This window comes from Rahnella sp. RFA10(1/100) (genome assembly GCF_004195115.1).
Lineage (GTDB): Bacteria > Pseudomonadota > Gammaproteobacteria > Enterobacterales > Enterobacteriaceae > Rahnella > Rahnella perminowiae.
Genome location: NZ_SEWR01000003.1, coordinates 402,504 through 460,174, shown reverse-complemented (window position 1 = coordinate 460,174; position 57,671 = coordinate 402,504). Strand labels below are relative to the sequence as shown.

At 52.4% G+C, this 57,671-nt stretch carries 56 protein-coding genes and 1 pseudogene (2 of these 57 cut by a window edge); 32 read left to right on the top strand and 25 right to left on the bottom strand.

Annotation, left to right across the window (positions count from 1 at the left end; all coding sequences use genetic code 11):
• The 4 genes from aceF to ETV65_RS25010 form a co-directional block, all read left to right on the top strand.
• Positions 1 to 31, top strand: the 3' end of a protein-coding gene (gene aceF / locus ETV65_RS12630) for a pyruvate dehydrogenase complex dihydrolipoyllysine-residue acetyltransferase (RefSeq protein WP_129953177.1). Its footprint begins 1,865 nt before the window's first position; only the last 31 of its 1,896 coding nucleotides appear in the window; its start codon lies off the left edge, out of view; the stop codon is at positions 29 to 31.
• Between the two features lie 213 nt (positions 32 to 244).
• Positions 245 to 1,669 carry a dihydrolipoyl dehydrogenase gene (gene lpdA, locus ETV65_RS12620; RefSeq protein WP_013576983.1) on the top strand — a complete coding sequence of 475 codons (1,425 nt, stop codon included), beginning with the start codon at positions 245 to 247 and terminating at the stop codon, positions 1,667 to 1,669.
• Between the two features lie 16 nt (positions 1,670 to 1,685).
• Complete coding sequence (locus tag ETV65_RS25325; protein ID WP_129953175.1) at positions 1,686 to 2,450, top strand: FimD/PapC N-terminal domain-containing protein; 765 nt, start codon at positions 1,686 to 1,688, stop codon at positions 2,448 to 2,450.
• A gap of 69 nt (positions 2,451 to 2,519) precedes the next feature.
• A complete protein-coding gene (locus ETV65_RS25010) occupies positions 2,520 to 2,930 on the top strand; it encodes a hypothetical protein (protein WP_240782834.1) in 411 nt (136 codons plus the stop codon).
• Between the two features lie 75 nt (positions 2,931 to 3,005).
• On the opposite strand, the gene ETV65_RS12605 is transcribed toward ETV65_RS25010, so the two are convergent.
• Positions 3,006 to 3,521 carry a hypothetical protein gene (locus ETV65_RS12605; protein WP_129953174.1) on the bottom strand — a complete coding sequence of 172 codons (516 nt, stop codon included), beginning with the start codon at positions 3,519 to 3,521 and terminating at the stop codon, positions 3,006 to 3,008.
• Between the two features lie 813 nt (positions 3,522 to 4,334).
• Between ETV65_RS12605 and acnB the strand changes: the two genes are divergently transcribed.
• Entirely contained in the window at positions 4,335 to 6,932 is a 2,598-nt protein-coding gene (acnB, locus tag ETV65_RS12600) for a bifunctional aconitate hydratase 2/2-methylisocitrate dehydratase (protein ID WP_129953173.1), read from the top strand.
• 76 nt (positions 6,933 to 7,008) lie between these two features.
• Positions 7,009 to 7,374, top strand: a complete 366-nt coding sequence (gene yacL / locus ETV65_RS12595; RefSeq protein ID WP_129953172.1) for a protein YacL — start codon at positions 7,009 to 7,011, stop codon at positions 7,372 to 7,374.
• Between the two features lies 1 nt (position 7,375).
• Here yacL and yddG read toward each other — a convergent pair whose 3' ends face one another.
• The 7 genes from yddG to ETV65_RS12560 form a co-directional block, all read right to left on the bottom strand.
• On the bottom strand, positions 7,376 to 8,254 hold the full coding sequence (yddG, locus tag ETV65_RS12590) for an aromatic amino acid DMT transporter YddG (RefSeq protein ID WP_129953171.1): 879 nt from the start codon (positions 8,252 to 8,254) through the stop codon (positions 7,376 to 7,378).
• 103 nt (positions 8,255 to 8,357) lie between these two features.
• A complete protein-coding gene (locus ETV65_RS12585) occupies positions 8,358 to 9,233 on the bottom strand; it encodes a hypothetical protein (protein ID WP_129953170.1) in 876 nt (291 codons plus the stop codon).
• 333 nt (positions 9,234 to 9,566) lie between these two features.
• The gene (locus tag ETV65_RS12580) at positions 9,567 to 10,256 is read right to left on the bottom strand and encodes an SDR family oxidoreductase (RefSeq protein WP_129953169.1); all 690 of its coding nucleotides are present in this window, start codon (positions 10,254 to 10,256) and stop codon (positions 9,567 to 9,569) included.
• A gap of 32 nt (positions 10,257 to 10,288) precedes the next feature.
• Positions 10,289 to 11,467, bottom strand: a complete 1,179-nt coding sequence (locus ETV65_RS12575) for an exo-alpha-sialidase (RefSeq protein ID WP_129953168.1) — start codon at positions 11,465 to 11,467, stop codon at positions 10,289 to 10,291.
• Complete coding sequence (locus ETV65_RS12570) at positions 11,464 to 12,885, bottom strand: sodium:solute symporter family protein (RefSeq protein ID WP_129953167.1); 1,422 nt, start codon at positions 12,883 to 12,885, stop codon at positions 11,464 to 11,466. Before ETV65_RS12570 ends, ETV65_RS12575 begins: the two co-directional genes overlap by 4 nt.
• Before the next feature lie 84 nt (positions 12,886 to 12,969).
• A complete protein-coding gene (locus tag ETV65_RS12565) occupies positions 12,970 to 13,857 on the bottom strand; it encodes a dihydrodipicolinate synthase family protein (RefSeq protein ID WP_129953166.1) in 888 nt (295 codons plus the stop codon).
• 43 nt (positions 13,858 to 13,900) lie between these two features.
• A complete protein-coding gene (locus tag ETV65_RS12560; protein ID WP_129953165.1) occupies positions 13,901 to 15,037 on the bottom strand; it encodes an iron-containing alcohol dehydrogenase in 1,137 nt (378 codons plus the stop codon).
• Between the two features lie 191 nt (positions 15,038 to 15,228).
• Between ETV65_RS12560 and ETV65_RS12555 the strand changes: the two genes are divergently transcribed.
• From ETV65_RS12555 to ETV65_RS12545, 3 genes are read left to right on the top strand one after another with little or no spacing between them, the layout of a single operon-like run.
• On the top strand, positions 15,229 to 16,569 hold the full coding sequence (locus ETV65_RS12555) for a four-carbon acid sugar kinase family protein (protein WP_240782833.1): 1,341 nt from the start codon (positions 15,229 to 15,231) through the stop codon (positions 16,567 to 16,569).
• The gene (locus ETV65_RS12550; RefSeq protein WP_129953164.1) at positions 16,562 to 17,542 is read left to right on the top strand and encodes a D-threonate 4-phosphate dehydrogenase; all 981 of its coding nucleotides are present in this window, start codon (positions 16,562 to 16,564) and stop codon (positions 17,540 to 17,542) included. The genes ETV65_RS12555 and ETV65_RS12550 overlap by 8 nt, the downstream gene beginning before the upstream one ends.
• Positions 17,543 to 17,578: 36 nt before the next feature.
• Positions 17,579 to 18,337 (top strand): DeoR/GlpR family DNA-binding transcription regulator, encoded by a 759-nt coding sequence (locus ETV65_RS12545; RefSeq protein ID WP_129953163.1) that lies wholly within the window; start codon positions 17,579 to 17,581, stop codon positions 18,335 to 18,337.
• Between the two features lie 73 nt (positions 18,338 to 18,410).
• On the opposite strand, the gene speD is transcribed toward ETV65_RS12545, so the two are convergent.
• The 3 genes from speD to ETV65_RS12530 all read right to left on the bottom strand — a co-directional run bounded on the left by speD (position 18,411) and on the right by ETV65_RS12530 (position 20,671).
• Positions 18,411 to 19,205 carry an adenosylmethionine decarboxylase gene (gene speD, locus ETV65_RS12540; RefSeq protein ID WP_129953162.1) on the bottom strand — a complete coding sequence of 265 codons (795 nt, stop codon included), beginning with the start codon at positions 19,203 to 19,205 and terminating at the stop codon, positions 18,411 to 18,413.
• Positions 19,206 to 19,233: 28 nt separating this feature from the next.
• The gene (speE, locus tag ETV65_RS12535) at positions 19,234 to 20,109 is read right to left on the bottom strand and encodes a polyamine aminopropyltransferase (RefSeq protein WP_129953161.1); all 876 of its coding nucleotides are present in this window, start codon (positions 20,107 to 20,109) and stop codon (positions 19,234 to 19,236) included.
• 214 nt (positions 20,110 to 20,323) lie between these two features.
• Positions 20,324 to 20,671, bottom strand: a complete 348-nt coding sequence (locus tag ETV65_RS12530) for a YacC family pilotin-like protein (RefSeq protein WP_013576967.1) — start codon at positions 20,669 to 20,671, stop codon at positions 20,324 to 20,326.
• Between the two features lie 208 nt (positions 20,672 to 20,879).
• Between ETV65_RS12530 and cueO the strand changes: the two genes are divergently transcribed.
• From cueO to tssD, 11 genes are all read left to right on the top strand, one after another.
• The gene (cueO, locus tag ETV65_RS12525; RefSeq protein ID WP_129953160.1) at positions 20,880 to 22,484 is read left to right on the top strand and encodes a multicopper oxidase CueO; all 1,605 of its coding nucleotides are present in this window, start codon (positions 20,880 to 20,882) and stop codon (positions 22,482 to 22,484) included.
• A gap of 259 nt (positions 22,485 to 22,743) precedes the next feature.
• On the top strand, positions 22,744 to 23,292 hold the full coding sequence (locus ETV65_RS12520; protein ID WP_129953159.1) for a PTS glucitol/sorbitol transporter subunit IIC: 549 nt from the start codon (positions 22,744 to 22,746) through the stop codon (positions 23,290 to 23,292).
• A gap of 47 nt (positions 23,293 to 23,339) precedes the next feature.
• Positions 23,340 to 24,329, top strand: coding sequence for a PTS glucitol/sorbitol transporter subunit IIB (locus tag ETV65_RS12515; RefSeq protein WP_129953158.1), 990 nt, complete (start codon positions 23,340 to 23,342; stop codon positions 24,327 to 24,329).
• A gap of 9 nt (positions 24,330 to 24,338) precedes the next feature.
• The gene (srlB, locus tag ETV65_RS12510) at positions 24,339 to 24,701 is read left to right on the top strand and encodes a PTS glucitol/sorbitol transporter subunit IIA (protein ID WP_129953157.1); all 363 of its coding nucleotides are present in this window, start codon (positions 24,339 to 24,341) and stop codon (positions 24,699 to 24,701) included.
• 22 nt (positions 24,702 to 24,723) lie between these two features.
• Positions 24,724 to 25,503 carry a sorbitol-6-phosphate dehydrogenase gene (gene srlD, locus ETV65_RS12505; RefSeq protein WP_129953156.1) on the top strand — a complete coding sequence of 260 codons (780 nt, stop codon included), beginning with the start codon at positions 24,724 to 24,726 and terminating at the stop codon, positions 25,501 to 25,503.
• A 52-nt stretch (positions 25,504 to 25,555) separates the two neighbouring features.
• Positions 25,556 to 25,918 carry a transcriptional regulator GutM gene (gene gutM, locus ETV65_RS12500; RefSeq protein ID WP_129953155.1) on the top strand — a complete coding sequence of 121 codons (363 nt, stop codon included), beginning with the start codon at positions 25,556 to 25,558 and terminating at the stop codon, positions 25,916 to 25,918.
• A 79-nt stretch (positions 25,919 to 25,997) separates the two neighbouring features.
• Positions 25,998 to 26,771 (top strand): DNA-binding transcriptional repressor, encoded by a 774-nt coding sequence (locus ETV65_RS12495; protein WP_129953154.1) that lies wholly within the window; start codon positions 25,998 to 26,000, stop codon positions 26,769 to 26,771.
• Entirely contained in the window at positions 26,764 to 27,729 is a 966-nt protein-coding gene (gene gutQ, locus ETV65_RS12490; protein ID WP_129953153.1) for an arabinose-5-phosphate isomerase GutQ, read from the top strand. The genes ETV65_RS12495 and gutQ overlap by 8 nt, the downstream gene beginning before the upstream one ends.
• A gap of 111 nt (positions 27,730 to 27,840) precedes the next feature.
• Positions 27,841 to 28,377, top strand: a complete 537-nt coding sequence (gene hpt, locus ETV65_RS12485; RefSeq protein WP_129953152.1) for a hypoxanthine phosphoribosyltransferase — start codon at positions 27,841 to 27,843, stop codon at positions 28,375 to 28,377.
• 429 nt (positions 28,378 to 28,806) lie between these two features.
• Positions 28,807 to 29,166, top strand: coding sequence for a tlde1 domain-containing protein (locus tag ETV65_RS12480; RefSeq protein ID WP_129953151.1), 360 nt, complete (start codon positions 28,807 to 28,809; stop codon positions 29,164 to 29,166).
• Between the two features lie 307 nt (positions 29,167 to 29,473).
• Complete coding sequence (gene tssD / locus ETV65_RS12470) at positions 29,474 to 29,965, top strand: type VI secretion system tube protein TssD (protein WP_129953329.1); 492 nt, start codon at positions 29,474 to 29,476, stop codon at positions 29,963 to 29,965.
• Between the two features lie 987 nt (positions 29,966 to 30,952).
• On the opposite strand, the pseudogene ETV65_RS12460 reads toward tssD, so the two are convergent.
• Positions 30,953 to 31,235 (bottom strand): annotated as a pseudogene (locus ETV65_RS12460) (transposase); the annotation flags it as partial.
• A 611-nt stretch (positions 31,236 to 31,846) separates the two neighbouring features.
• On the bottom strand, positions 31,847 to 32,302 hold the full coding sequence (locus ETV65_RS12455) for a DUF5680 domain-containing protein (protein WP_129953149.1): 456 nt from the start codon (positions 32,300 to 32,302) through the stop codon (positions 31,847 to 31,849).
• A gap of 594 nt (positions 32,303 to 32,896) precedes the next feature.
• Here ETV65_RS12455 and ETV65_RS12450 point away from each other — a divergent pair.
• Both ETV65_RS12450 and ETV65_RS12445 read left to right on the top strand, forming a co-directional pair.
• Positions 32,897 to 33,388: an Hcp family type VI secretion system effector gene (locus ETV65_RS12450; RefSeq protein WP_047607110.1), complete on the top strand. Its 492-nt coding sequence runs from the start codon at positions 32,897 to 32,899 to the stop codon at positions 33,386 to 33,388.
• Positions 33,389 to 33,877, top strand: coding sequence for a DUF2778 domain-containing protein (locus ETV65_RS12445; protein WP_129953148.1), 489 nt, complete (start codon positions 33,389 to 33,391; stop codon positions 33,875 to 33,877).
• 303 nt (positions 33,878 to 34,180) lie between these two features.
• Here the strand turns inward: ETV65_RS12445 and ETV65_RS12440 are convergent, their stop codons facing one another.
• The 3 genes from ETV65_RS12440 to can form a co-directional block, all read right to left on the bottom strand.
• Positions 34,181 to 34,414, bottom strand: a complete 234-nt coding sequence (locus ETV65_RS12440) for a hypothetical protein (protein WP_240782832.1) — start codon at positions 34,412 to 34,414, stop codon at positions 34,181 to 34,183.
• Between the two features lie 38 nt (positions 34,415 to 34,452).
• Entirely contained in the window at positions 34,453 to 34,587 is a 135-nt protein-coding gene (locus ETV65_RS25320; protein WP_268838475.1) for a hypothetical protein, read from the bottom strand.
• A 255-nt stretch (positions 34,588 to 34,842) separates the two neighbouring features.
• On the bottom strand, positions 34,843 to 35,499 hold the full coding sequence (gene can, locus ETV65_RS12435; protein ID WP_129953147.1) for a carbonate dehydratase: 657 nt from the start codon (positions 35,497 to 35,499) through the stop codon (positions 34,843 to 34,845).
• A gap of 133 nt (positions 35,500 to 35,632) precedes the next feature.
• Here can and ETV65_RS12430 point away from each other — a divergent pair, with 133 nt between their 5' ends.
• Positions 35,633 to 36,556: an ABC transporter ATP-binding protein gene (locus tag ETV65_RS12430; RefSeq protein ID WP_129953146.1), complete on the top strand. Its 924-nt coding sequence runs from the start codon at positions 35,633 to 35,635 to the stop codon at positions 36,554 to 36,556.
• Entirely contained in the window at positions 36,556 to 37,326 is a 771-nt protein-coding gene (locus tag ETV65_RS12425) for an ABC transporter permease (RefSeq protein ID WP_129953145.1), read from the top strand. Before ETV65_RS12430 ends, ETV65_RS12425 begins: the two co-directional genes overlap by 1 nt.
• 126 nt (positions 37,327 to 37,452) lie before the next feature.
• Here ETV65_RS12425 and panD read toward each other — a convergent pair whose 3' ends face one another.
• The 3 genes from panD to panB form a co-directional block, all read right to left on the bottom strand.
• Positions 37,453 to 37,833: an aspartate 1-decarboxylase gene (gene panD / locus ETV65_RS12420; RefSeq protein ID WP_129953144.1), complete on the bottom strand. Its 381-nt coding sequence runs from the start codon at positions 37,831 to 37,833 to the stop codon at positions 37,453 to 37,455.
• A 107-nt stretch (positions 37,834 to 37,940) separates the two neighbouring features.
• Positions 37,941 to 38,795 (bottom strand): pantoate--beta-alanine ligase, encoded by an 855-nt coding sequence (panC, locus tag ETV65_RS12415; RefSeq protein ID WP_129953143.1) that lies wholly within the window; start codon positions 38,793 to 38,795, stop codon positions 37,941 to 37,943.
• 14 nt (positions 38,796 to 38,809) lie between these two features.
• Positions 38,810 to 39,604 carry a 3-methyl-2-oxobutanoate hydroxymethyltransferase gene (panB, locus tag ETV65_RS12410; protein ID WP_129953142.1) on the bottom strand — a complete coding sequence of 265 codons (795 nt, stop codon included), beginning with the start codon at positions 39,602 to 39,604 and terminating at the stop codon, positions 38,810 to 38,812.
• Between the two features lie 158 nt (positions 39,605 to 39,762).
• Between panB and qseB the strand changes: the two genes are divergently transcribed.
• Both qseB and qseC read left to right on the top strand, forming a co-directional pair.
• Complete coding sequence (qseB, locus tag ETV65_RS12405; RefSeq protein WP_129953141.1) at positions 39,763 to 40,449, top strand: quorum sensing response regulator transcription factor QseB; 687 nt, start codon at positions 39,763 to 39,765, stop codon at positions 40,447 to 40,449.
• Between the two features lie 23 nt (positions 40,450 to 40,472).
• Positions 40,473 to 41,831: a quorum sensing histidine kinase QseC gene (gene qseC / locus ETV65_RS12400; protein WP_205951589.1), complete on the top strand. Its 1,359-nt coding sequence runs from the start codon at positions 40,473 to 40,475 to the stop codon at positions 41,829 to 41,831.
• Positions 41,832 to 41,836: 5 nt separating this feature from the next.
• On the opposite strand, the gene folK is transcribed toward qseC, so the two are convergent.
• From folK to thpR, 6 genes are all read right to left on the bottom strand, one after another.
• Positions 41,837 to 42,316, bottom strand: coding sequence for a 2-amino-4-hydroxy-6-hydroxymethyldihydropteridine diphosphokinase (gene folK / locus ETV65_RS12395; RefSeq protein ID WP_129953139.1), 480 nt, complete (start codon positions 42,314 to 42,316; stop codon positions 41,837 to 41,839).
• Positions 42,313 to 43,638 (bottom strand): polynucleotide adenylyltransferase PcnB, encoded by a 1,326-nt coding sequence (pcnB, locus tag ETV65_RS12390; RefSeq protein ID WP_205951588.1) that lies wholly within the window; start codon positions 43,636 to 43,638, stop codon positions 42,313 to 42,315. Before pcnB ends, folK begins: the two co-directional genes overlap by 4 nt.
• Positions 43,639 to 44,161: 523 nt before the next feature.
• Positions 44,162 to 45,043: a tRNA glutamyl-Q(34) synthetase GluQRS gene (gene gluQRS, locus ETV65_RS12385; RefSeq protein ID WP_129953137.1), complete on the bottom strand. Its 882-nt coding sequence runs from the start codon at positions 45,041 to 45,043 to the stop codon at positions 44,162 to 44,164.
• 61 nt (positions 45,044 to 45,104) lie between these two features.
• Positions 45,105 to 45,560, bottom strand: a complete 456-nt coding sequence (gene dksA / locus ETV65_RS12380; protein WP_013576943.1) for an RNA polymerase-binding protein DksA — start codon at positions 45,558 to 45,560, stop codon at positions 45,105 to 45,107.
• A 230-nt stretch (positions 45,561 to 45,790) separates the two neighbouring features.
• Positions 45,791 to 46,525 carry a DNA/RNA nuclease SfsA gene (gene sfsA, locus ETV65_RS12370; RefSeq protein WP_129953136.1) on the bottom strand — a complete coding sequence of 245 codons (735 nt, stop codon included), beginning with the start codon at positions 46,523 to 46,525 and terminating at the stop codon, positions 45,791 to 45,793.
• 48 nt (positions 46,526 to 46,573) lie between these two features.
• Positions 46,574 to 47,116 (bottom strand): RNA 2',3'-cyclic phosphodiesterase, encoded by a 543-nt coding sequence (gene thpR, locus ETV65_RS12365; RefSeq protein WP_129953135.1) that lies wholly within the window; start codon positions 47,114 to 47,116, stop codon positions 46,574 to 46,576.
• Between the two features lie 84 nt (positions 47,117 to 47,200).
• Between thpR and hrpB the strand changes: the two genes are divergently transcribed.
• The 6 genes from hrpB to fhuB all read left to right on the top strand — a co-directional run.
• Positions 47,201 to 49,657: an ATP-dependent helicase HrpB gene (gene hrpB / locus ETV65_RS12360; RefSeq protein ID WP_240782831.1), complete on the top strand. Its 2,457-nt coding sequence runs from the start codon at positions 47,201 to 47,203 to the stop codon at positions 49,655 to 49,657.
• Between the two features lie 206 nt (positions 49,658 to 49,863).
• Positions 49,864 to 52,482, top strand: a complete 2,619-nt coding sequence (mrcB, locus tag ETV65_RS12355; RefSeq protein ID WP_129953134.1) for a bifunctional glycosyl transferase/transpeptidase — start codon at positions 49,864 to 49,866, stop codon at positions 52,480 to 52,482.
• A 281-nt stretch (positions 52,483 to 52,763) separates the two neighbouring features.
• Positions 52,764 to 54,992, top strand: a complete 2,229-nt coding sequence (gene fhuA / locus ETV65_RS12350) for a ferrichrome porin FhuA (protein ID WP_129953133.1) — start codon at positions 52,764 to 52,766, stop codon at positions 54,990 to 54,992.
• A 123-nt stretch (positions 54,993 to 55,115) separates the two neighbouring features.
• Entirely contained in the window at positions 55,116 to 55,928 is an 813-nt protein-coding gene (gene fhuC / locus ETV65_RS12345) for a Fe3+-hydroxamate ABC transporter ATP-binding protein FhuC (protein WP_129953327.1), read from the top strand.
• A 1-nt stretch (position 55,929) separates the two neighbouring features.
• Positions 55,930 to 56,832: a Fe(3+)-hydroxamate ABC transporter substrate-binding protein FhuD gene (gene fhuD / locus ETV65_RS12340; RefSeq protein WP_129953132.1), complete on the top strand. Its 903-nt coding sequence runs from the start codon at positions 55,930 to 55,932 to the stop codon at positions 56,830 to 56,832.
• A protein-coding gene (gene fhuB / locus ETV65_RS12335) for a Fe(3+)-hydroxamate ABC transporter permease FhuB (RefSeq protein WP_129953131.1) crosses the window boundary here: on the top strand, positions 56,829 to 57,671 show its 5' end (the start). Its footprint extends 1,146 nt past the window's final position; 843 of the gene's 1,989 nt are visible here — the first part of the coding sequence; the start codon lies at positions 56,829 to 56,831; its stop codon lies beyond the right edge, outside the window. The genes fhuD and fhuB overlap by 4 nt, the downstream gene beginning before the upstream one ends.

The following is a 57,671-nucleotide window of genomic DNA, read 5'->3' as shown; positions in this document are numbered from 1 at the left end:
GTTGTCTGACATTCGCCGTCTGGTGATGTAAGCGAAAAAGCCGGCCAGACGGCCGGCTTTTTTCTGATAATCTCTTCATGCTGTTTGGGATTTTCAGGCACTAAGCACAAATCGTATGCCGTTTGTTGTTTCAAATTTGTTAACAATTTTGTAAACTGCGGGCGGATAGAACGACCCGGTGGATGATGGGCGTTGCAACACAAAAATGACGTCAGACCCGCCGGACATAAATTAAGAGGTCATGATGAGTACTGAAATTAAAACTCAGGTCGTGGTACTTGGGGCTGGCCCTGCGGGCTATTCTGCTGCTTTCCGTTGCGCTGATTTAGGTCTTGAAACCGTTCTGGTTGAGCGTTATTCCACGCTCGGTGGCGTGTGCCTGAACGTAGGTTGTATCCCTTCTAAAGCTCTGCTGCATGTCGCGAAAGTGATCTCTGAAGCAAAAGCACTGGCTGAACATGGTATTGTTTTCGGCGAGCCGAAAACGGACATCGATAAAGTCCGCGTCTGGAAAGAAAAAGTTATCAACCAGCTGACCGGCGGTCTGTCCGGTATGGCGAAAGGCCGTAAAGTCAAAGTCGTGAACGGGCTGGGCAAATTTACTGGCGCGAATACTCTGGTTGTTGAAGGCGAAAATGGTCCGACGACCATCACTTTCGACAATGCCATCATTGCGGCGGGTTCCCGTCCAATCAAACTGCCATTCATTCCACATGATGATCCACGTGTCTGGGATTCCACTGATGCCCTGGAGCTGAAAAGCGTCCCTGAGCGTTTGCTGGTGATGGGCGGCGGTATTATCGGTCTGGAAATGGGCACCGTTTACCACGCACTGGGTTCTCAGATTGATGTGGTAGAAATGTTCGATCAGGTGATCCCTGCGGCTGATAAAGACGTCGTGAAAGTCTTCACTAAGAAAATCAGCAAGCAATTCAACCTGATGCTGGAAACCAAAGTGACCGCAGTAGAAGCCAAAGAAGATGGTATCTACGTCACGATGGAAGGTAAAAAAGCCCCGGCAGAACCACAGCGGTACGACGCCGTGCTGGTGGCTATCGGCCGCGTACCTAACGGCAAACTGCTGGAAGCAGGCGCTGCAGGTATCGAAGTGGACGACCGTGGTTTCATCCACGTCGACAAACAAATGCGCACCAACGTGCCACATATCTTTGCTATCGGCGATATCGTCGGTCAGCCAATGCTGGCACACAAAGGTGTTCACGAAGGTCACGTGGCTGCCGAAGTTATCTCCGGCAAGAAACACTACTTTGATCCGAAAGTCATTCCATCCATCGCCTACACTGAGCCGGAAGTTGCCTGGGTTGGCCTGACGGAGAAAGAAGCGAAAGAGAAAGGCATCAGCTACGAAACCGCCACCTTCCCGTGGGCAGCTTCAGGCCGTGCTATCGCGTCCGACTGTGCAGACGGTATGACCAAACTGATCTTCGACAAAGAATCTCACCGTGTTATCGGTGGTGCAATTGTCGGTACCAACGGCGGCGAGCTGCTGGGCGAGATCGGCCTGGCTATCGAAATGGGTTGTGATGCAGAAGATATCGCGCTGACCATCCATGCTCACCCGACGCTGCATGAGTCTGTGGGTCTGGCAGCAGAAATCTACGAAGGCAGCATTACTGACCTGCCAAACCCGAAAGCCAAGAAAAAGTAATCTTTGGCTTTTGCTGATGAACGCCTCTCCGGAGGCGTTTTTTTTTGCACTATTCCGCCTGAATGCCGGAGAAGATAACAGCCTGCGGATTATCCGCACCGGCGGCATATTACCCGACGATCGCGAATCCCTGTTCTGGCTGAACATCAAAGCCATTCCCCGCCTGCCTGAAGAATCCCCTGCCGGTTTATTGCAAATCGTGGTGAAGACCCGACTGAAGCTTTTTTATCGCCCCGCGGCGTTGCTCACCCCCGCAGGACAAAGCGCCTGGCGGCAACTGCAATTTTCCCGTGCGGGCGGACAGACGCCGGGTATTTACCGTGTGGATGTGTGGGTCAACGACATGCTGAAAGGGCGGCAGGATGTGACCTTTATTGCCCTGAAGGACCAGACGCTGTCGCCGTTATTCACCCCGGCAGAATGGCAGACCCTGGGGCTGAAAACCGGCAGCATTTCGGCATTACGCGACTGGCCGGCACAGAAACCGGTGGAGGATTTCGCTACCCTGATGTCCGGCGTGGTCGTCCATTTTGATTTTTCCCATCAGAAATTACTGATCACCCTTCCTCAGGAATTACTCGACACGCTGGCAAGGGGCGCGGTCAGCCCGGAATTATGGGATGAAGGCGCACCGGCCTTGCTGCTCAACTACAACCTCAGCGGTGCCAGTACCTGGCAAAACACGGGCGGCAGCGACCAGAACCAGTTTCTGGCCCTGTTTTCTGGCAAATTATGGGCGGTCTGTTCTACCGCTCCGGCCATGCCGCAGTCCTGGGATTGAAGTTCAGTTGCGGTGACATCTTCTTTGCCTGTTGGGGCGGATATTCCCGGAAGTCAGCATACTTTCAATGTGAGCGGTACTTGCGGTACGAGTGGCAGCAACGAACTCTCCGGCGACCCGATCATCGCCTGTTACTACGGAAACGGTACAGAAATCGCGGGTTTCCCTGGGGTTTACTCCACCGGCGTCAAGGGGGGCGGTATTGCCCTGACTAACTCCAGTGGGCAACGTGTGGTTGGCGGCGGGGTAAGTTGCGATACGCGCAACACATCGCTGGGTAACCTGGACAGCAGTCTCAACTATCAGATACTGAAAGGCGACACAACGCCTGTAAACCTCGGGCAACAATGGGCAATCACCCCTTCGGCCAGTGAAGGAAACCTGAGTATTCCTTTTTTTGCCCGCTACTATCTCAACGGGCAAACACTCAGCAGCGGTAGTGCGAATGGCACGGCGACGTTTACGATGATTTATTACTGAAAAAGGTCGCCCTTGCAAACGACCTGAAGTGAGGTTTGTTCTGATAAAAAATACGATATGTACGATGGCGTCGGCCTATTTATCATCAAAATCATACTGCGGGCTGCTTTGAAATGAGGGGTAGGATCGGAGGTTTTTATTTTTTAAGCGTGCTTCAAGCTCCGTTCTGGTTTTTAAAGGAAAGCTTTCATATTCTCTTTCTAACCTTATATTTCCGGCAGGTAAAAGGGCAAAGATATCATTATGAAGTGTTTTTATTTGTTGGCTGTAGACGCTGACTTCTGTAAGTGCAGCGTAGTAGTCAAATGCCCTGATCATAAACTGATGATGTTCATCCCCGGCGCATTGATCGATTTGGGCTGTGCCAAGGTATAAAACGGCTATGCTTACCGTTCGTTTATCAAAACCCTTGATATCCGCAGAAGTAATAAACGGCAGGGATTTCATTTCTGTCAAACATTCCTCTAGTTTAGTGTTGAGGTTCTTGTAGGCTAAAAGGTACTTATCACGGCTATATTCGATGTCTTCATTGATATGCGCAAAGCAAGGGGATGCCATCGTGAGCATCAACATCAGGAGGATTTTTTTCATACTGAACGTTCCTTGTTATTTAAACGCTTTTTCCATGCACTTCCAGAAATCATGTTCTGTGCCATGCGTTGTCGAAAATATCAGTTGCCTGTTTATTGAAAGGTAAATTTGGTTTTTTGCGTACTGGTCAAATGCCACATTACCATTGCATCCCATCATTTCAATACTCCTTAACTTTCATACTAAATATCAATAGTTAAACTACCATCATAAATTTTTTGCATTAAATAAACTGTAACTTTCTTTCTGAGTAATCAGTAATAAATCAATATTCAAAAACATATAGCGAAGTTATTTTTCCGAGCAATAAGTATTTCCTGCCAATGTTGTGTTTTGCGATCCGAAGATAAGTTCGGCAGTTATAAGATTGCTTTTCACTCACTTTCTGTTCAGGAAGCACTTATCTGCCAGCACATCGAAGAGACAAATCGACCGTCCTTTTGGGCGGTTTTTTGGTGTCTTTTTTCTGCATTTACTGCCATTTATTCCCTTGTATGATCAGGGTTGTTGTGATGATCTGGAGGGCGAATCGGGATGAACAGCCGATCCGTCTGTGCTCAACGATTCAGCAAAGATTTAATGTTGCTTTTATGTGAACGAATTAACAAGCGGGCAAAATCCTGCTATGCTGCCCAGGCGCTAAAGGGCACTGTGCTCAGGTTCAGGACGTATAGTTTCAGAACAAGAAACCCTCTTACCCGCAGTGTCCCCGATTCATCAGACCGCTTGAATTCCCCTGTCCCTACAGGCATGACGCGATGCTGATGATGGAAGCCAGGCATAATAAATGACAATGAGAGCGAGGAGAAAGTCGTGCTAGAAGAATACCGTAAGCACGTAGCCGAGCGTGCTGCAGAGGGCATCGTCCCTAAGCCACTTGATGCTTCACAGATGGCAGCGTTGGTTGAGTCCCTGAAGAATCCGCCGCAAGGCGAAGAAGACACTCTGTTAGACCTGCTGATTAACCGTGTTCCACCGGGCGTCGACGAAGCCGCCTATGTTAAAGCCGGGTTCCTGGCCGCCGTCGCCAAAGGCGAAACTACCTCTCCGTTGGTCACTCCTGAAAAAGCTGTTGAACTGCTGGGCACCATGCAGGGCGGTTACAACATTCACCCGCTGATCGACGCACTGGATAACGACACGCTGGCACCTATTGCCGCGAAAGCGCTGTCCCACACGTTGCTGATGTTTGATAACTTCTACGATGTGGAAGAAAAAGCACACGCGGGCAACGAACACGCGAAAAAAATCCTTCAGTCGTGGGCGGATGCCGAATGGTATCTGTCGCGCCCGCAACTGGCCGAAAAAATCACCGTCACCGTGTTTAAAGTGACCGGCGAAACCAATACCGATGATTTGTCACCTGCTCCGGATGCCTGGTCCCGTCCAGATATTCCTCTGCATGCGCTGGCAATGCTGAAAAATGAACGCGAAGGCATTCATCCGGATCAACCGGGCAGCGTCGGTCCGATCAAACAGATCGAAGAACTGAACAAAAAAGGTTTCCCGCTGGCTTATGTGGGTGACGTTGTCGGTACCGGTTCTTCGCGTAAATCAGCCACTAACTCCGTGCTGTGGTTCATGGGTGATGATATCCCTCATGTGCCAAACAAACGCGGCGGCGGTGTGGTGCTCGGCGGTAAAATCGCGCCAATTTTCTTCAACACCATGGAAGATGCCGGTGCCTTACCGATCGAAGTGGACGTGTCTAACCTGAACATGGGCGATGTCATCGACATCTACCCTTACAAAGGCGAAGTGCGTCACCACGAAACCGACGAAGTGCTCGCCACTTTCGAACTGAAAACCGACGTACTGCTCGACGAAGTGCGTGCAGGTGGTCGTATTCCATTGATCATCGGCCGTGGTTTAACCACCAAAGCCCGTGAATCGCTGAAATTACCGCAGAGCGAAGTGTTCCGCATTGCGAAACCCGTCGCTGCAAGCAATAAAGGTTTCTCGCTGGCGCAGAAAATGGTGGGCCGCGCCTGTGGCGTTGCCGGTGTTCGTCCGAACGAATATTGCGAACCCAAAATGACATCGGTGGGTTCTCAGGACACCACCGGTCCGATGACCCGTGATGAACTGAAAGACCTGGCGTGTCTGGGCTTCTCCGCCGATCTGGTGATGCAGTCATTCTGTCATACCGCGGCGTATCCTAAGCCGGTTGACGTGACCACCCATCACACGCTGCCTGATTTCATCATGAACCGTGGCGGTGTTTCACTGCGCCCGGGCGATGGCATTATTCACTCCTGGCTGAACCGCATGCTGCTGCCTGATACAGTTGGCACCGGCGGTGACTCCCATACCCGTTTCCCGATTGGGATTTCTTTCCCGGCGGGTTCCGGTCTGGTGGCCTTTGCGGCAGCGACCGGCGTGATGCCTCTTGATATGCCGGAATCCGTTCTGGTGCGTTTCAAGGGCAAAATGCAACCGGGCATCACCCTGCGTGATCTGGTGCATGCGATCCCTTACTACGCGATTAAAGAAGGCCATCTGACCGTTGAGAAGAAAGGTAAGAAAAACCTCTTCTCTGGCCGTATTCTGGAAATCGAAGGCTTGCCGGAACTGAAAGTAGAACAGGCATTTGAACTGGCGGATGCGTCTGCAGAGCGTTCAGCGGCAGGTTGTACGATCAAACTGGATCAGGCACCGATCAAAGAATACCTCAGCTCCAACATTGTATTGCTGAAGTGGATGATCTCTGAAGGTTACGGCGATCGTCGTACTATTGAGCGTCGTATCAAAGGCATGGAAGAGTGGCTGGCGAATCCTACCCTGCTCGAAGCGGATGCGGATGCCGAATACGCGGCTGTGATCGAAATCGATCTGGCGGACATCAAAGAGCCAATCCTTTGTGCGCCGAACGATCCGGATGATGCGCGTCTGCTGTCTTCCGTACAGAACAGCAAAATCGATGAAGTCTTTATCGGTTCGTGCATGACTAACATTGGTCACTTCCGTGCGGCCGGTAAACTGCTCGACAGCCATAAAGGCGCGTTACCAACCCGTCTGTGGGTTGCACCACCGACTAAAATGGATGCGGCACAGCTGACTGAAGAGGGCTATTACAGCGTCTTTGGTAAGAGCGGGGCGCGTGTAGAAATACCGGGCTGTTCACTGTGCATGGGTAACCAGGCGCGTGTGGCCGACGGTTCTACCGTGGTTTCCACTTCTACCCGTAACTTCCCGAACCGTCTGGGCAATGGCGCTAACGTCTATCTGGCTTCCGCAGAACTGGCCGCGGTGGCGTCCCTGCTGGGTCGCCTGCCAACACCGGAAGAATATCTCGGTTATATGGCAGAAGTAGATAAGACTGCGGTGGATACCTACCGTTATCTGAACTTCGACAAACTGAGCGAATATACGGATAAAGCTGACGGTGTGATCTTCCAAACCGCAGTCTAAATCGCTATATTTGCGCCAGTGTTGAAAGGGAGCTTCGGCTCCCTTTTTTATTGTGATTTTTCCAGAGGACTGCGCCATGGATTACGATTTTTTACGCGACATCACCGGTGAGGTCAAAGTGCGTTTTTCAATGGGCCACGAAGTGCTGGGCCACTGGCTGAATGAAGAAGTGAAGGGCGACCTGAGCGTGCTCGATCACGTTGAAGCCGCGCTGAGTGAGCTGAAAGGCAGCGAACGCCAGACGCAAATGGTTGGCCATGAATACACGCTGCTGTTAGCCGACGATGAGGTGATGATCCGCGCCAATCAGCTGGATTTCGACGGTGATGAGATTGAAGAAGGCATGAGCTATTACGACGAAGAAAGTCTGGCATTTTGCGGTGTCGAGGACTTCCTGCAAGTCCTCGCTAAATACCGTTCTTTTGTGACAACCTACCGCTGAGTTACTTGCCCCGCGAGGCGGTCCAGCAGAGCAGCGAACCGCCGACTACCATCAGCACCCCCGGCCAGAAACTCGCGCCCGGCAGTGTGTGCAGCCATAATCCGGCAATCAGAATCGATGACAGCGGCGTGAAGTACGACAATGCGGCCACCAGCGTCGCATTGCCTTTTTTCATCGCGATATCCCAGCACTGATACGAAATGGCCGTCACCGCGCCCATCGCCAGCAATTCGAGAATGGCCGGTAACGTCAGGCTGATACGGCTGGAAGAATACGTGAAGTACAGTGCCCACAGCACACCGCCAGTTGCCAGCAAAAACAGCGGTAGCACGCCTTTACCTTTACACAATACGCGCACCAGATTGGAATACAGCGCCCATGAAACGGCAGCACCCAATGCCAGACCATAAGCCACCGGGTTGCCGTGCACATTGCGCATTAGCTGATGAATATCCAGCCCGTGACCGCCGCTGATCGCCCATAACACGCCTGCAAACGCCAGTACTGCCCCCGGCCAGATCCACCAGCGTACGCGCAATTTCAGCAGCGGTACCGCAAACAGCAGCGTCAGACTTGGCCACAAATAATTGATCAACCCGAGTTCCAGCGTTTGCTGACGGGTATGCGCCAGACCAATCGCCAGCGAAAACGCCACCATATAAAAGATAAATAACAGACCGCAGATGATCAGATAGGCCGCAGATTCGCCGCGCAACGTTGGCTTGCCGCCGACCATCCAGACTAAAATCCCACTGACAGTATAAATTGACGCGGCCGCGCCAAAGGGCCCCAGAGATTCGGACAAACTGCGGGTGAGCGCCACGCTCATACTCCACAATAAAATGGCGAGAACGCCACACAGCGTTGCAAAACGATCCATAAGAAAGGTAAGCCTCTGGAAAAGGAGGCTTTTAAGATAAGCGATTGTCCCGGTTATTTACACCGGAACAATCCGCTTGAGGGGCGCTGAGTTGCTGAAATCATCAGAAGTAGAAACCGACTTCCAGACCCACGGTGGAAGTGGTGGTCGCGGGCTGATAATAACCGACGGTACGTCCGTTCAGATCACCTTGTTTCTCGTCAGACTTACCGTATTTCTGATGCACATAACTGGCTTTCACAAAAACATCTTTGTTGATATTCCAGGTCAGGCTGGTAAATGGCGAAAGCCTGGATTTCGGCTCCAGCCAGACCGAGCCCTGATTGCTGTGCGTCCAGGTTTTAATCGGATACAGCGCACCGCCTTCCAGACTCAGACGTGAATCTGTGGTCATTTGCCAGTTCGCACCCAATGACGCTTTAGCGTAAGGTTGCACAGTCACTTCCACGGCGGTGTACTGCCGCGTGGCATTTTCTGAGGCGATATAAACATCATCAGAGCGGATATTTCTCAGCCATGCCTGGCCGCCAAGCGCGCCTTTCATATCGAAAGAAACACTGTCGGATGCCCGGTAACGGTAGCCGCGGGTCATGTCCGCACTGTAGCCGGTGTAATAGGTTTTGCCCTTGAGCGATCCGTTTTGCACGTTGGCCTGATCGTCAAGCGTACTGCCTTTATAACGGACGATCCCGAACATGACGCTCATGTCCCAGGCTTTTAATAAGCCGCTTTGCGTATCAAGATAATTATTGGATCCGAAATTAACGCGCAGGCGCGGGCCATGTTCAGCAACATATTTACCGTCCATATTATCGACGGATTCGTCCCACTTATAATATTCAGCACCGTAACTCACATAGTGCCGCATCCCTTCAGTATTGCTGCTTAACAAATTTTCCCCGGCCCGGGAAACCCCGGAAACCAATAAAGAACTCGCGACCAGCAGGCTGGATACGGTCTTTAATTTAATCATTTTCATGTTTTATTTCTGCTTGCGGTGGATGGAGCTGTTTGCTTAGTAAGCAATGACGCGATGCTAATGGGCGGGCGGGGATAATTAAAGCAATTTATCTGTTTTTAATAAAAAAGCGATCTTTTGATCTTCCATAAGCTAAATTATTGGTTATAGATAAATTATATTTGATTTAGGGTTTGTGTATTGTTTTTTAAATTTGGCTTAATAGCTAGATCGATTGACGATAAATTTGACTTAAATAAAAATTTAATCACTCTTTAACTATTAATTTGCCTTAAGAAGTATAGCCGGTTTTTATACCGGCCAGGATATTTTACTTAAGGATTGCTTATTGAGTTACAGCGATGCGCCGCCGCAAATGATTAATTGCTGACCGGTAATCGCAGCCGCAGAAGGAGAAAGTAAATAACAGACTAAATCGGCAACTTCCTGGGGCTGAATAAACCGGCCAATCGGTGGCAATTTAGGCGGAGAACTTTGCCGTTGCGGATTATCCAGCATCGGGGTTTGCGTCGCGCCGGGAGCCACAATATTGACGGTAATGCCGCGCGGTGCCAGCTCTGCTGCCCAGCTGCGCGCCATGCCGGTCATGGCGGATTTTGTGGCGACGTACTGGCTGCGACCGGCGGCACCCGATGACGTCCGGCTGCCCAGCAATACGATGCGCCCGCCGTCGGGCATTTTATCTACCAGCCGGTCAGCCAGCACTTCTGCCACGCCAATATGCAGTTTCCACAATGCTTCGCTGGCCTGCAGATCCAGTTGCCCCAGCGGCGCTGCTTGCATCATGCCTGCGGCGTGAACCACGGCATCCACCTGAGGCAGTGTTTCCAGAAATGCCGTCAGTTGTGTCGTGCCGGTGATATCCAGCAGGATACCGGTAAAGTGAGGATGAGAAAAACTCACTTCACGGCGCGCCAGTCCGGTCACTTTCCAGCCCTGCGCCAGCAGTGTCAGGCACACCGTTTCGCCAATGCCTGAGCTGCATCCTGTCACCAGCGCGTGTTTACTCGGTGTTGGGTTCATGGCTTACTCCTGACAATGAGGCCGGGCCGGTATCAGCCTTTTACCCAGGATTCTTCAACGCAGACGTATTTGATCGCCTGCCTGTAGTAGGTGAAGGCGATATGCAGTTCGCCGTTCAGCCCCTGCCTGATGCTGGGATAAGAAAATTCGCGGTTCAGTTTTTGCTGTGAGTTATTGGTCATGCAATAGCCATCGCCGGTTTCCAGATCGCGCAGGTATGGCCACGAGCGGCCACCGTCTTCCGAAATCGCCAGTGTCATCGGTGCGCGCGGAGCGCCCCAGAAGGCTGTGCGGCCACCGGTTTCCCCCGGCGTTTCGGTACGTACGTCGTCGTCTTCATCTTCAATCTCGTCATACAGCGAGGCCCGGCGTTCGCTGGCATCGGCGGCGCTGAGATTATTGAAGACCAGCGCCAGATGCCCGTTGGCGAGCGTCGTCACCTGAATCGATGAGTTATTGTTAGGCAGTGCGGTCGGTTGCGGCGCGCTCCAGCTATTGCCGCTATCCACGGAACGGCTCTGGTAGATGAAATCTGCCCAGCGGCTGCGGTACAACGCCAGCAGGCTGCCGTCGTGCAGCGGCGTGATGTTCATATGCACGCAGCCGGTGCTTTCTGGCACTGCCACGTCACGCCAGGTTTTGCCCTTATCACTGGAAATTTTGACGGCGCTGTCGTCATTGTTGCCGACCCATTTTTCACCGGGCTGTGTGCGGCAATAAAATACCGGCAGCAGCCAGTCACCGTTGGCCAGCACGGTGACCGGCTGACGGATAAAAGTGCCGGGCTCACCGAGTAATGTACCGATTTCTCCCCAGCTTTTTCCCATGTCGTGGGACTGACGAAAACGCACAATCGCGGTGTCCTGATTGCCGGATTTCTGCGCGGTGTACATCAGCCAGAGCACATTATCCGGGTCAAGAAACAGCACCGGATTTTGCTCGGAACGGCTGGCATCCTCTGAAAGTTTCACCGGCCGGCTCCAGACCTGCGCACCTTTTTCCAGGCGCGACAGGTAAATGGAAATATCAGCGATACCTTCCTGGGTACCGGCAAACCATGTGCATAACAGGCTGCCGTCGGGTAAAGGCAGCAGATTGGCGGCATGATTTTGCGGACAATCCGACGGCAACATAGCCTCACGGCGCGCGGCGTCATGTTCAGCAGTATGAACTTTGCCGCTGCGTTCGACGGTTAGCGTTTCAGTGATCATCTTAAGGCTCCAGACTTTTGAATAATGTGTGCATTTTTGTTTTTATTGGTGCGCTGTGGGATCAGACGGTCAACCAACATAATGATGGCCGGTGTGACCAGCGCGATATACATGTTATTGATACCAAATGGATCGCCGAGCAGGTACCAGACGGAGGTCACTACGCAGGCACCAATCAGACCGGCATTTGCACCGCGCGCACTTTTAAAGAACGGCAGATAAAAGGCCATCACCGCGACCACGGAAATCGACAGACGGATAGCGCGGGTGAAGAACGACAGCTTCAGCACTTCCGGCACCAGTAACACGAAAATCAGCGGCAGGAAGCCAATCAGCAGCGACAGCCAGCGGGTCATTTTGAACTCGCGCTCCGGCGTCGGGTTGCGGTAAGGCACGTAGAAATCTTTCACAATCAGCGAGGCAATGGCCAGCGCGACGGTACTCACGCTGACGAAAATCGACGCCACCAGCGAGGTAGTGACCAGACCGGCAAGCCACGGATTCATGTCCTGAATGAAGATTGGCAGGGCATACAGGCTGTTCATTTCAGGATGCAGAAACTTCGCCGCGACACCGATCATGCCAATCGCCAGCGCAATCGGAATGCAGAAGAAGAAAGCAACCCAGGTTGCGCGTTTGGCAGACTCGGCGCTTTTGGTCGATGAAATCGCCTGAATGACGAATTGCGTACAGAAGATGGAGCCGATGGTGCCGATCAGCCACGCGAAGATGGTGCTGGCACCGATGCTGCCGTCCCACGTCCAGTAGAAATCAGGCATCTCTTTGACCATCGGCATCACGCCGCCGGTCATGTGCAGTGCGATGCCCAGAATGATCAGTACGCCGATGTACTTGATGGCGCTGTGCAACATGGTGACCCACGCCATGCCTTTCATGCCGCCGAAGGCGAAGTAGAACGTACTGACCACGGCGGTGATAAACGCCGCGACCGGCAGGTTCACTTTCAGCACGGTGGAAATTGCCGCCGCACCGCTGACGTAGTTACCGACGTTCACCAGCAGCAGGGCGTAAATCATGATGAGCGAAATAATGTTCTTGGTGGTATTGCCGTACTTCTCGGCAATCGCCCCGGAAATGGTGATTTTTCCGGTGTTATAAATGCGTTTTACCAGCAGTAAACCGAATATCGGGAAGCCGATGGCCGCACCCAGGATCGACCAGGACGCGGCGAAACCGCCTTCAAACGCCGCCTGTGCGGTACCGATGGTGGATTTTGCGCCGATGTATTCCGACATCAGCAACACGCCGACGATAAAGGCCGGCATTGCACGCGAGCCTTCCATGAAATCGCCGTTGGTTTTACTGCGTAACCGGTAGGTCAGCCAGGTGGTAAACACGATGTAGGCCAGAACTATACCGATGATAATTAACGTATCTGATGAGCTAAATTCTTTCATTTTTTCCTCACACAGCGCGTAGGGGACCCTGCCTGCGGATTTTCATGCGCAGGTGTCGGTGGATTCAGAAGGTGTAAGGCGCGTTTAATCGCGCAAATTAAAGGTCTTAATAACGGTCAGGATCTTTTGTGTATCGTCCTGCGTGAATTCGACCGGATACCGGCTTTCACCCACGTTAAAACCGAGCAGATTCACGGCTTTTTTAACCACAGCCGGGGAAAATGCGATGCTGTAAAGATCGGTTCGGATCTGATTGATATCGGCCTGAACGATTTCGGCCGCTGGCGCATTGTTTTCCTGCCAATGGCGGTAAACGGCATTCACCTGAGCAGGAATAATATTGGCGATACCGGAAATACATCCGGCACTGCCTTCGGTGAAACCTTTGTAAATCAGTGAGTCCGGCCCGGTCAGCACATCAAAATCCGCAAACTGACGACTGACCTCATGGAAGCCGTGCAGGCTTTCCCACGAACCGGCGCTGTCTTTAATGCCTTTGATGTTCGGATGGTCGGCCAGCACACGCACGACCTCTGGCGTCAGCGTATTGCCGGTGCGGGCGGGAATATTGTAGAGATACACCGGCACGGTCAGCGCATCGGCCACCGCGCGAAAATGCGCGATCAGTTCCTGCGGACGCAATGCCGCAAACCACGGTGTAATCACTGACACGGCGCGCACGCCGAGTTTTTCAATCTGTTTGCCCAGCCTGAGTGTGTCACGGGTAGAAATCTCGCCGACATGCGACATCACGCCCGTGTCATCCCCTGCGGCTTCAAGACAGATTTCTGTTACCTGAATTTTTTCCTGCTCGCTGAGCATAAAAAATTCCCCGTTGGTGCCGTTGCAGAAAATATTATTACCTGCCTGTTTCTGGCGTTTTACCTGCTGGCGCAATGCGTCGCTATCGAGTTTTCCGTCAGCGGAAAAGGGCGTCACAATCGCGGTATAAACTCCGGTAATGTTATTCATCTTATTCTCTTCACGTCGTTGTCATCGGATACGAAATAAGGGGTTATCTGATGCTGCGGTAAATTTCTTCTATTTGGTTTTTCTCAACCGGCATGGGCACATTTTTAATCAAACGTTGTACCTCTATTGCCCCCTGCGACAAATAGGGAATGTCGTCAGGTGTGATATTCAGCTGGCTTAATTTGACCGGTAAATCCAGGCGATGTACCAGTGCGTCAAAATATTCCACCAGCGCATAGGATTTTTCTTCCTCACTTAATTTCCGGTCAGCGTCCGGAATTAAATCCCAGGCGCGGGCGAATTTACTGACCGCCGACGGTCGTACAAACGCCATGCACGGTGCCAGCAGAATGGCATTCGCAATCCCATGAGGAATGTGATATTTCCCGCCGAGCGGATAGGACATCGCATGCACCATATGCGTACCGGCATGGGCAATCGACGCGCCGCCGTAATAAGACGCCCACAGCATATCCAGCCGTGCTGCCAGATTTCCCGGCTCAGCGACGGCCGTTTCGATACTGGCGAACAGTTTCTTCATGCCGACCAGGGCAAAGTTGTCACTGACCGGACTGGCGATCACTGACGTAAAGCATTCGAACAGATGGCACAGCGCATCAATGCCGGTGGAGGCCGCGATGTGCGCAGGCATACTGGTGGTCAGTTCCGGCACCAGCGCCACATAATCAGGCAGCATCACTGGCGTAATAATGCCGACTTTGGTTTCCTTTTCCGGGATAGCCAGAATCGCGTTTGGCGTGGATTCTGACCCGGTGCCGGCAGTGGTCGGGATCAGCAAAGACGGGGTGCGGCGCTGCGGCTTTTCACCGGCCAGCAGGCTTTCCAGCGTGACGTTTTCATCGCCCGCACAAAGCAGGGAAAGCAGTTTTGCCACATCCAGCACGCTGCCGCCGCCTGCGCCAATCACCAGATCTACGACAGGCTTTTTCAGCGCGCTTAGGATCGCCGTCACGTCATGCTGGCTTGGCTCCGGCGGTACGTTATCAATTACCGTCACCTGACAGCCTGCTTTCTGCATCTGTGCTATCAGCGATTGCACCGGCGGCAGGCCGATAATGTTCTTATCGCTGACCAGCAGCACCTGTCGTTTTCCGGTCAGAAGGTAGCCAATGTCCTGTAATGACTGATAACCGCTGATGATCGTACTGTCTATATTCATGCCTGATTCCTGCCGTCTGAGTCTTTTGTAAGAGTGAGTTCAATCACCAAAGGTCGATATACCTCACATCGTCAGGGCAATTTATAGGCGAAATTGAAGTTGAATAATTTGATGTTGCTCACATATAATCAATCATGATTGAATATAATCACATCCAGTAAGATTAACCCAACCCGATCCTTTACGGAGCCATGATGGCTGAAACACTGACAATCCCGGCGTATCGCACGCCTGCCGCGCTTCTGGTTATCGCTGACGATTTTACCGGCGCGAATGACACCGGCGTGGCGCTTGTCCGCCAGGGGCTGACCGCGCATGTGCAGTTTGATATTCAGACTGAAGTGCAGAGGGGCAGCAGCGCAAGCGCGGTGATTTACAGCAGTGACAGCCGGGCGCTGAGCGCGGCACAGGCGGCACAGAAAGTGACTCTGGCTGTGCAGGCGGGAATGACAGCCATCTCTGGTCAGCATTGGGTGTTTAAAAAAATTGATTCCACTCTGCGCGGCAATTTAGGGGCAGAAACCGAAGCGGCGCTGACGGCGCTCAATTGCCCGCTGGCGATTGTCGCTCCCGCTGTGCCTGCACTTGGTCGTGTGGTGGCGGATGGTAAATGTTACGTCAACGGCCAATTGCTGACTGAAACCGAATTTGCGAGCGATCCGAAAACGCCGGTGCATACCGCCAGCATAGCAGAGCGACTGGCTGAACAGACGTCGCTGAAACAGCACCACGTCAGCCTTGAAGCGTTACGAAGCGGTGATTTGCACAAAGTGATATTTGCTCTTGTGGCGTCCGGCGTCCGCATTCTGATAGCGGACAGCGAGACGCCAGAAGATCTGAAGCTGATTGTTCAGGCCGCTGAAAGCCTGCCATTCAGACCGCTGATGGTGGGGGCTTCGGGTCTTATCCATGCGCTGACCGATGCCGCGTTGCATGACAATGAACATCCTCCGGTGATATCCGGTAAGAAATTGCCGTTGCTGGCAGTGGTCGGTTCGATGAGTGAAATCGCCTTGCAACAGGTGGCCTGCGTAATGCAGCACAGGGCGATTTCGCTGCTGGATATCGATGTTATGCCTTTGTTTTCAGATGAATTTATCGATATACAGCAAACGCTGGTCGCGCAGATTTCTCAAGCGCTGGCGCAGGGCAAACACTGTGTGATCCGCACGTCGCAGGGCGCAGAACAGCGGCACCGGATTGCGCAATTTTGCCAGCAATATGACATCAGCCGCTCGCAGATGGGCGAGCGGATTGCCGCCTTTCTCGGGCAACTGATCCGGCATGTCCTACAGCAGACGCATCCGGGCGGCATTTACCTTACCGGCGGTGATATCGCGCTGGCGGTGGTTCGTGCGCTCGGGGCAAAAGGTTTTGAAATTAAAGGACAAATTGCAGGCTGCGTTCCCTGGGGATATCTGCAAGGCAGTCAGATTCACCGGCTGCCGGTCATGACCAAGGCCGGAGGGTTCGGTACCGAAAGTACGCTACTTGAAGTTTTACGCTTTATTGAGGAGAAGTTGAGTGACTAAAATTATCGCAGTAACGATGGGTGACCCTGCCGGTATCGGCCCTGAAATTATCATTAAAGCGTTGGCTGAAGGTGAGCTTTCCGGCACGAAAGCGGTGGTGGTCGGTTGTGCCGCCACATTCCGCCGTATCCTTGGCTTAGGTATCACGCCTGCAGCGGAACTGCGTATTATCGATGACGTCTCGCAGGCGAATTTCGCGCCCGGTGTGATTAACGTTATTGACGAACCGCTGGCAAATCCTGATGCACTGGTGCCGGGCAAAGTGCAAAAAGAGGCCGGGGATCTGGCTTATCGCTGTGTAAAACGCGCGACAGAACTGGCCATGGCCGGACAGGTGCACGCCATTGCTACCGCACCGCTGAATAAAGAAGCGCTGCATTCTGCCGGGCATATTTATCCGGGACATACCGAACTGCTGGCGAAACTCACTGACAGCCGCGACTACGCGATGGTGCTTTACACCGACAAACTCAAGGTTATCCACGTCAGCACGCATATCGCGCTGCGTAAATTCCTCGATACGCTCAGTCACGAGCGGGTAGAAACGGTGATTCAGATGGCGGATACCTTCCTGCGTCGCGTCGGTTATGAAAATCCACGTATCGCTGTCGCCGGTGTGAATCCGCATGCGGGTGAAAACGGGCTGTTCGGTGATGAAGAAATTAAGATTGTCGGGCCGTCGGTAGAGAAAATGAAAGCCAAAGGAATTAACGTCTACGGTCCATGCCCGCCGGATACGGTTTTCCTGCAAACTTATGAAGGGATGTACGATATGGTGGTCGCGATGTATCACGATCAGGGCCATATCCCGCTGAAACTGATGGGATTCTATGACGGGGTGAACATCACCGCCGGTCTGCCGTTCATCCGCACGTCGGCTGACCATGGCACCGCGTTTGATATTGCGTGGACAGGAAAAGCCAAGTCTGAGAGCATGGCGATCTCTATTCAGTTAGCCGTACAACTGGCGTAATTTCGCGTCAGTGGCGCAGAGCAAAAAGGAATCACGTTGACCGGACAAAGCCGCCTCGATCAGATTATGGATTATCTGAAAAGCCATAATCTGGTCACCGTAGAACAACTGGTTGCCGCCATTGCGGCATCTCCGGCGACTATTCGCCGCGACCTGATAAAACTGGATGAACAGGGCGTGATCAGCCGCAGTCATGGCGGTGTGACGCTCAACCGGTTTATTCCCAGCCAGCCGACCACCAATGAAAAACTGCAGCGCAGTTTGCAGGAAAAGCAGGCCATAGCAGAAGTCGCCGCTGCGATGGTGAAACCGGGGGACGCTGTGGTGCTGGATGCGGGTACCACGATGCTGGAACTGGCGCGTAACCTGACGCATTTGCCACTGCGGGTGATCACCGCCGATCTGCGTATCGCGCTGTTTTTATCAGAGTTTAAGCAAATTGAAGTCACGATTATCGGCGGACGTATCGACGACAGCAGTCAGTCTTGTGTTGGCGAACATGGCCGTCGTTTGTTGCGCAGCGTTTACCCTGACATTGCTTTTGTCAGTTGCAACTCGTGGAGTCTGGATAAGGGCATCACCACGCCGACGGAAGAAAAAGCCGGGCTGAAGCAGGATCTGGCGGTGAATGCACGTCGCCGGGTGTTGCTGGCCGACAGCAGTAAATACGGTGCGTACTCGCTGTTTTGCGTCACGCCGCTGGCTGAGATGACGGATATTATTACCGATAAAGGGCTGAACCGGGATATTCAGCAGGCACTGGGCGAACAGCCCTTTACGCTGACACTGGCCTGATTTATTACCCCCGCCAAAACCAAAAAGGCCGGACATTGTAAACATGCCCGGCCTTTTCTTTATTCGGCCCTGATCAGACTGACGGAAGATTGCGACCGTAATAAATTTCCTGCATTTCTTTGTACAACAAATCGGTGATTTCCTTGCGTTCTGCGGCACTCAGTTCTTCCGGTTTGGCATTAAACAAATAATGCTTCAGATCGAATTCTTTCAATAACATCTTGGTATGAAAGATATTTTCCTGATACACGTTGACGTCCATCATGTCGTACAGCGCTTTTATATCCTGCGACATGAAGTTCTGAATCGAATTAATGGAATGGTCGATGTAATGCTTAACGCCGTTCACGTCACGGGTGAAACCACGCACACGGTAGTCGATAGTGACGATATCCGATTCAAGCTGATGAATCAGGTAGTTCAGCGCTTTCAGTGGTGAAATCACCCCACAGGTCGAGACTTCGATGTCGGCGCGGAAGGTGCACAGGCCCGCTTCAGGATGGCTTTCCGGATAGGTATGCACGCAGATATGGCTCTTATCCAGATGCGCGACCACCGAATTCGGCAACGGGCCCGGATGCTCAGTGTTATCCACATCACGGGGATCCACCGGCTCTTCGCTCACCAAAATCGTGACGCTGGCACCCTGTGGTTCGTAATCCTGTCGCGCTACGTTGAGAATATTGGCACCGATAATGGAGCAGGTTTCGGTGAGAATTTCCGTCAGACGGTTGGCGTTATATTCTTTGTCAATGTAGGCAATATAGCCGTCACGATCATCTGCGGTTTTGGCGTAGCAGATATCGTAGATACAAAAACTCAGGCTTTTGGTCAGGTTGTTGAAACCGTGCAGTTTCAGCTTTTGCAATTTAGTTCACCCCCTTATGGATGCGGTATCAGCGCGCGGCTGACAGGGCATTCAGTAAATATTGCGGCAGGGCAAAGCTGCCATGATGAATCGCCGGATTGTAATAACGACAGGTGATGTCTGCGGCGTCAAAACGCGCCTGCAAGGTGTGGTTATCCATCTGGCGATATTCCGGGCTGTTTGTCGCCCAGGCGAAGGTCATGATGCCACCGTAATAAGTCGGGATCGCAGCCTGATAGAAACTGACATCACTGAAGTAATGACTCAGTTTGGTGTGGCTGTTCACCGCTTCATCCTGCTGGAGGAAACACACGCCATTTTGTGCCACAAAAATGCCGCCCGGATTGAGGCAACGGGCACAACCTTCGTAGAACGCCGACGTAAACAGGCTTTCGCCGGGACCGATAGGATCGGTGCAGTCGGAGATGATCACATCGAAGGTTTCAGCACTCTGATTAACGAAGTTCACACCGTCGTCGATCACCAGTTTGAAACGCGGATCATCATACGCACCGGCATTATGGTTGGGCAGATACTGGCGGCAAAACTCCACCACACCGGCATCAATTTCCACCATCGTGATCGCTTCCACGCCTTTATGGCGGCACACTTCGCGCAGCATGGCGCCGTCACCGCCGCCAATGATCAACACCTTTTTAGCGTGGCCGTGGGCGAACAAAGGCACATGGGTCAGCATTTCATGGTAAATGAATTCATCACGCTCAGTGGTTTGCACCACGCCGTCGAGTGCCATGACGCGACCCAGCGCCGCGTTTTCGAAAATGACCAGATCCTGGTGATCGGTTTTTTCACGGTATAACTCTTTATCGACGCTAAAGTACTGACCAAAATGATCGTGCAGCGTCTCATACCATATTTCTTTGGATGACGAGTTCCGGGACATGTCGTTGTTTCTCCTGATCAATCGCAGCCATAAAAATGGGCGCACATGATAGCTAACTCTGCCTGTCCATGCACGGTTGAATTTCAGACAGGTGAATGTAGGTTAAGTGTAGACGAGGCTGGTGTGGCGCGAAAAGTTGGGGAAAGCGGGGGAAGGGAACAGGCTCCGGCATCACAATGACGGAGCACACGGCTGAAAAACTGGCTGACGGAATTCAGTTGGTGTAGGCCAGTAAACTCAGCGAGTCACGCGCCAGAGACTTACATTTTGTCGGTTTAGGCACGGCGATCCCGCTCAGATCACGGTAGCTTTCTTCGCCCATCGACTGCATGTTAAAGCTGTTGTAATTGCTCAGATCCCAGCGGTTTTGCTGTGCGAAAAATACGATAGCCCGTTTGATTTGGGTATTCGGCAGTTGTTCGTAACCGCAGTTATTTTTCAGATAAACGAAGACGGCCGTCAGGTCCGCCAGATCTTCCGCTTCGGATTCACTCAGCGCCTGACTGGCGGAGGAGAAACCGAGCAGCGACAGTAATAACAAACACAGTGTTGTTTTTTTCATGGGTGTGTTCTTGTTCTTGTAGATTGAAAGTCAGGAAGACTTGGCTCACAGGCAGTTAAAAGGACGTTACCATATTTGCGCTGAGCGGCACCAAATTTCTTTTGCCGCGAAGGCGCTTGACCTTCCCCTTAGGGGAAGGGGTAGGCTGTTGTACTATTATGGCACGTTTGCGCCATCCGTCTGGTCACCCCCTCATAAGGACTGAAAAATGAACCGTCGCGATTTCGTGAAGTGGACGACCCTGATGGGCGCTGCCACTACGCTGCCTGGCTGGAGCCGCTTCGCGCTCGCTGCAGACCGCCCGGCATTGCCTGTTCCTGCATTACTTGAACCGGATATCCACAGCGCCATTACGCTCACATTACAACGCGGCCAGAGCCAGTTTCTGCCCGGTGTGAACACCGAAACCTGGGGCATAAACGGTAATCTGCTCGGCCCCGCGCTGCGTATCCGTCGCGGTAAACCGGTCAGTGTCACCATCAATAACCGGCTGGATGTGGCCAGCACCGTTCACTGGCACGGGCTGGAAATTCCCGGTGATGTGGATGGTGGTCCGCAAGGTCTGATCGGACCCGGTGAGAATCGCAAAGTCAGTTTGCAACTCGATCAGCCCGCGTCGACCTGCTGGTTTCACCCGCATCCGCATCAGACCAGCGGTTATCAGGTGGCGATGGGGCTCGCCGGGCTGGTGCTGATTGAAGATGAAAGCAGTGATCTGTTACAAATCCCGAAACGTTGGGGCGTGGATGATATTCCGGTCATTTTGCAGGATAAGCGCTTAAACGATGCCGGTAAAATCGATTATCAGATGGACGTCATGACTGCCGCCGTCGGCTGGTTTGGGCAGCACATGCTAACTAACGGCGCGGTGTATCCGCAGCACGGGATCTCCCGTGGCTGGGTACGTTTTCGTTTACTCAACGGTTGTAATGCCCGCTCACTGCATATCGCCACCAGCGATCAACGGCCAATGTATGTCATCGCCAGTGACGGCGGTTTCCTGCCTGAGCCGGTGAAAGTCAGTGATCTGCCGTTACTGACGGGCGAGCGTTTTGAAGTGCTGATTGATTGCAGCGACGGCAAAGCGTTTGATCTGGTCACGTTGCCGGTGAAGCAGATGGGCATGACGCTGGCACCGTTCGATAAACCATTGCCAGTGTTGCGTATTCAGCCGACTTTGACTCAAAGCGGCAGTGCATTGCCGGACACGCTGGTGCCGTTGCCCGCGCTGGTGTCAGTCGATAATCTGCCGACCCGCTGGCTGCAACTGATGATGGATCCGCAGCTCGATCAGCAGGGTATGGCGGCGCTGATGAAACGGTACGGACACAATGCGATGGCCGGAATGCGCATGGATCATGGCGGGGATGAGATGGCAGCCATGCCGGGAATGTCTGATTCTGCCCACGACGGGCAGGGTGGCATGGCCGGTACGGACATGGGTAAATCATCCCCGGGTTACGATTTCATGCAGGGCAATAAAATTAACGGTAAAGCCTACGACATGAACGTTCCTGCTTTCGATGTGAAACAAGGCCGGTATGAGAAATGGACTATCTCGGGCGAGGGCGACATGATGCTGCATCCTTTCCATATCCACGGCACACAGTTCCGTATTCTTTCTGAAAACGGTCAGCCCGTGGCGGCCCATCGTCAGGGCTGGAAGGACATCGTGCGCGTTGAAGGTGCCCGCAGCGAAGTGCTGGTGCGTTTTAACCATCTTGCCGGTAAACAACATGCCTACATGGCGCACTGCCACCTGCTTGAACACGAAGATACCGGCATGATGCTTGGCTTCACAGTATCAGCGTAATCCGTATAACTGCTTTTCTTTCTGTAATTTCTTAAAAATCAGCGGGCCGGAGCCATTATCCGGCCCGCCCCTTTCCGTATCTTCCCTCGTCCCTGTCTTTACCTGTGCGCTCTCATGATTTTCAATCTTTCAAATTGAAAGATTAAACTTTCAAAATGTGATAAATATATAATTAATATAAATTCATAATGATTATATTTCCTGCGTGGAGTGACAAAACATGAAAGCTTAAACCCACGTATCCCTACAGGAGAAGATGATGATTGACGTAATAACGCACGGTGCCGGGTGGTTTATCGGCCTGTTTCAAAAAGGAGGAGAAGTGTTTGTCGGGATGGTCACCGGCATTCTGCCTCTCCTGATTAGTTTGCTGGTGGTCATGAACGCGCTGATCGTTTTTGTCGGACAGCGACGGATCGAACGTCTGGCGCAGCGCTGTGCCGGTGATCCGGTTTCACGGTATTTGCTGTTACCGGTGATTGGCACCTTTGTTTTCTGTAATCCGATGACCCTCAGTCTTGGCCGTTTTATGCCTGAAATCTACAAACCCAGTTATTACGCTGCTGGCTCTTACAGCTGCCATTCCATGAACGGCCTCTTCCCGCACATTAACCCCGGTGAGTTGTTTGTGTATCTCGGCGTTGCCAGCGGGCTGACCACGCTGGGATTACCGCTCGGACCGCTGGCCGTCAGTTATTTCCTGGTCGGCATGGTGACTAACTTCTTCCGCGGCTGGGTCACGGATCTCACCACACGCATCTTTGAACGCAAGATGGGCATTCAGCTTGATCGTGAGGTTCGGCTGTAATCAGCGTCAATTCTAATCAGGTCAAATTCTAAAAAGCGGAGCAGAAAATGAGCGTTACGATTCGCATTAACCGGGGTGAAGGTGGCTGGGGTGGGCCGTTGTTGATTGACGCGGTGCCCGGCAAAAAAGTGATGTATATCACGGCGGGCACGCGCCCGGCGATCGTCGACAAGCTGGCAGAACTGACCGGCTGGGAAACGGTAGACGGTTTTAAAGAAGGTGAACCACCAGCAGAAGAAATCGGTGTGGCGGTGATCGACTGCGGCGGCACGTTGCGCTGCGGCATCTACCCAAAACGGCGCATCCCGACCGTTAATATCCATTCGACCGGTAAATCAGGCCCGCTGGCACAGTTTATTACCGAAGACATTTATGTTTCCGGTGTCCGTGAGCATGACATCGTGCTGGAAAATGCAGACGCCGCTGAACCGGCCACGGTGGCGGCTAAACCCGCACCGGCTGGGGCAGGGCGTGATTACGACACCACAAAAAAAATCACCGAACAGAGCGACGGCCTGCTGGCGAAAGTCGGTATGGGCATGGGCTCCGGCGTGGCCGTTTTATTCCAGGCCGGGCGCGACACCATCGATACCGTGCTCAAAACCATCCTGCCGTTTATGGCCTTCGTGGCGGCGCTGATCGGCATCATTATGGCCTCGGGTCTGGGCGATCTGGTGGCGCACGGGCTGACGCCGCTGGCGAAAAGCCCCGTCGGGCTGGTGTTGCTGGCGCTGATCTGTTCCTTCCCGCTGCTTTCTCCTTTCCTCGGCCCCGGCGCGGTGATCGCCCAAGTCATCGGTGTACTGGTCGGGGTGCAGATCGGGCTGGGCAATATCCCGCCACATCTGGCACTGCCTGCACTTTTCGCCATCAACGCTCAGGCGGCGTGCGATTTCATTCCTGTCGGGCTTTCATTGGCTGAAGCCAAACAAGACACCGTGCGCGTCGGTGTGCCTTCGGTGCTGGTCAGCCGTTTTCTGACCGGTGCGCCGACGGTACTTATCGCCTGGGCCGCTTCCGCTTTCATTTATCAGTAAGGAGTCACTGTGCAAACCATTTATCAAACCACGATTACGCAAATCGGCGACTTCGCCCGTGAAGCCTTAACCGACCAGATGCTGATCACCTTCCGTGAAGGTGCGCCGGCGGATATTCAGGATTATTGCTTCATCCACCGGCACGGGGACATGCAAGGGGAACTGCACCGTGGTGCGTACATGGAACTGGCAGATGTGCGTTATCCGGTGACTGCCGTGGGAGAGGTGGCAATGCAAAATTTGCGTGAACTGGGGCATATCACTTTGCGTTTTGACGGCAGTGCCGAAGCGGAATTTCCCGGCAGCGTACATGTAAAAGGCACCGCGCCCGACGATATTCCGCTGGGCAGCGTATTGAAATTTATCGATTAACTAGCAGAGTCAGGAGTCAGTAATGGAACAGGTTGCAGTCGTGATCGGCGGGGGGCAGACGCTGGGCGCATTTCTCTGTCAGGGGCTGGCTGAATCCGGCTATCGCGTGGCGGTGGCGGATCTGAATGAGGAAAATGCTGCCTCCGTGGCAGAGCAGATTAACCGGCAGTTTGGCGGGGAAAGGGCATTCGGGTTTGCTGTTGATGCTACCCGTGAAGCCAGCGTAGTCCGGCTGGCGAAAGCGGTGGATCAGACGTTCGGCAAGGTCAGTTTGCTGGTGTACAGCGCGGGGATGGCGAAGGCATCGCCGATCACGGATTTTGCCCTCAACGATTTTGACCTCTCGTTGCAGGTCAATCTGGTGGGGTACTTCCTCTGTGCCCGGGAGTTTTCCCGTCTGATGATCCGCGACCGTATTCCGGGACGCATCATCCAGATCAATTCTAAATCCGGCAAAGTGGGCAGCAAACATAATGCCGGTTACAGCGCGGCCAAGTTCGGCGGCGTGGGGCTGACGCAGTCTCTGGCGCTGGATCTGGCGGAATATGGCATCACCGTGCATTCACTGATGCTGGGCAATTTACTCAAATCGCCGATGTTTCAGTCATTATTGCCGCAGTACGCCAAAAAACTGGGCATTCAGGCCGACGAAGTCGAGCAGTATTACATTGATAAAGTGCCGCTCAAACGCGGGTGTGACTATCAGGATGTGCTGAATATGCTGCTGTTTTATGCCAGCGATAAAGCCTCTTATTGCACCGGTCAGTCGATCAATATCACTGGCGGTCAGGTGATGTTCTGATGTGTTCCGCCTCTGTTTACAGGGGCGGATTTTTGACATAAAGGAGAAGATAATGACCCCGACTTCGGCATTAATACTCTGTGCGGTACTGGCCTGGGTGGCACAAATCGCGCTCGGCTGGTGGCAGTTGCAGCGCTTTAACCGGGCATTTGACAGGTTGTGTATGCAGGGAAAGGTGGGCATCGGGCGTTCCGGCGGACGTTTCAAGCCGCGAGTGGTACTGGCGCTGGCTTTCGATAAACAGGAAAAAGTCTGTGACGGATTTTTACTGCGCGGCCTGACAATTTTCGCCCGTCCTCAGCCGGTCACGACGCTTAAGGGCATGAGCCGGGAACAATTGATGTCAGGTGTGATCTTCCCGAAAGATCCGAATATTCAAACTGCACTATCATTAGCGATTGAACCGAAATCATGATATTTTCACTTTAAAAGCTATTATCTTTCAAAAAGAATGATAGCTGTGAATTTATCTTAAAATTTGAGCGAAAATCGTGATGAAACCTAAGCAACGGCAGGCGGCGATACTGGCGCATTTGCAGCAATTTGGAAAAACGGCGGTGGACGATCTCGCCGCGCATTTCGCCACAACCGGCACCACTATCCGCAAAGATCTCACCCTGCTGGAGGAAGAGGGCGCAGTGATCCGCACTTATGGCGGTGTGGTGCTCAGTCGTGAAGAAGGCGACCAGCCTATCGACCGTAAAACCCACATCAATACCGGCAAAAAACTGCGTATCGCCCGCGCAGCTATCGGGGAGATCCAGGACGGCGACTCGCTGATTTTTGATGCGGGCAGCACCGTGATGCAGATGGTGCCTTTCCTCAGCCAGTTTAATAACATTACGGTTATGACCAACAGCCTGCATATCGTCAATGCGCTGGTCGAGCTGGATAATGACCAGACCATTTTGATGCCGGGCGGCACCTACCGCAAAAAATCCTCTTCCTTCCACGGCAGTCTGGCCGAAAGCGCGTTTGATAAATTCAATTTCGATAAGCTGTTTATCGGTGCTGATGGTGTCGATCTGGATGGCGGCGTCACGACATTCAACGAAGTTCACGGTGTCAGTCAGGCAATGTGTAAAGCGGCTGAACGTATTTTCCTGCTGGTGGATTCATCAAAATTTGGTCGTAAAAGCCCGAATGTGGTGTGCCATTTAGGTAAGGTCGATACGCTGATCACGGACAGCGGGCTTAGCAGCCAATACCGTGATGCCATCGAAAAATTAGGGATCCGCATTATTCTGGTCGGGGAAGACGATGAGTGACGCATTACTGAATTACGCCCGTGAAACGCTGGAAATTGAAATTGAAGAAGCCCGCCGGTTACTGACGCGTCTGGATGATAATTTCCTCTGCGCCTGTCGCTTGTTGCTCAATTGCACCGGCAAAGCCGTCGTTTCCGGCATGGGAAAATCCGGTCATATCGGCAAAAAAATTGCTGCTTCACTGGCCAGTACCGGCACACCGGCGTTCTTTGTGCATCCTGCCGAAGCATTGCACGGCGATCTGGGTATGATCGGCAGCGAAGATGTGCTGATTTTTATCTCTTATTCCGGCCGGGCAAAAGAGCTGGATCTGATCCTGCCGTTGCTGAAAGAAAACCGAACCCGCCTGGTTGCCATCACCGGCGGCAAAGACTCTCCGCTGGCGCTGGCGGCAGATTGTGTACTGGATATCAGTGTCGAGCGCGAAGCCTGCCCGATGGGGCTGGCACCGACCTCGAGCGCGGTGAATACCTTAATGATGGGGGATGCGCTGGCGATGGCACTGATGCGGCATCGCGGTTTTGGCGCAGAAGACTTTGCCCGTTCCCATCCCGGCGGCAGCCTGGGTGCGCGGTTGCTGAACCGCGTACATCACCTGATGCGCACCGGCGATCGTCTGCCGGTGGTGGACAGCCGGAAAAATGTTATGGATGCGATGCTGGAACTGAGCCGCACCGGTCTGGGTCTGATCGCGGTATGTGACGCCAGCCTTCACGTTGCCGGTGTGTTTACCGATGGTGATTTGCGCCGCTGGCTGGTCAAAGGCAATAGCCTGAACGATCCGCTGGTCAGCGCCATGAGCCGTCCGGGATATCTGCTTCCGGCGCAATGGCGGGCTGGTGAGGCGCTTGAAGCACTGCATCAACAGCATATCAGCGCCGCGCCGGTGGTCGACAGCGAAGGCGTGCTGGTCGGCGCGATCAACCTGCATGACCTGCATCAGGCCGGGATCGGCTGACACCAGCGTTACCCATCAACCGGTTCTTTGATATAATCCATTCCACTATATGGTCGCTGTTTTTCTGAAAAGCAGCGATAAATATTCTTAAATCAGGTGGCTAGTCTTTATATGAAACATCGTGTTGACGTCATGATTTCCGAGCAGGAAGTCAAAACCCGAATTGCCGAATTGGGCCGTGAAATCACCGACCACTACCGCGACAGCGGCAGCGAAATGGTGCTGGTGGGATTGCTGCGCGGTTCCTTCATGTTCATGGCTGACCTGTGTCGCGCCGTAGATGTGCCGCATGAAGTGGACTTCATGACCGCCTCCAGCTACGGCAACGGCATGTCCACCACCCGCGACGTTAAGATCCTTAAAGATCTCGATGAAGATATTCGCGGTAAAGATGTGCTGATTGTTGAAGACATCATCGATTCCGGTAACACGCTGAGTAAAGTACGTGAAATCCTGCAACTGCGCGGTCCGAAATCCCTGGCCATCTGTACCCTGCTGGATAAACCTGAACGCCGTGAAGTGGACGTAAAAGTGGAATACGTGGGTTTCCCGATCCCCGATGAATTCGTTGTCGGCTATGGCATCGATTACGCCCAGCGTTACCGCCATCTGCCGTATGTCGGCAAGGTTGTGATGCTCGACGAGTAGTGATTAGCTACCCGATTTAGCTATTTCCGGCGAGGGTAACAGTGAATTTAAATGAAAACGGCCTTCAGATTTGGAGGCCGTTTTTTTAATTGCTTAAAAAACAAATAATATATTTAGCTAATCTATTTTCATTCCATAAACATAAAATTGAAATCCATAGGGTTTAAGTATAAGTTATTTTTAATGATCACATACATCATTATAGTTTTGTATAAGCTCTGGTTTTTAATGGAACGAATAATGAAAAGATGTTTGTCAGAGATGAAATTATAAATAAATGATAATCTTCTGGAAGATTAACGACATCAATATGAATGATGCATGAGACGATTTTATGGGTCATGCCGATAGTTTATATTCATGATATCTATGATTGTTTCATAAAGTCTCAAAAAAATCACCATGATTAACCAAACAAGGATGGATATCATGACATGGGAATATAATCAAAGTACCGGGGAGTTGAGCCATAACGGACAACTTTTTAGGCATGGCTATAGCGGACATAGTGCAGGGATAAATAATCCAGCTATGGAGTCTGTGAGCAGTCAGGGTCCAATCCCAAAAGGTTATTATCGTATAACTGGAGCACATAATACCGTTACGCCTGTCACCATCATATTGGAACCTATTTTGGGGACTAATACATATGGGCGAGACCTGTTCAGAATCCATGGCGGTTCAAGGGGAGGCGGACGCAATGCATCGAATGGTTGCATCATCATTGATGGCGTAAGTAATCGTGAACAAAACATGAATAGCGATGACACGATTCTGGTGGTCAGATGATGAAAATTTTACTGTCTTTTTTATTAATGTTTTCATTTTCGGTAGCCGCCACGATGCAAAAAACTTCCATGCAGTTAACTCATCAGATAAAAAATCAGGGTGCTCTCCCTTCTTAAAGGTGGGGCTTTACCCTTCAGTACCGATAATGTATGTGCTTTACCCTTTTATAGCATCAAAGAACCGGAATTTAACCAATATGTCGTTGATGCAATTCAGGCTCTTTATAAGGTTCCGAACAGCAAAGCGTGTATCGATACTATTGTAAATACTATCGGACAATCAAATGGATTTATAGATGACAATTAATATGGGCATTCCTGTTTATATGTTTTTGTATGATGATGGCGGCAATATTATTAAGGGTGGCGTTGACATTCGAGGCCGTGAATACAGTGTGGAAGTGTTAGGACTGCATCACAGTGTACATATACCAACCGATAACCCTAACGGTAAGTTCACCGGAACCTGCCAGCACCTTCCATTCCTGATAGAAAAAGAAATCGATTCATCTTCCCCCTATCTCTACAAAGCGCTTTCTACGGGGCAAACGCTGACGCGTGTGGAACTGAAATATTATCGAATCAACGATGCAGGGCAAGAGGTGGTATATTTTACTATTCTGCTGGAAAACGTGAGAGTCGTTAACCTGATGCCCGTGATGTTTGATATCAAAGATCCCGCGAAAGAAAGATTTAATCATATGGAAATCGCAGAATTCCGTTATGAGAAAATCACCTGGAAGTATGTGGATGGTAATATCCAATACGCAGATGCCTGGGATGAAAGGGCGACGGCATAGTTAGTGTGCAGATAATGGCGTAAAAACTACGCGAAAAACCTCCTATTCTTGGACTTAAGTTAGGATATTAATCAATTAAATTAAATGGTTTTTATTTCAGTAACCATGCATTGACCATATCGACATTCTCCTTCAATGTAAAACATCCTTGCGGGTACTGCATGCAGTACCCTCCATAAACCCAGGGTTGGAATTCACTTACATTACAAAAAATATTTTAAACTAAATCAGAGGGTTCTTTTTCCTCCAAATGAAATTATCCCTATTTTTTATTCTGAAAAATAACCATGGTATAACCCAGGCGAGTAAAAATAAAGGTATCGCTAAAATGACAGAGAGATTAACAAGATTATAGATTTGGTAGAGTAACAGAACTAAAAGAGCGGAAAGAGAAATCAGGATGATTCGCAAATATAGAATTAATTTCCTCGTAGGTCTGTCAATATAGGCCATGATTATTTCAGCACCACAATAAGGACATAGGGTACTGTTTTTCTCTAATTTACTCTCACAAAACCCGCATATGGCATGCTCATCAATAGGATTGCTTTTCACGTAAACCTCTCGAACTAACTTTTGCTGTGTATGAATTATTGCTAAATATTATTTTATTTTAATTATTCTAATTGCTACTCTTTAATTCAATTGTACTTTACATAACTTCTTTTGAAATTTGCAAGGGGATTTTTTACCAACCTTAAGTGAATATGTAAGGGTTTTGTTCGTTTTTGGTGATGACTTTTCTGGCTAAGATTTTTCTTATTTTAAAATTTTAGATATAACCCTTGTTCTAACATGATAAAGAGTTTTTAAATATAAATTGTAACTAAGAGGTTTCCTAGTGAAGGCGCTTTATGAAATTTTTGTTTTGTAATAATTACTCAGGGTTTTATTTATGATGAGTTTTTCTGACAGATACAAGTGGTGCAAATGCGGGGCGTAGAGTCAGACATCTACAGGTTTGTACAGTACCGGAGAGACGCGCATCAGTTTCAGCAGACAGTAAATCCGGTGTATGCGTTTGTATTTCCAGACATGCCCCTGCCTGTGAAGCACCTGGCAAAGCTTCTTAAAGCCGTAGCGCGGATAACGTTCGGCCATCTCTGTCAGCACCTGGATCACCGATGCATCCCGCCATATTTCGCCTTCCGGCTGTAATAACGTGAAGGCGAAATATGGCCTTGCTGCAGATGTCTTTGACGGTGCGCCCGGCTTTTACAGATTTCAGAATGGAGATGGTCTGATACCCGGTGAAGCGAATTTTACGTATGGTGGCCTCCTCAGGGAACATAATCAGTATGCCGGAACATCTCTAAAAGAGAATGGCGCGGATTGCAGGGATACTTACACATGACCATCTCAGCGCCTACTTCCATGATCCTGTATTGAACAAAAGTGACGCGTGTGGGTATGCCAGAAAGTGTACCGATTGTTTTAGGAAGTGGCTGACAGGGGATTTGTTATCTAAATCTGATTTATTCAACAAAGCCGCTCACTTTTTCTCTTAGGATACTTTTGCCTCATATGAAGGTTTTAAAAAAGGGCGGGTAGTCTGCTTTTTCACACAGGAACGAGCCGAGCAACAGAGTGGAACTTCATCAAAGTAAAAAATAGAATTCATCCATTTCTGAAGTCAACACAGAATCAGAAAAAATACTCGTTTAAATATGGGTGTGGTGGCTGTAGCAAGCGAGGAAGAATAGTGTATTCGAGCCGGTGAAGATATGCTAAAAGCTCGGACATTGGCTCATCCAGTGAGCCTCGATTAGGCAGTTACGCTATGGCATATCCAGTAACTGTTCCTTTGAATATTTATTTCCCCCGTAAGACGCCAGATTGTTGTCAGAAGTAATATAGCCTAACCTTATTGATGGGGGGCGATTATACTAACATTCCTCCTGATAAAATTAAATTGTAATATGTTTCATCATTAAATTGTATTGTTTCTTGCCCCTGGAATTTTTGGATAGAACCAAAAAGAGTATTGGAATAAACGAAACCCGAAGATTCATTTTCTCGGGGCCCTCTGATAGGATAGAGTTCATCTGCAAGCCCTTGATTTTTCATTGATAAAACTTTCATTTTGCGAATGGTTCTTTCATCAATTCTATCATTGGTTGCACCACCTTGATACTGCATAACCCATATGGGGAATTTTTTAAATGAAATGATTACTTGCCCGTAAATACTCCTCCCCTCCGTAAAGTAATTTCTATAGGTATAGCCACCATCATTATACTCAATGATTTTCATATCACCCCCTGTTAATGAATTTATAATTACATTTTCAGGGTTTCTATAAAGAAAACGATTTGCTTTTATTAAAAACTCTTCCATTTACACTCTCGAAATTTTAATCTCATGCAGATAATAAGTCCTTAGAATTGTCAATGTATTAAAAAGATATGAAATTTAAAAATAATTATCATTGATAAAGGTTTTTTTATAAATATGTCGAAATTTTAGCTTCCCATGAAATTTTAACGTCAATTATGAGAGTCCGTATTACTCATGATGCTAACTGTGCATGAATAACCTTAGAAAAACCTTAAGAACAGAGTTTATTTGAAGCTTTTTTTACGAAATTAATCTAAATAATACATCTCATTACTAATAATTCCTTATGTATTCAATTTTTCAATTATTCCTATGGCTGGATACAAGCTTTTAGCACCATTCCTGGCTTTGTTGAATAAATTGGACTTTTGGCCGCAATCAGGATCAGATCATTCATGATGACCTGCTCCCTGTTGATTAAGTTTTTTCTGATACGATTTCCATATATTTCTGAATGTTATGTATGGCAATTATCTGCCATCTGAATACTTCGCCTGCAAAATGGAAAAACCCTGCCTTGCGGTAAAAGTCCATATTGTTCAAGTGGTTTTTTGGGTATATGTTTTCCGTACAAAACATAAGGAGTTATTAACAATAGCTATACCAGCGTATTTATGGTTGAAGGATGACGGCGGGGCAGATATCAAAGGTTCTGTCGATGTGAATGGGCGTGAAGGTTCAATTGAGATTCAAGGTTTTGGACACTCTCTGCATCTTCCAACTGACGGGGCTACAGGCAAGATCACCGGCACGCGTATACATGCGGCATTAGGTTTTGAGAAAGAATTCGACAGCTCTAGCCCTTATCTCTACAAAGCAACCGCCACCGGCCAAACCCTCCAATCAGCCGAGTTTAAATGGTACAAAATCAACGATGCAGGACAGGAAGTTGAGTACTTCAACATGTATCTCGAAGGCGTTAAAATTGTATCAATCTGCCCAACAATGCACCACATCAAAAACCCAGCCTTCGAGAAACATAATCACAACGAAAGTGTTGAGCTTCGCTATGAAAAAATCACATGGAAATATTGTGACGGCAACGTAATTTTTGCCGACGCCTGGAATGAGAGAGTGACCGCTTAAATGGCTGTCACCTGTAGCTATGTATTAAATGGGATGGAAACATCAATTCTGAGTTGTGCTGGTGTCGGCAATTTCCCTGCCTTCTCAGGCCAGTTAGTGGGTCGAAATAACCCGACATTAACTAATATCGCTGATCTGGGACAACTTCCTACAGGGCGTTACTTTATTGTCAGTCGCGTATCTGGGGGGCGCTTAGGCGGCATACGAAATGCTGTCCTTAAATATGGTTACGGCACTGACAGAGAAACATGGTTTGGGCTCTATCGCGATGACGGAAAGATAAACGATGAAACTTTTATGGAGGGAGTTAAACGTGGAAGTTTCCGGCTTCATCCAATCGGACCACAGGGACTCAGTGAGGGCTGTATTACCATGACATCACAATCCGATTTTGATTATCTTCGGACTGCATTGCTGGGTACCTCAATGATCGGTGTACTTGGGTCTTCGCTCAAGGCACACGGTACGATCAGGGTTACACTCGGATGAAGTGGATTAAGTATTTTTTTGCCGCATTGGGCTACCTTGTGGCGTTCTGCATACTTATGATCATCTTTACCCAAGTGATTGACAGCTATGTTACAGGTGAACAGATAGAAGGTTTCGCTCAATTTTGGGGAGTACATGACATAGAGGGAACGCTAGACCTTTATGTCGATGCCTCACTAATTATCTCAGGCTTAGTATCTATTCTGGTAATTCTGCTTTGTCGCATTTATATCCGGCGACATTTAAGATCATCAGACTAAGATACTCAGCAATTAGAATACAACGCCCACCAGGGCGTTTCTTTTAGCTAAACTCCGGCCAATCCTCAACTATTCCGAAATGTAATTCTGTATCACCTATTTTCAACGTAGCCCCGCGGCTTAATGCCTCCAACTCCCAGCGCGCAGCAGCGATTTTGCATTTCATCAATTCTCGCTCAATTTCAGGCAATCGCGCCCGTTCCTCAGCAGTCAGTCTTGCCGATGGAGCAACATCCCGGGCTTTTGTTGGGTCAAAACTTCGCTGTAACTTACTCACCTTCGGTGTTTCTTCCCGTATACGCGCCACAATCGCCCTCACGGCGGCAGTGTCTGTCCGAGCTGATAGAACTGTGGTGGCTCTGTCACGGGCAGAACGTGAAACACGGCAAGCTCGACAAAGCCAAACTGGAATTCATCTGCAACCTGATGGATGACCCGTGTTCTTTCCAAATTGATAGCCTGGCTATTACAAAATTTAAGTCTTTGAGATTGGCGAAGGGCGTTAAGGCAACAACGGTAAAGCGGGGCTGGAGTGTTCACATAGTGTCCACACCTGAGCATCTTTATAGGGTTTGTAGCTGCTTACGCCGCATATAACTCATTGATTTATCGTGATCACGTTGAAAGTACAGGAAAAATAAATGATAAAAAAGGCACATTTTTGTGCCTTTTGTTTTTTGAATTTCTGTAGAGTAGGGCGGCTTGTTATTGCGGGTCGCCGTTGAGCAGGGCGGAGACGCCCTGACGGTAGCGCTGTTCCAGCGTTTCGCGGCTGGTGGCGTCTACCTGGAGGTTGCGCAGACGTCCGTCCTGAATGCCGTAAACCCAGCCGTGCAGCGTGACTTTCTGGCCACGTTTCCAGGCTGATTGCATTACGGTGGAGTGGCCGAGGTTGTAAACCTGCTCAACCACGTTCAGCTCGCATAACTTATCGAGTCGCTTTTCCGGCGACAGTTCGCCCAGCAGTGAGCTATGTTTGTACCAGATGTCCCGGATATGCAACAGCCAGTTATTAATCAAACCCAGTTCAGGGTTTTCAACCGCCGCCTGTACACCGCCACAGCCGTAGTGACCGCAGATAATCACGTGTTCAACTTCCAGCACGTCGATAGCATATTGCACAACGGACAGGCAGTTAAGGTCAGTATGTATGACCAGATTGGCGACGTTGCGGTGAACGAACAGTTCACCCGGTTCAAGGCCGGTCAGGCGCTCGGCGGGGACGCGGCTGTCAGAACAGCCAATCCACAGAAAACGGGGTTTTTGCGATTCGGAGAGCCGCTCAAAGAAACCAGGATCTTCGTCGATCATGGTTTTGGACCAGGCTGCGTTATTAGCGATAAGTCTTTCTATGTCGTTCATGGAGGTTAATAGCCTGTAGCGAGCTAACTGCGATGGGGTAATATAGGGCAATGCCCCGACTTTTCAAGCTGATTCGGCATCTCCATTTACTCATTCTTACAACAGGGTTTTCACAAGAAGGTACGCTCCCTTTATGAATTATGCATTGGAACTGGAAAAGTTAACCAAAACTTACGCCGGTGGTGTACAGGCTTTGCGTGGAATCGATCTGCGCGTCGAAGCTGGCGATTTTTATGCCCTGCTTGGGCCGAACGGTGCGGGTAAATCCACCACCATTGGTATCATCAGTTCACTGGTCAACAAGACTGCCGGCAAAGTGCAGGTGTTTGGCTATGACATCGATAAAGATATCGTTAACGCTAAGCGTCAGCTCGGGCTGGTGCCGCAGGAATTTAACTTCAACCCGTTTGAAACGGTCATGCAGGTGGTGGTCAATCAGGCCGGTTATTACGGCGTGCCGCGTCCGCTGGCGCTTGAGCGTGCAGAAAAATACCTGACGCAGCTGGATCTCTGGGGCAAACGCAATGAGCGTTCGCGCATGTTGTCCGGCGGGATGAAACGCCGTCTGATGATCGCCCGTGCGCTGATGCACGAGCCTAAACTTTTGATCCTCGATGAGCCAACGGCGGGTGTGGATATTGAGTTGCGTCGCTCAATGTGGGGCTTCCTGAAAGAGCTGAACGCACAGGGCACGACCATTATTCTGACCACGCACTATCTGGAAGAAGCGGAAATGTTGTGCCGTAATATCGGCATAATTCAGGGCGGTCAGCTGGTGGAAAACACCAGCATGAAGGAACTGCTCTCGAAGCTGAAATCCGAAACCTTCATTCTGGATTTAGGGTCGAAAAGCCCGCTGCCGGTGCTGGAAGGGTATCGCAGTAAACTGACAGACACGTCAACACTGGAAGTGGAAGTCATGCGTGAGCAGGGACTGAACGCCCTGTTCAGCCAGCTAAGCAAGCAGGGCGTGCAGGTATTGAGTATGCGTAACAAGGCGAACCGTCTGGAAGAGCTGTTTGTCACGCTGGTGAACGGCAGCGAGGAAAAGAAATAATGTCGCAATTGTATTGGGTGGCACTGAAAAGTATCTGGATGAAAGAGATCAACCGCTTTGGTCGCATCTGGATCCAAACGCTGGTTCCACCGGTCATCACGATGACCTTATATTTCATCATCTTTGGTAATCTGATCGGCTCACAGATTGGCAACATGCATGGTTTCACTTACATGCAGTTTATCGTGCCGGGGCTTATCATGATGGCGGTGATCACTAACTCCTATGCCAACGTGGCCTCGTCATTCTTCAGCGCCAAATTCCAGCGCAATATTGAAGAATTGCTGGTGGCACCGGTGCCAACGCACGTGGTGATTGCCGGTTATGTGGGCGGCGGCGTGGCGCGTGGGATCTGCGTGGGGATCCTGGTGACGGCGATCTCGCTGTTCTTCGTCCCGCTGGTGATCCACTCCTGGTGGATCATCGCACTGACATTATTGCTGACTGCAATCCTGTTCTCACTGGGTGGTTTGCTGAACGCCGTGTTTGCGACAACGTTTGACGATATCAGCCTGATCCCGACCTTTGTGTTGACGCCGCTGACCTATCTGGGGGGCGTGTTCTACTCGCTTTCCCTGCTGCCACCCATCTGGCAGGCGATTTCCAAGCTGAACCCGATCGTTTATATGATCAGCGGATTCCGCTACGGTTTCCTGGGGATTTCTGATGTGCCATTGGTGTTTACCATGAGCGTGCTGGTGGCATTTATTGCGGTGTTTTACTTGCTGGCGTGGTACTTGATCGAACGCGGCAGAGGTTTACGTAGCTGATTTTTCTGTGCTCCCTCCCCGGTGAAGGGGAGGGTTGGGGTGGGGTATTAATGACCATATCTGAATCTGAAGTTGTCTGCTAAACCCCCTCCCGTCCTTCCCCTCTTTCAAGGGAAAGGCGTTTTATCAGGCCAGCTGAACCGGCACGGCTTTGGCGGTGCGTTTCAGCTGGTTTTCACCTTCGAAATAGGCCACTTTCGGCTGGTGCTGGCGGGCCTGTTCATCTGACATCTGCACGTAAGAACAGATGATCAGCAGATCGCCGACACAGGCACAACGCGCTGCCGCGCCGTTGACCGAAATAATCCGTGAACCGCGCTCTGCCGCGATGGCGTATGTCGAGAAACGCTGACCGTTATCAACGTTATAAATATCAATCGCTTCATATTCCAGAATGCCTGAGGCATCGAGAAAATCCTGATCGATGGCGCAGGAACCTTCGTAATGCAAATCAGCCTGGGTTACGTGAACCCGGTGCAGTTTGCCTTGCAGCATTGTACGTACCATTGCGTGTGTACCTTCGTGCGTAAAGAGTCTGGGGATCCGCCGTGCAGACGGACTCACAGTCCGGGGCATCCGGCGGCCAACATAGTTGCCGATTTGACCTGCGCTGTCTACTGCGTCAGATCAACCTCCTGGTTATCAATCAGTCGCGCTTTACCGAGCCAGGCCGCCATCAGGATCACGGCAGAGGTGCTGTCGACAGATAACTCCTGCAAGGTTTTCGCATCACGGATAAACAGTTCATCCGGCGTGAAACCCGCTTCGCGAAGCTGCTGCGCGGTTTCCTGTAACATTTCATCAGTATGGCGTTCACCCTGGCTCAGCCGTTCCGCCAGCATGTTCATAATTTTAAACAGCTGGGGCGCGATTTTACGTTCCTCATTGGTCAGGTAGCCATTGCGTGAACTCAGAGCCAGACCGTCTTTAGCGCGCACAATCGGCACGCCCACTATCTCAATATCGTAGCCCATGTCTTCCGCCATGGTGCGCAGCAGCGCCAGTTGCTGGAAGTCTTTCTGTCCGAAACAAGCCACCTGCGGCTGCACCAGATTAAACAGTTTGCTGACGATGGTTGAAACGCCACGGAAATGCCCCGGACGGCTCGCGCCTTCCAGAATGGTGGAGATCACCGGCACGTCGACCTGGGTCTGCCTTGCCAGCCCTTTCGGATACACTTCCGCCGGTGACGGTGCAAATACCAGATCCACGCCGCGTTTATTGAGCTTTTCGCAGTCTTCCTGCAAGGTTCGCGGATAACGTTCAAGGTCATCCGGACGCTCAAACTGCATCGGGTTGACGAAAATACTGACCACGACCACATCACCACGGGCTTTGGCTTCTTCCACCAGCGTCATGTGACCTTCGTGCAGATTGCCCATAGTCGGCACCAGCGCGATACGTTTATTATTCTTGCGGAACTCGCGGATTTCGCGACGCAGCAGCGCCACGCTGTCAATTATCAACACCAGCCTTCTCCCGATTATTTAAAGGAATGTTCTTCACCCGGATACACGCCCTGCGTGACCTGGTCGACATACAAACGTACCGCGCCACGAATATCGCCCGCTTCGCTGAGGAAATCTTTGGCGAATTTCGGTGTGTGACCACCGGTGATACCGAAGGCGTCATGCATCACCAGAATCTGTCCGTCGGTCACATTACCCGCACCAATGCCGATCACCGGGATGCTCAGTTCTTCGGTGACGCGCCGCGCCAGGTCAACCGGCACACATTCGAGTACCAGCAACTGCGCACCGGCTTCTTCCAGCATCATCGCATCTTTGATCAGCTGGTTCGCAGCCACTTCATCGCGCCCCTGTACTTTATAGCCGCCAAAAATATTGACCGATTGTGGCGTCAGCCCCAGATGCCCACAGACAGGCACGGCGCGTTCGGTCAGCATTCTGACCGTATCACACAGCCAGCTGCCACCTTCCAGTTTAACCATGTTACCGCCCGCGCGCATCAGCACTGCTGCGCTCTCAAAGGCCTGTTCCGGCGTGGCATAACTCATGAATGGCAGGTCAGCCAGTAATAACGCATGAGGTGCACCACGACGTACGCAGCGGGTGTGATAAGCAATGTCTTCTACGGTGACCGGCAGCGTGGAATCCTGGCCCTGAACGACCATACCCAGCGAGTCGCCGATCAGCATGACAGAGATGCCCTGTTCAGCAAACAGCTGTGCGAAACTGGCGTCATACGCAGTAATGGTCGCAAATTTATGTTTTTCCTGCTTCCATTGGCGAAGTTGGCTCAGCGTGGTTGGTTTCATGAACACGTTCCTTTGAATAATTCATCGGATAAATATGATGCCGGTATTCTACTGTATGAGCCGAAAGTCAGACAGCAAGTTCGGCAGATAGCCGGTTGACCGGTGCCTTAAGAAGTGATTAAGAAGCACCGGCTATAATGGCAAAAACGGAGGGAACCATGCGAATTCTGTTAGTTGAAGACGACAAAATGATCGGCGACGGCATCAAAGCCGGGCTGGCGAAACTGGGTTTTACGCTCGACTGGTTTACCGACGGGCTGACCGGCAGGGCTGCGCTCGACAGTGCGCCTTACGATGCCGTGATCCTTGATTTAAGCCTGCCGGGTATGGACGGTATGCAGCTTTTGCGCGAGTGGCGAAAGGCTGGCCGGGATACGCCAGTGCTGATCCTCACTGCGCGTGATGCGCTGGAAGAGCGCGTCAGCGGATTGCAGGCCGGTGCTGATGATTATCTGTGTAAGCCATTTGCGCTGGTGGAGGTCGCAGCCCGGTTACAGGCGCTGATCCGCCGTCGCCACGGCGTAATAACGCCGAAGGTCACCCATGGCGCGGTGGAATTTGATCCCGCAGCCCGCAGTGTGAAGCTCAACGGAGAAACCGTAACGCTGACGCCGCGTGAGGTGGCCGTGCTGGAATTGTTCCTTAACAACAAAGGCCGTGTACTGGCACGTACACTTATCCAGGAAAAGCTTTACAACTGGGATGACGAGGTCAGCAGCAACGCAGTGGAAGTGCATATTCACCATCTGCGCAGCAAACTCGGCAAAGGTTTTATTCGCACCGTGCATGGTGTGGGATACACGCTCGGCGATGAGGTAAAACCGGGTGAGGGAGGGGAGGCGTGAGGCGGCTGGATAAACTGAAAAAGTTGCAGAATCTCAGTCTGCGACTGCGCCTTATTCTGCTTTTTTCCATGCTGGCACTGCTGACCTGGCTGATTGCCAGCGGCGTGGCGTGGCATCAGACCCGCAAACATATCAATGAAGTTTTCGATACCCAGCAGATGCTGTTTGCCAAACGTCTGGCAGCCACCGGCTTAGGCGACCGCCTTAATCGGCAAAAAGACACTGAGCTGCCGGACACCAAAAAAATGGTACGCAAAGGCTCACGGGGCCATACCGATGATGACGCGCTGACATTTGCTATCTTCAATCGTCACGGGCAAATGTTGCTCAATGATGGTGAGAATGGCAAACACATCCGTTTTGACGGTGACACGCAGGGGTTTAATGATGTTGAACTCAGAGGGAACAGCGATGCCTGGCGTATGGTCTGGCTGACCTCGCCGGACGGGCAATATCGCGTGGCTGTCGGGCAGGAGCAGGATTATCGCAATGATATGGCGTGGAGTCTGGTGAGCGGCCAGCTGACGCCCTGGCTGGCCTCTTTACCTGTGTTATTGCTGGCGCTGATAATTATGGTGACGCTGGAGCTGCGGCCGCTGCGACGGGTCGCGGAAGGTCTGCGGCAGCGCTCACCGGAAGATGCCACACCTATCGGGACGCATCAGTTACCCGGTGAGGTTCTGCCGCTGGCAAATGCGCTCAATTCCCTGTTTGACCGCACCCGTCAAATGCTGGTGCGCGAACGGCGGTTTACGTCTGATGCCGCTCATGAGCTGCGCAGTCCGCTGGCGGCCTTACGTGTGCAAACGGAAGTTGTACAGCTTTCCGGCGATGATGCCCGGATGCGTGAACATGCGCTGGAAAACCTGATTACCAGTATCGATCGCGCCACGCGGCTGGTGGATCAGTTGCTGACGCTTTCCCGGCTGGAAAGCTTTTCCGCACCTGAAGAGCTGGAGCCCATCGACTGGCCGATGCTGATCGCACAAAGTCTGGCAGAGCAGGATTACCGCGCGCACAGTAAAGGCATTGAATTACGGTTTGAGGAGCAGGGGACGGCACCTGTTATGCGTGGTCAGTCACTGCTGCTTTCGCTGATGGTGCGTAATCTGCTGGATAATGCCATTCGTTATTCTGCCGCCGGGACCTGCGTCACGGTGCGGCTCGATACGCGGGGATTCACGGTAGAGGATCAGGGGCCGGGCATCAGTACCGAACACCTGTCGCGGCTGGGGGAACGTTTTTACCGGCCACCGGGACAGGAACAGACTGGCAGCGGATTGGGAATTTCGATCATACAAAGGATCGCGCAGTTACATCATCTGAACGTTGTATATCACAATAAAGCAGAAGGCGGACTGGAAGTGCGGGTCAGTCACTGAAGGAATTACCACCGCGTCAGGCCGTTAAGCGGCACGCGTGCGAGCAGACTGTGCAAGGTCTCGCCGTCAGGGAATACCAGTTCCGGTGCCAGATCGGCCAGCGGGTACAGCATGAATTCGCGGTTTTTCATGTCGTAATGCGGCACCGTTAATCGTTCTGTGTTGATCACCTGATCGCCATACAACAGCATATCAAGATCTAACGTACGTGGCCCCCAGCGTTCAGCCTTACGAACGCGTCCCTGATTTTGCTCGATCCCTTGTGTGCAATCGAGCAACTGTTCCGGCGGCAGCAGCGTGTCAAGCGCCACCACAGCATTCAGATAATCAGGCTGATCTTGCGGCCCCAGTGGTTTACTGCGGTAAAACGGGGATGCAGCCACAAAGCGGGTGCGCGGCAGATGTGCCAGCGCCTCCAGCGCGCAGTTTACCTGGTCAAGCGGACGGGCAAGATTACTGCCCAGAGCCAGGTAAACGCGGATCACTGACCGCCATCCTTGCGCGGAACCCGTTTACGCGGACGGCGCGGACGTGCACGGCGGGCCGGTGCCGCGTCGTCACCCAGCGTACCGAGCATGCTCTTCTGGGAGGCCGGAGTGGCTTCCTGGAACTCACCCCACCATTGCGCCAGACTCTGCAATTCGCGGTGCTGTTCCACTTCCGCACGCAGTACCAGTAAATCATACGCCGCGCGGAATTTAGGATGTTCCATCAGCTTGTGCGCACGTTTACCCTGACGGCGTGACAGGCGCAGTTGCAGCGCCCAGATATCACGCACCAGTGTGGTAATACGTTTCGGAATGGCCAGCGTACGGCATTGCTCATCAAGCACATCGTTCATGGCCAGTGCGAAGGCGTCGTAGTAGGTCAGCCCGCCTTCCTGCGCCAGCTTCTGCGCATGTTCAATCACCGGATACCACAGCATTGCGGCAAACAGGAACGCCGGATTGACGCGCTGATCGTTATGCAGACGGTGGTCGGTATTTTTCAGCACCTGGAGCAGAATATGTTCCATCGGGCTGTCACCTTGCTCAGTAAACTGGCGGGCAATCAGCGGGAACAAGGGCTGGAAGAGCTGGTATTCGCAAAGCTTTTTATACGTCTCTAAGCCGTAACCGGCCTGCAACAGCTTTAGCGATTCTTCAAACAGACGTGCGGGCGGAATTTCCTGTAGCAGCGTCGCCAGACGGGGGATCGGTCCGGCCGTTTCCGGGCTGATTTTCATGTCCAGTTTGGCCGCGAAACGTACCGCACGCAGCATCCGCACCGGATCTTCGCGATAACGGGTTTCAGGATCACCGATCAGACGGATGATACCATTTTCCAGGTCGCGCAGGCCGCCGGTGTAATCGCGGACCGTGAAGTCTGCAACACCGTAATACAGGCTGTTAATGGTGAAGTCACGGCGCTGGGCATCATCTTCAATGGTGCCAAAAATATTGTCGCGTAGCAGCATGCCATTAACGGCCTGCTGGGAGACGTTTTTATCGTCAGTCTCTTCATACTGTTCGTGGTGACCACGGAAGGTCGCCACTTCGATGATTTCCGGGCCAAACATGACATGAGCCAGACGGAAACGACGCCCCACCAGACGGCAGTTGCGGAACAGCTTGCGTACCTGATCCGGCGTAGCGTTGGTGGTGATGTCGAAATCTTTAGGTTTTTTATCCAGCAATAAGTCACGCACACCGCCGCCAACCAGGAAGGCTTCAAAGCCAGACTTGTTCAGACGGTATAAAACTTTCAGGGCGTTTTCGCTGATATCACGACGAGAAATGTTGTGCTCATCGCGGGGAATAATCGTCATCGCACGGGTTTCACCCGCGTAATCGAATGAGGGGCGCGGTTTCTGTACGTGTTCGGCAGAAGGACGCGGGGCTCGCTGTTCATTGCGGTCGCTGCGCGGGTCGTTATGACGATCACCACGGGTATCGCTGCGTTCGCCACGAGGCGGATAAGATGACGAAGAACGCCGGTTGTTGTTATTGCGGCGTTCGCCTCTGTTCGCGTTGTCTTCCCGGCGGCCGCGATTTTCACGGCGTTGCTCGTTGTCACGGCGTTCGGGGTTTTTTGCCTTCACATTGCCTTCAGCCACAGGAGACGGATCACGACGGGAAGTCTCCTCGCGATGAGGTTCTGCATGAAGCGCGGCTTCGTCATGAACAGCCTTTTCTTCACGAACGACTTTATCTTCACGAACTAGCACCTTACGGCAAAAATTGGCTACTCGGGTAAAAATGGTACACCTCGATAGTGACTGAAAAAAATGGGCGTGACGCAAAAACAGCGGCTAATCATAGCTCACGACAGGCGCTTTGAGAATGCCGAAGTCACATCTGCTGCGCATTAGCGTTCCGGCGCGGTATCGCTGATGGCGTCCAGTGTGTTGTCGCCCAGCGTAATAATAAAGGCAAAGGATAATCCTGCCAGTTTTCCGGCAGCGTTTGTCCTAAAAATTTCAGCGCTTTAATGATAACCGGTCGCGGATCGCCCGCAGGCAGCGCCGGAGCGTGATTCTGCTTGGAAAGCTTATCGCCATCTTCATTCACCGCCAGCGGCAAATGCAGATATCCCGGTTGCGGATAACCCAGATGCCGGTACAGCGAAATCTGGCGCACGGTCGGTTCAATCAGATCCGCACCGCGTACAATGTGATTCACGCCCTGAAAATGGTCATCGACCACTACCGCAAGATTATAGGCAAACAGCCCGTCGCGGCGGCGGATAATAAAATCTTCTTCGGCCAGTTGATGGCTGGCCTGCAAATGCCCCTGAAGGTCATCGTCGAAACCGTACACCGGCAATGTCTGATGCAGGCGGATGGCAGCATTTTCCGGGCTGAGTTTCAGGTCACGGCAGTGGCCGTCATAGGTGCCACCGATCTGCGCAATACGCTGGCGGGTGCAGCTACAGTAATAACTTTTTTGCTGATGGTACAGCCCGTCCAGTACTTCGCGGTAAGCGCTGTGACGTTTTGACTGCCAGACCACTTCACCCTCCCATTCCAGCCCGTAACGTTCCAGCGTTCTCAGGATACGGTCAGCAGAGCCGGGAATCTCACGCGGCGGATCGATATCATCGATGCGCACTAACCAGGTGCCATTTTGCGAGTGGGCATGCAGATAGCTGCCAAGAGCGGCGATCAGGGAACCAAAATGGAGGTCACCGGAAGGTGAAGGGGCGAAACGGCCTGTGTATTTTTTTCGCGGCATAAGAATGGGGGACAGCGTTAAAAGGGAACGCGGTGCATGACGCACCGCGTGGAACCCGGACTTAGCCAGCCATCTGCTTTTCGCGGATTTCTGCCAGAGTCTTACAGTCGATACACAAATCAGCGGTAGGACGGGCTTCAAGACGGCGGATGCCAATCTCAACGCCACAGGAATCGCAATAACCGAAATCCTCGTCTTCCACTTTTTTCAGTGTTTTTTCAATCTTTTTGATCAGCTTACGTTCACGGTCACGGTTGCGCAGTTCGAGGCTGAATTCTTCTTCCTGAGCGGCACGGTCAACCGGATCAGGGAAGTTTGCGGCTTCGTCCTGCATGTGTGAAACGGTACGATCGACTTCATCCCTGAGCTGATTGCGCCATGCTTCAAGAATCTTTTTGAAGTGAGCCAGCTGAGCGTCGTTCATATACTCTTCGCCCGGCTTCTCTTGATACGGCTGCACCCCAGCGATAGCGAGAATGCTCAAGGACGACGTCTTACGGGTTTGGCCTTCTTGCATGATGCTTCTCCTACATAACACGCACTATGTTCATCCACTTTTCACATTCCGGCATGGCCGCAATGTGCAGGCTTCGAACATTTCGATCCCCAACGGGGGAAAAAATCAGGCCGCTATAAATAACAGAAGGCAACGAGGTTGGCAATTATTCCTCGCAGGTGCTTGACAAGCCTGTGAGGAAAAGCGTATTCGCGACCGGTTTTTTATGCCGCCGACAGGGTATTACAGGGTTATCCGAACGTTTTATGTTCACTGATTGACAGTGTCAGCAGCGGTACTCTTTTTGTGAGGCGGATACCCTCAGCAGAAAGTTCAGCACCGTAGCACATCACTTCAACACCCTTGTTTTGTACATACTTCAGTAAATCGGTATAACGCGGATCAATATGGTGTGCAGCGGATACGCTTTCAATACCTGAATGTAAAACAGCGAAGAAAAGTACTGCCCGCTGCCCTTGCTCTGCCATTGACTGTAACTCGCGTAAATGCTTCTGACCGCGCAGTGTGACTGCATCGGGGAAGAATCCCAGCCCCTCCTGCAACAACGTGACAGATTTCACTTCAATATAGCAGTCAGGTTGATTTTCTGCCTGTAACATCAAGTCTATACGGCTGTTTTCGGCGCCGTATTTTACTTCGGTCATTAATTTACTGTAACCGGATAATTCCGGTATTCGCTGTTCATTGATCGCTTCGCGTACCAGCTGATTGGCCCGCAGCGTATTCACGCAAATCCAGTGTTTTTGTTGGGTTTCGGTCAGTTCCCAGCTGTGCGGATATTTGCGTTTGAGATTGTCCGAAGTGGAATACCAGACGGTGTCGCCGGGTGTTGCACAACCGGTCATCGCGCCGGTGTTGGCGCAATGTAAGGTCAGTTCCGTGCCGTCTGGCGTAATCACGTCGGCGAGAAACCGTTTGTAACGTTTGATCAGCGTGGCAGATTGAAGCGCAGGCTCGAAGTCCATGAAAGTTTCCGTGTGAATGGCTCTTGTGAAAGAGAGTGCTAAAAAAGATCAGCTTTCCTGTGTATCGCCCAGCGGCCAGGTTTGCAGGCTGTGGTAACGGGTGCGTCCCCGTTCAAACAGGGATTCGTACAAACTGAATCCGGTGGCGTCCAGTTGCCAGCCGGGCGTGGCCGGAGGAATAGCGACCGGACGGGTCGCGCTGCGATACAGCGACACATGGGGATGAAACGGCAGGGTACTCTGATAACACCCGTTGCGTGCTGCGTGTGATCGCAATACGGAGGCCAGTTGCAACAGCGCATTCGGTGCGCGCTTTGTGCCGATCCACACCACGCCGGACCCCGGCCAGTGGCCGATATCATCCAGTTGCAGGCTGAATTTTTGCGCCTGAATACGCCCGGCAACGCCGGTCAGTGCCCGGGCTTTCAGATCACTGATTTCGCCTAAAAATGCCAGCGTAATGTGCAGGCTGGCGGCAGCGACGGGGCGGCCGGTTTCTGGCGGGAAGTTGTCCGCACGCCACGCAATTACCTGCTTTTGCATTTTTGCGGGCAATGATAAGGCGAAAAACAGGCGGCGTTCGGCAGACATAGTGTTTCCTGTGAAGACAAATCACGGCAACATGCCGGATGTGGGGCTAAATGCTACAATGCCCGCCGTTTAAAGTTAACTCTCATGGAGAATTCATTGACTTCTTTGCCGGTCAGCGCCGTACTCGAACCGCTTTTAGCCGCATTGCAACAGGCGCCGCAAATCCTGCTGCTGGCTCCGACCGGCGCCGGTAAATCGACCTGGCTGCCGTTGCAGTTGCTGAAACAGGCTAACCTGCCGGGCAAGATCCTGTTGCTTGAACCGCGCCGTCTGGCAGCGAAAAACGTCGCCTTTCGCCTGGCACAGCAACTGGGCGAAACGCCGGGGCAGACGGTGGGATATAGCATGCGTGCTGAAAGCAAAACCAGCGCGGCGACCCGCCTTGAAGTGGTGACCGAAGGTATTCTCACCCGCAGGGTACAGGCTGATCCCGAACTGACCGGTGTGTCGATGGTGATCCTCGATGAATTTCATGAGCGCAGTTTGCAGGCCGACCTGGCGCTGGCATTGTTACTCGATGTGCAAAATGCCCTGCGCGACGATTTAAAGATCCTGATAATGTCGGCTACGCTCGATAACCTGCGTTTATCGGATTTGCTGCCGGATGCGCCGGTGATTGAATCCGCAGGCCGCAGTTTCCCGGTGGATCGCCAGTATCTTTCCCTGGCTTCGCATGAACGGCTGGACGAGGGTGTGGCGCGTGTTGTCAGCCGTCTGATGGGCGAAAATCATGGCTCCATGCTGCTGTTTTTGCCGGGTGTAGCGGAAATCACCCGTGTACAAAACCTGCTGACGGGCAGACTGGCGCAGGATGTCGATCTCTGTCCGCTGTACGGCGCGCTGTCATTAGAACAGCAGCAAAAAGCCATTCAGCCTTCGCCTGCCGGACGCCGTAAAGTGGTGCTGGCGACGAACATTGCCGAAACCAGTCTGACCATCGAAGGGATCCGTCTGGTGGTCGACAGCGGCCTGGAGCGCAGCGCCCAATTTGACCCGCGTAGCGGCCTGACACGGCTGGTGACGCAACGAGTCAGCCAGGCCTCGATGACCCAACGTGCGGGTCGTGCAGGGCGTCTGGCGCCGGGCCTCTGCTGGCATTTATTCAGCAAAGATCAGGCTGAACGCGCCAGTCAGCAGGCGGAAGCCGAAATGCTGCAAAGCGACCTGAGCAGCTTCTGGCTGGAGTTATTGCAGTGGGGCTGTCAGGATCCGGCACAGCTACAGTGGCTGGATACGCCGCCCGCTGCCGCGCTGTCTGCCGCAAAAAATCTGTTACAGCAGCTCGGCGCGACCGATGCACAAGGCAAGCTCACCGCTGCCGGGCAACGTATGGCTCAACTCGGCTGCGAGCCGCGACTGGCCGCGATGCTGATTTCTGCCGCCGCACAAAGTCCTGAAGCGCTGGCCACGGCGGCGCTGCTGGCAGCGATGCTCGAAGAACCGCCACGCGGCGGATTGCCGGATATGGATTACTGGTTCAGCCGCCCGCAAGGCAACTGGCAGCGGCGGGCAAAGCAACTGTCGCAGCGCACCGGCGCGAAAAGTGGTGAACCGGATATCGCACTCGCGCCGTGGTTACTGGCGCAGGCGTTCAGTGACCGTATCGCACAGCGGCGCGGCGACGATGGCCGCTATTTACTGGCGAACGGGCTGGGCGCGTCTTTGCCGCAGGATGACGGACTGACCCGTTCGCCGTGGTTAGTTGCCCCGCAGTTATTGCAGGGTAACAACAGCCCGGATGCCCGCATTTTGCTGGCAATGGCTCTGGATATCACGCAACTGCCGTCGCACCTGCCCGCAATTGTGAAAGAGCAGACAGCGGTGGAATGGGATGAAGAAAAAGGCACACTGCGTGCCTGGCGACGCTGGCAGATCGGGCGTCTGGTGCTGAAAGCCAATCCGCTGGCAAAGCCGGACGATGAAGAGCTGCAACAGGCGCTGATCGGCTGGATCCGCACACAAGGTTTGCAGGCGCTGAACTGGTCTGTGGCCGCGGAGCAATTGCGCCTGCGTCTGATCTGCGCCGCAAAATGGCTGCCGGAAGCAGGCTGGCCGGCGGTTGACGAGCAGGCATTGCTCGACAATTTAGAACGCTGGTTACAGCCGTCTTTACAGGGCGTTCGCTCATTAAAATCATTGCAACAGGTTGATTTACATGAGGCTTTGTTAAGATTGCTTGACTGGCAACAACGTCAGCGTCTGGACAGCGCGTTGCCGACACATTACACCGTACCGACTGGCAGTCGTCTGCCAATCCGTTATCATGCAGACCAGCCCCCGGCACTCTCGGTGAGAATGCAGGAGATGTTCGGCGAACAGCGCAGCCCGCAACTGGCGGAAGGGCGTATTGCGGTGGTGCTGGAACTGCTGTCACCGGCGCAGCGGCCGTTGCAAATCACCGCCGATCTGGCGGCATTCTGGCAGGGTTCGTACCGTGAGGTGCAGAAAGAAATGAAAGGGCGTTATCCGAAACATCCGTGGCCGGACAATCCGGCGGAGGCGCTGCCGACGCGGCGCACCAAAAAGGCTTCTGCGCCATGAAGAAATGTACAGAGAACCCCTTTTTTTCAGACATTTCTTCTGGGCGAAATGTAAAGCGGGGCACAGAGTAAGCGCCTTGCTGCCTGAACTTCAGGCACGATAATCTATCCTTTTGAAATAACGTGTTTTTTGAAATCAAAAATGAAAATGACTCAGCTAAGCAGAATCATTATGACGAACACAGCAGCGCGTTGGGAGAATGACTAATGTCTGGCGATGATCGCGAGCCGATTGGCCGTAAAGGTAAACCTGCCGGGCGCAAGCCTGCGCGGGCTCGTCCCGTTCGCCGTAGCCGCCGGGATGACGACTACGAAGAATACGAAGAGGAAATCGATGACGAGTATGAGGATGATGATGACGAAGCAGAACGGGGGTCGCGCATGAGCCGTAAAGCCCCGCCACGTAAAGCCAACAAAGGCGGGAAGAAAAGCAAGAAGCGCTGGCTGTTCTGGTTGTTAGTCAAACTGTTTGTCGTCTTCCTGATTTTGCTGGGGATTTACGCGGTTTATCTCAACAAGCAAATTCATGACCGTATTGATGGCGGCAAAGTCTGGCAGTTACCTGCGGCGGTGTATGGCCGTCAGGTCAATCTTGAGCCGGACATGCAAATCAGCAAAGCTGAAATGGTCGGGTTGCTGGAAGGCACGCAGTATCGCGAAGTCACGCGCATCACCCGCCCGGGCGAGTTTACGGTTCACGCGAATTACATTGATTTGCTGCGCCGCCCGTTTGATTTCCCGGAAGGGAAAGAAGGGCAGGTCAACGCCCGCCTGATGTTTGACGGCAGCAGCCTTTCAGAGATTAAAAACCTGGATAACCAGCGTGATTTCGGGCTGTTTCGCCTTGATCCGCGTCTGATCACCATGTTGCAGGCGTCGAATGCCAACGGGGAACAGCGTCTGTTCGTGCCGCGTTCCGGCTTCCCGGATTTGCTGGTCGATACGCTGCTGGCCACGGAAGACCGCCATTTCTACGAGCATGATGGTATCAACTTCTATTCCATTGGTCGTGCCGTGGTGGCTAACCTGACCGCGGGTCACGCGGTGCAGGGCGGTTCAACACTGACACAACAGCTGGTGAAGAACCTGTTCCTGACCAACGAACGTTCGCTGAGTCGTAAAGCGCGTGAAGCGGTGATGGCCATCCTGCTTGATGCGGATTACAGCAAGGATCGCATTCTCGAGCTGTATCTGAACGAAGTGTATCTCGGTCAGAGCGGGTCCGATCAGATCCGCGGTTTCCCGCTGGCGAGCCTGTATTACTTTGGCCGTCCGGTGAATGAACTGAGCCTCGATCAGCAGGCCTTGCTGGTGGGTATGGTAAAAGGTGCCTCGCTGTATAACCCGTGGCGTAACCCGCAGATGGCGTTGCAACGTCGTAATCTGGTGCTGCGTTTACTGGTTGAGCAGAAAGTTATCGATCAGGAACTGTATGACATGCTGAGCGCCCGCCCGCTGGGTGTGCAGCCGAAAGGCGGGGTGATTTCGCCGCAGCCAGCATTTATGCAGATGGTGCGTCAGGAACTGCAGGCCAAACTGGGCGATAAAGTTCAGGACATGTCCGGGGTGAAAATCTTCACCACGCTGGATCCGATTTCTCAGGATGCGGCGGAAAAAGCGGTCGAGGAAGGCATTCCGTTACTGCGTAAGAAAAGCGGTCTGAATGATATCGAGACGGCGATGGTGGTGGTTGACCGCTATACCGGTGAGGTGCGGGCGATGGTCGGCGGCGCGGAAACGCAGTTCGCGGGCTTTAACCGTGCCATGCAGGCGCGACGTCAGGTCGGCTCGCTGGCTAAACCGGCGACCTACCTGACCGCGTTGTCTCAGCCGGATAAATACCGTCTGAACACCATTCTGGCTGACCAGCCGCTGACGTTGAAACTGGCGAACGGCCAGACATGGTCGCCGAAAAACGATGACCATCAGTTCCGGGGCCAGGTTCTGCTGGTGGATGCCCTGGCGCGTTCAATGAACGTCCCGACAGTTAATCTGGGGATGGCCGTTGGCCTCGACAACATCACCAAAACGCTGATTGATTTGGGGATACCGAAAGAATCGCTGAACCAGACGCCATCCATGCTGCTGGGTGCGATTGCCCTGACGCCGATGGAAGTCGCGCAGGAATACCAGACCATAGCCAGCGGCGGCAATAAAGCGCCACTGTCTGCGGTGCGCTCGGTGATTGCTGAAGACGGCACGGTGCTCTATCAGAGCTTCCCGCAGGCGGTACGGGTGATCCCGCCGCAGGCTGCATATCTGACGTTGTATGCCATGCAACAGGTGGTGCAGGAAGGGACCTCACGTGCCCTGGCGAATAAATTCCCGAAACTGCATCTGGCAGCGAAAACCGGTACCTCGAACGAACTGCGTGACAGCTGGTTTGCCGGCATCGATGGTAACCAGGTGGCGATCACCTGGGTAGGTCGTGATAACAATGGTCCGTCCAAACTGTGGGGGTCCACCGGTGCGCTGGTGCTTTACGGACGCTATCTGGAAAACGGCACACCTCAGCCACTGGATCTGCAAATGCCGGAAGGCATCAGTACGATGAATATTGATGGCAGCGGTAACTTTGTCTGTGGCAACAGCGGTGGCCTGTTGGGCGGAAGTGGTGCAGTGCGTTCAATCCCGGTCTGGACCGATTCGCCTGACGCCATGTGCCAGGCGTCTGTGACTGCTGTTCAGCAACAACAGCAACAGATCCAGCAACAGCAACAAATCCAGCAGCAACAACAATCCGGGCAGCAACAGCCGCAGGATGAGAAGAAAGACAGTAACGGTGTTGCGGGTTGGATCAAGGATATGTTCGGCTCAGGGAATTAATTCCATAAACCTCAAAGGCGCAATGAAAGTTGCGCCTTTTTTATTTGTTATTCTCACTCAAATTAACCCGCCGCGTTTTACATCTTCTGCAAATACACCACATTCATTCCCGTTTAATTTATAAGAGTTTTTACCCCTGTTTAACATGGGGAGATTTTTTATTCGTTCGGACAATCTATACATTAAATAGGCTTGCAGCCGCGCAAGCATTGAGCATAATATGCGACGGTTATAATAATAATTATCGTTTACATTCCCATTACTCCTCCAGAGATTATGCAATGGTTTCTCAACGTTCGCTTTCAACCTCAGTCCGACAAGGCGCATTTAGGCGCCGGACGTTAGCTTTAACTATCGCCGCTGTGCTCAGCTCTGCCGCGTTTTATGCCGGTGCAGCCACCACCGCGCCTGCGAAAGAAGACACCATCAACGTGACCAGCCAGGCAACGGCTGAAGCGGCGCCAGAATCGGCATGGGGGCCGGCGGCCACTATCGCTGCGAAACACAGCGCAACCGGCACGAAAACCGACACGCCGCTGGTGAAGACACCACAATCTGTTTCCGTGGTCACCCGCGAAGAAATGGACATGAAGCAGCCAGGGACCGTGAAAGAGGCGCTGGGCTATACGCCGGGCGTCTTTGCCAGTCGTGGCAGCTCTAACACTATTGACGCCATGGCCATCCGTGGCTTCACCTCGGTCAACACTAACCAGTATCTCGATGGCATCAAACTTCAGGGGGATAACTATTCCGAAGTGTCGATGGATCCGTACATGCTGGAGCGCGTTGAAGTGCTGCGCGGGCCGTCTTCCGTTTTGTACGGTAAGAGCAACCCTGGCGGTGTCGTCAGCATGGTCAGCAAACGCCCGACGACTGAACCGCTGAAAGAAGTGCAGTTCAAAATGGGTACCGATAACCTGTTCCAGACCGGTTTTGATTTCAGCGATGCTATCGATGATGCAGGCGTCTATTCTTACCGTCTGACCGGCGTGGCGCGCAGTCAGGATGCGCAGCAGGAAATGGCAAAAGAGAAACGCTATTCAATCGCGCCGTCTTTCTCATGGCGTCCTGATGATAAAACTGACTTTACCTTCCTGAGCAATTTCCAGAACGATCCGGATGCCGGATTCTACGGATGGTTACCTCGTGAAGGGACTGTGGTGCCGTATTACGACGCCAATGGAAAAGCGCATAAATTACCGACAGATTTCAACGAAGGTGAAGCGGGTAACCGCATGTCCCGTAACCAGAAAATGGTCGGTTACAGCTTCGCCCATCAGTTTGATGATACCTGGACGGTTCGCCAGAACCTGCGTTACACCAAACTCGATACGGAATATAAATCGGTTTACGGCTTCGGCTACCTCGGTAACGGTAACATTACCCGCAGCTATGTTCAGTCCAAAGAGAAGCTGGCGAACTTTGATGTCGATACACAGGCTCAGGCTAAATTCGGCACCGGCGATGTCGGTCACACCGTGCTGGTGGGTGTCGATTACATGCGTATGCGTAATGACATTAATGCCGATTACGGCAGCGCAAGTAATCTGAACCTGGCCAATCCGCAATACGGTAACGGCAATGTTTCGCTCTATTTCCCGTATAAGCTCCTCAACCGTCAGGAACAAACCGGCCTGTACGCGCAGGATCAGGCGGAATGGAACAAGTGGATCCTGACCGTCGGTGGCCGTTACGATTTTGCGAAAAGCTCAACCTACACCCGCACTACCAACAGCGCATCGCAGATTAACGACCAGCAGTTTACCTGGCGTGGTGGTCTGAACTACCTGTTCGACAATGGTATTTCTCCATACTTCAGCTACAGCGAGTCGTTTGAGCCAACGGCAGGCGCGACCAAGCAAGGTCAGCCTTTCGATCCTTCAATGGGTAAGCAGTACGAAGCCGGGATCAAATACATCCCGAACGATCGTCCGGTCAGCCTGACGGCCGCGGTATACCAGCTCACGAAAGACAAAAACCTGACAGCTAACCCGTCTGATGCCGCCTTCAGCGTTCAGTCCGGTGAGATCCGTTCGCGCGGTGTGGAACTGGAAGCCAAAGCCGCGGTGAATGCCAACATCAACGTCACGGCGTCTTACACTTACACCGATGCAAAATACACGCATGACACCAATTTCGAAGGCAAGCGTCCTGTTGAAGTGCCGGCAAATATGGCGTCTTTGTGGGCAGATTACACCTTCCACGAAACCGCGCTCAGCGGCCTGACGCTCGGTTCTGGTGTGCGCTATGTGGGGGCAAGTTCGAGCTTCTACACCGCAAACGGCGTGAATGCATCCAGAGAAAATGAGGCATTCAACGTCTCGTCCTATACGCTGGTCGATGCCACGGTGAAATACGATCTGGGTCGTTTCGGTATGCCGGGTTCTTCTGTTGGTCTGAACATCAACAACCTGCTGGATCGTGAATATGTCGCCAGCTGCTACCGCGATTACGCCTGTTACTGGGGTTCAGATCGTCAGGTGGTTGCAACAGCGACATTCCGCTTCTGATACCCGTCAACGCATCTGCAACCAGAATTATTTAGGGTATCGGTAGCAGTGACGTGGTCAAATCCGGGCACGCTGGTCGTGCCCGTTTCCTGTTCTCAACCAGATGTCGACGTAGAAAATCTTATGCCTGATAACAACGTACATCCTTCTTCCCCGCTGCCAGACAGCGTATTTCGCCTGCAAGATGTCAGCTTTACCGTGCCGGGGAGAACGCTGCTGGCGCCACTGTCGCTGACTTTTCCACAGGGAAAAGTGTGCGGACTGATTGGTCATAACGGGTCGGGAAAGTCGACGTTACTTAAAATGCTCGGGCGGCATCAGTCTGCGACATCCGGAACGATTTATCTCAATGAAACGCCACTGGCACAGTGGGACAGTAAAGCCTTTGCGCGTCAGGTTGCCTACCTGCCGCAGCAGCTTCCTGCCGCAGAAGGTATGACCGTACAGGAACTGGTGGCGATTGGCCGCTATCCCTGGCACGGCGCACTGGGGCGTTTCAAGCCTCAGGACAAAGAAAAGGTTGAAGAAGCTATTGCACTGGTCGGCCTCAAACCGTTTGCCCGGCGTCTGGTAGACAGCCTCTCCGGCGGCGAACGTCAGCGCGCCTGGCTGGCAATGATGGTGGCGCAGGACAGCCGTTGCCTGCTGCTCGATGAACCGACTTCTGCGCTGGATATTGCCCATCAGAAAGACGTGCTGGCGTTGATCCAGCGTCTGAGCCGTGAAAAAGGCTTAACGGTGATCGCGGTGCTGCATGACCTGAACATGGCCGCACGTTATTGCGATCAGCTGATGGCTTTGCGCGGTGGCGAAATGATTGCACAGGGCGCGCCGCAAGAGATGATGCGCGGCGATGTGCTTGAACAAATTTATGGTATTCCGATGGGTATCCTGCCGCATCCTGCGGGTGGCGCGCCGGTGAGCTTCGTATACTAATATGTCTGATATTTCAAACTTTTCCGGATTAACCCGTCGCCGTCTGTTGCAGATGATGGCGCTTTCCCCGTTGCTGACGTCGCTGCCGGCACTGTCGGCATCGCGTCCTGATCTCAGCCGGATTATTGCCCTTGAATGGTTGCCTGCCGAGTTGCTGATCGCACTCGGCGTGATGCCGCTGGCGATTGCAGATATTCGTAATTACAACACCTGGGTTGTTGAACCGACGCTGGCTCCGGGCGTGATTGATGTCGGTCAGCGTACCGAACCTAATATGGAACTTATTCAGCAACTGAAACCCTCGCTGTTGCTGATCACTTCCGGTTATGGCCCGACCACCCGTCAGCTCGAAACGATCGCGCCGGTGCTGGGCGTTAAAGCCAATGACGGTTCGGCGAAACCGCTAAATCTGGCCATCAGTTCTCTGCATAAACTGGCCGATACCCTCGGGTTACAGGATCGCGCCGAAACGCATTTGCAGTTGTACCGCAACACGCTGACGCAAACCCGCGAGCAACTGAAGCCGGTCGCGCATCAGCCGCTGCTGTTAATCACCTTCATTGATACGCGCCACGTTCTGGTGTTTGGCGTAGGCAGCATGTTCCATGAAGTGATGGGCGAACTCGGGCTGACTAACGCCTGGGCGGGGGAAGGCAGCTTCTGGGGCAGCGTATCGGTGGGCGTTGAGCGCCTGGCCAGCATTAAAAATGCCCGCGTATTGTGTTTCGAACATGACAACACCGACATGATGGATGCCGTGGCGAAAACGCCGCTGTGGAAATCCATGCCGTTCGTACGTGCGGATCAGTTCAGCATCGTGCCCGCCGTGTGGTATTACGGCGCAACCTTCAGCGCGATGCACTTCTGCAAGACGTTAACCCGAACCCTGAGGAAACCGGTATGAATCGCCGTGCGCTCAGCGTTTCGCTGCTCCTGCTGATTCTCCTGACGCTGGCCGCCGGTGCGCTCAGTATCTACAACCTGCATCAGCAACTGCCTTATGCGCAGTGGCGCGGCGCGCTATGGCATCCTGATATCGACAATGTTCAGCAGATGCTTTTTCATTACAGTTTGCTGCCGCGTGTCGTCGTGGCCTTGCTGGCGGGAGCCGGGCTGGGACTGGTCGGTTTGCTGTTCCAGCAGGTGTTGCGCAATCCGCTGGCGGAACCCGCAACACTCGGTGTCTCGGCGGGCGCACAGCTCGGTCTGACGGTGGCCACTTTGTGGGCGCTGCCGGGCGGAATGATCACCCAGCAGTTTGCCGCCATGACGGGCGCGGTGGTTATCGGTGCACTGGTGTTCGGTATTGCCTGGGGCAAACGCATGTCACCGGTCACGCTGATCCTCGCCGGTCTGGTGCTCGGCTTATATTGCAGTGCGGTGAACGGCCTGATCGGCATTTTCAACTATCAGAATCTGCAAAGTTTGTACATGTGGAGCAGTGGTGCGCTGAACCAGCAGGACTGGGATGTGGCGAGTTTCCTGCTGCCACGTGTGATTATCGTCTGGCTGCTGGCATTTTTGTTGCAGCGTCCGATGACGTTGCTGGGGCTGGATGACGGTGTTGCCAAAAATCTCGGCCTCGGGCTGTCAGCGGCGCGTCTTGCTGTGCTGACGCTGGCGATTCTGATGAGTGCGCAACTGGTTAATGCGGTGGGGATTATCGGCTTTATTGGCCTGTTTGCACCGCTTCTGGCAAAAATGTTGGGCGCACGTCGACTGGCTGTACGGCTGGTCATGGCG

What these genes read in the sequence shown, in the direction of transcription:
- lpdA (WP_013576983.1), top strand. Translation starts at nt 245, where the DNA reads ATGAGTACTGAAATTAAAACTCAGGTCGTGGTACTTGGGGCTGGCCCT.
- ETV65_RS25325 (WP_129953175.1), top strand. Translation starts at nt 1,686, where the DNA reads ATGAACGCCTCTCCGGAGGCGTTTTTTTTTGCACTATTCCGCCTGAAT.
- ETV65_RS12605 (WP_129953174.1), bottom strand. Translation starts at nt 3,521, where the DNA reads ATGAAAAAAATCCTCCTGATGTTGATGCTCACGATGGCATCCCCTTGC.
- yacL (WP_129953172.1), top strand. Translation starts at nt 7,009, where the DNA reads ATGGATTACGATTTTTTACGCGACATCACCGGTGAGGTCAAAGTGCGT.
- yddG (WP_129953171.1), bottom strand. Translation starts at nt 8,254, where the DNA reads ATGGATCGTTTTGCAACGCTGTGTGGCGTTCTCGCCATTTTATTGTGG.
- ETV65_RS12585 (WP_129953170.1), bottom strand. Translation starts at nt 9,233, where the DNA reads ATGAAAATGATTAAATTAAAGACCGTATCCAGCCTGCTGGTCGCGAGT.
- ETV65_RS12580 (WP_129953169.1), bottom strand. Translation starts at nt 10,256, where the DNA reads ATGAACCCAACACCGAGTAAACACGCGCTGGTGACAGGATGCAGCTCA.
- ETV65_RS12575 (WP_129953168.1), bottom strand. Translation starts at nt 11,467, where the DNA reads ATGATCACTGAAACGCTAACCGTCGAACGCAGCGGCAAAGTTCATACT.
- ETV65_RS12570 (WP_129953167.1), bottom strand. Translation starts at nt 12,885, where the DNA reads ATGAAAGAATTTAGCTCATCAGATACGTTAATTATCATCGGTATAGTT.
- ETV65_RS12565 (WP_129953166.1), bottom strand. Translation starts at nt 13,857, where the DNA reads ATGAATAACATTACCGGAGTTTATACCGCGATTGTGACGCCCTTTTCC.
- ETV65_RS12560 (WP_129953165.1), bottom strand. Translation starts at nt 15,037, where the DNA reads ATGAATATAGACAGTACGATCATCAGCGGTTATCAGTCATTACAGGAC.
- ETV65_RS12555 (WP_240782833.1), top strand. Translation starts at nt 15,229, where the DNA reads ATGATGGCTGAAACACTGACAATCCCGGCGTATCGCACGCCTGCCGCG.
- speE (WP_129953161.1), bottom strand. Translation starts at nt 20,109, where the DNA reads ATGTCCCGGAACTCGTCATCCAAAGAAATATGGTATGAGACGCTGCAC.
- ETV65_RS12530 (WP_013576967.1), bottom strand. Translation starts at nt 20,671, where the DNA reads ATGAAAAAAACAACACTGTGTTTGTTATTACTGTCGCTGCTCGGTTTC.
- cueO (WP_129953160.1), top strand. Translation starts at nt 20,880, where the DNA reads ATGAACCGTCGCGATTTCGTGAAGTGGACGACCCTGATGGGCGCTGCC.
- ETV65_RS12520 (WP_129953159.1), top strand. Translation starts at nt 22,744, where the DNA reads ATGATTGACGTAATAACGCACGGTGCCGGGTGGTTTATCGGCCTGTTT.
- ETV65_RS12515 (WP_129953158.1), top strand. Translation starts at nt 23,340, where the DNA reads ATGAGCGTTACGATTCGCATTAACCGGGGTGAAGGTGGCTGGGGTGGG.
- srlD (WP_129953156.1), top strand. Translation starts at nt 24,724, where the DNA reads ATGGAACAGGTTGCAGTCGTGATCGGCGGGGGGCAGACGCTGGGCGCA.
- gutM (WP_129953155.1), top strand. Translation starts at nt 25,556, where the DNA reads ATGACCCCGACTTCGGCATTAATACTCTGTGCGGTACTGGCCTGGGTG.
- ETV65_RS12495 (WP_129953154.1), top strand. Translation starts at nt 25,998, where the DNA reads ATGAAACCTAAGCAACGGCAGGCGGCGATACTGGCGCATTTGCAGCAA.
- gutQ (WP_129953153.1), top strand. Translation starts at nt 26,764, where the DNA reads ATGAGTGACGCATTACTGAATTACGCCCGTGAAACGCTGGAAATTGAA.
- hpt (WP_129953152.1), top strand. Translation starts at nt 27,841, where the DNA reads ATGAAACATCGTGTTGACGTCATGATTTCCGAGCAGGAAGTCAAAACC.
- ETV65_RS12480 (WP_129953151.1), top strand. Translation starts at nt 28,807, where the DNA reads ATGACATGGGAATATAATCAAAGTACCGGGGAGTTGAGCCATAACGGA.
- tssD (WP_129953329.1), top strand. Translation starts at nt 29,474, where the DNA reads ATGGGCATTCCTGTTTATATGTTTTTGTATGATGATGGCGGCAATATT.
- ETV65_RS12455 (WP_129953149.1), bottom strand. Translation starts at nt 32,302, where the DNA reads ATGGAAGAGTTTTTAATAAAAGCAAATCGTTTTCTTTATAGAAACCCT.
- ETV65_RS12445 (WP_129953148.1), top strand. Translation starts at nt 33,389, where the DNA reads ATGGCTGTCACCTGTAGCTATGTATTAAATGGGATGGAAACATCAATT.
- can (WP_129953147.1), bottom strand. Translation starts at nt 35,499, where the DNA reads ATGAACGACATAGAAAGACTTATCGCTAATAACGCAGCCTGGTCCAAA.
- ETV65_RS12430 (WP_129953146.1), top strand. Translation starts at nt 35,633, where the DNA reads ATGAATTATGCATTGGAACTGGAAAAGTTAACCAAAACTTACGCCGGT.
- ETV65_RS12425 (WP_129953145.1), top strand. Translation starts at nt 36,556, where the DNA reads ATGTCGCAATTGTATTGGGTGGCACTGAAAAGTATCTGGATGAAAGAG.
- panD (WP_129953144.1), bottom strand. Translation starts at nt 37,833, where the DNA reads ATGGTACGTACAATGCTGCAAGGCAAACTGCACCGGGTTCACGTAACC.
- panB (WP_129953142.1), bottom strand. Translation starts at nt 39,604, where the DNA reads ATGAAACCAACCACGCTGAGCCAACTTCGCCAATGGAAGCAGGAAAAA.
- qseB (WP_129953141.1), top strand. Translation starts at nt 39,763, where the DNA reads ATGCGAATTCTGTTAGTTGAAGACGACAAAATGATCGGCGACGGCATC.
- pcnB (WP_205951588.1), bottom strand. Translation starts at nt 43,638, where the DNA reads ATGACGATTATTCCCCGCGATGAGCACAACATTTCTCGTCGTGATATC.
- gluQRS (WP_129953137.1), bottom strand. Translation starts at nt 45,043, where the DNA reads ATGCCGCGAAAAAAATACACAGGCCGTTTCGCCCCTTCACCTTCCGGT.
- dksA (WP_013576943.1), bottom strand. Translation starts at nt 45,560, where the DNA reads ATGCAAGAAGGCCAAACCCGTAAGACGTCGTCCTTGAGCATTCTCGCT.
- sfsA (WP_129953136.1), bottom strand. Translation starts at nt 46,525, where the DNA reads ATGGACTTCGAGCCTGCGCTTCAATCTGCCACGCTGATCAAACGTTAC.
- thpR (WP_129953135.1), bottom strand. Translation starts at nt 47,116, where the DNA reads ATGTCTGCCGAACGCCGCCTGTTTTTCGCCTTATCATTGCCCGCAAAA.
- hrpB (WP_240782831.1), top strand. Translation starts at nt 47,201, where the DNA reads ATGGAGAATTCATTGACTTCTTTGCCGGTCAGCGCCGTACTCGAACCG.
- mrcB (WP_129953134.1), top strand. Translation starts at nt 49,864, where the DNA reads ATGTCTGGCGATGATCGCGAGCCGATTGGCCGTAAAGGTAAACCTGCC.
- fhuA (WP_129953133.1), top strand. Translation starts at nt 52,764, where the DNA reads ATGGTTTCTCAACGTTCGCTTTCAACCTCAGTCCGACAAGGCGCATTT.
- fhuC (WP_129953327.1), top strand. Translation starts at nt 55,116, where the DNA reads ATGCCTGATAACAACGTACATCCTTCTTCCCCGCTGCCAGACAGCGTA.
- fhuD (WP_129953132.1), top strand. Translation starts at nt 55,930, where the DNA reads ATGTCTGATATTTCAAACTTTTCCGGATTAACCCGTCGCCGTCTGTTG.